This window comes from Nitratireductor sp. GCM10026969 (genome assembly GCF_042660605.1).
Lineage (GTDB): Bacteria > Pseudomonadota > Alphaproteobacteria > Rhizobiales > Rhizobiaceae > Chelativorans.
In genome coordinates, this window is record NZ_JBHSUM010000001.1 from 57672 (window position 1) to 115342 (window position 57671).

A 57671-nucleotide genomic window follows, 5' to 3' on the forward strand; every position below is an offset into this window, starting at 1 on the left:
GGCCGACCTTAACCGAAACCGAAAAGCCAAAGCCCATCGCGCCGTCGCGGGAACCGCACCGGCAATGGGAGAACCATGTCTGAAAGGAAGAGAAAATGAAGACGAAGAAATCCCGCCACATCCTCGCCAGCTCGCTGATGCTGGCCACCTCGATGCTTGCCGTGACCGCGGCGGCCCACGAGCAGGCAAAGACGGAACTGTTCAACCCGGGGGTGAGCTACGCCGCCGGAAATGCCGGAGAGGCGGCGACTGGACGCCCGCCGCTCTATGAGGGGCTCGGCACCATGGCGATGCCGGTCACGACGAAAAACGAGGAAGCCCAAGCCTATTTTGACCAGGGGTTGCGGCTTGCCTGGGGCTTCAACCACGCCGAGGCGCGGCGCTCGTTCCAGGAGGCCCAGCGGCTCGATCCGGAATGCGCCATGTGCTTCTGGGGCGAGGCCTTCGTGCTCGGTCCCAACATCAACGACGCCATGCGCGACGAGGCTGCGGCACCTGCCCGCGAGGCGATCGACCGCGCCTTGGCGCTCAAGGAGAAGGCCAGCCATAAGGAGAGGGCGCTGATCGAGGCTCTTTCCAGGCGCTACGGCACGGATCCGATGGCAAGCCGCCCGCCCATGGATCAGGCCTGGGCCGACGCGTTGGGCGAGGTGGCCAAGGCCTATTCCGACGACGCGGACGTGCTGGTGCTGCATGCCGAGGCGTTGATGAACCTGCAGCCCTGGGATTATTGGGAGGCCGACGGGGTTACGCCCAAGGGCCGCGGCGGCGAGATTGTCGCGGTGCTGGAGCGAGCGCTCGAGATGGATCCGGACCATCTCGGGGCGGCACACCTCTACATCCATGCTGTCGAGGCGTCAGCCGATCCGGGCCGGGCCGAGGCCGTCGCCGACCGCCTGCGCGGCGCGGCACCGGCGGCGGGGCACCTCACTCACATGCCGGCGCACCTCTACATGCGGATCGGCCGCCACGGCGACTCCATCGCCGTCAACCATGACGCCATCGCGGCGGATGAGGCCTTCCTTGCGCAGGCCGGCGAGGCGGCGAGCCCGCTCTACCGCTTCGGCTACTATCCGCACAATGTCCACTTCCTCATGATTTCGGCCCAGATGGCTGGCGTAAAGGAGGATGTGATCGGCGCGGCGGAAAAGCTGGCGGAGATCACCTCCGATGAAGTCTCGCAGGAACTGGCCTGGGTGCAGGCGATCAAGACGGCTGTCTTCAGCGCCCATGCCCAGTTCAGCGACCCGGACACAGTCCTCGCGCTGGCCGGGCCCGGCGACCGCTTCCCCTTCGTGAAAGGCTATTGGCATTACGCCCGCGGCGTTGCCCTGGCCTTCAAGGGCGACTTCGAGGCGGCATCCGCCGAAGCCGAAGCCATTGGCCGGTTGATCGACGAGGCCGATCTAAGCGGGCTGGAGGAGCAGTATCTGCCCGCCAGGGAGGTGCTCGGCATCGCCAGGCACGTGGTGGAAGCCCGCATCGCCGCGGCGCGGCGTGACTATGTCGCCGCCGAGCAGCAGCTCGCCCAGGCGATCCGCCTGCAGGACGGTCTCTCCTACATGGAGCCGCCCTACTGGTACTATCCCGTCCGGCAGACGCTCGGCGCCGTGCTCCTGCAGCAGGGCCGCGCCGACGAAGCCGTCGTGGCGTTCGAAGAGGCACTTGAGGAGGCGCCGCGCAACGGCTGGGCGCTTTGGGGTCTGCTCAAGGCCAAGGCTGCCGCCGGTGGTGAGGACGTATCCGCGACGGAAGCAGCTTTCAAGAAGGCTTGGCTAGGCCACGACGCGTTGCTCGTTCTCGATCGTCTGTAGCAGCCGGGGCAAAGCATGCGAACCGCGCGGCGCAATCGCGAAGGCCTTCTCGTCTTCGCGATTGCGCCCGCGGCGACCAGCGTGTCCAGCTCAAGCTCAATAGATGGGAACTCCGATGAAGAGGTTTGAACGGAGCCGCCGGGCACTGAAACAGTACAGGCTCGATCTGCTCTCCGACCACCAGTTGAAGGATATCGGCCTGTCGAGGTCCGGGACCGTGTGGGCTGTCGCGATGGAAACCGACAGCCAAGCGGAACGCGCAGACCGAGGCCAAGACCCTGTTCAGGAAACGATCACGTCAAGAGAGATACAACCATGCGCGGCTACATAATCCGCAATGCAAGTCAAACTGATATCCCTGCAGTCCGGGCCATGCAGGAGCGCTCGATGTGGGTTCTCGGCGGCGATTTCTACCACGCGAGCGAAATTGCAGGTTTCCTGACGGAGTTCGGTACAATGGACGACGCCATTGTGGACGAGGGCCATTTCTTCGTGGCTGAAAGCGATCGTGGCGCGCTCATCGGGAGTGGCGGATGGACCCGCTCCAGGCCGAGCTACGCCAACGGGTTGGGGGACGAAGGCCAATATACCGGCGAGCCGACCGTCCGCAGCGTGTTCGTGGATCCTGCCGCGGTTCGCCGTGGTATCGCATCCGCTATCATGCAGCGAATAGAACGGGACGCAGGCGAGCATGGCATTCGCACCCTCCATCTCACGGCAACTCTTTCTGGCATCGCCCTTTACGAGCATCTCGGATATCAAGCCGAAAAGGCCATGACAGTGTGCCTCTCCGACAAAACTCGCTTCGCCTGCGTAAGCATGGCGAAGCAACTCCCGAAATCGCGCGAGCAAGCGGCCTGAGCCAATGCCTCACCCATCGGCCCCTAGGAGTAACCCGGCAGGTGCCGCACGAAGCGGCCCCGAAATCTGGCCCTCTAGAATCGGTTGCGTGCCCAATGTGGGCTTACTGTAACCAGAACGACCTGTGAGAAGTCACTCTCTGATTCTCAGAAAGATCACAAAGGTTAATAAGCGAAGACTGCTTTGCAAATGCTACAGCCGAAACCGGACAGGCAGGAAGCGGCCCCCATCGCGACCATCTGCTTCGCGCCTATGTCGGCGTAGCGGGGGACTTTGCCACTGTTATGACTACAGATGGTTTCGCATCCCGCGCGCCAACGAGGGTACCCCGGTCTAAGGACCTGTCCGCCCGATCGCGGGCGGCCGCCGACGCGGTGATCCGGTCGCGCTGCGCGTTGAAGTCCGGTAACGATCGAGACGGCTCATGGTCGGGGTGACCGCGATCCCGTGGATGACGATCGAAACGAGGACCACGCAACAGACCGTGACCCAGATCACCTGCGCCTCGTCGAATTCGGCCTGACCCAGGGCATAGGCGACATAGTAGAACGAGCCGAGGCCGCGGATGCCGAAGAAGGAGATCGCCAACCTCTCGTGATAAGGTGCAGGATGACCCGCAAGGCTGATCCAGCCGGAAAGTGGTCGCAGGACAAGCAGGATCAGCACTGCAACAAGTATGACCGGCCAGCTCAGCGCATTGAAAATCGTGCCCTCGGCAATGGCGGCACCGAAGCAGACCAACAGCACCATCATGACCAGCCGTTCGATCTGCTCGGCAAAGCTATGCAGGTTGCGATGGTAGCGGTGTCGCCGTTCGACTGCCCGGAAAGCCACCGCAGCGACAAAGACCGCGAGGAAGCCGTAGCCATTGGCCAGCTCGGTTGTGCCATAGGCAAGGCATGTAATGCCGAGCGCGGCAAAACCGTCATTGGACTTGGCGAGTGCCGCTCGGTTCGGCAGGCGGAATGTGAGATGCCCCATCACCCATCCGCCAACCCAGCCGATGGCCACGCCTGCACCGACTTTCCAGATGACATCGACAAGCAGCCAGTCGGCGAGAAAGGGTTCGCCCGAGGCCTGCGAGAGCGCGATTGCGATGGCCAGGTAGACGAATGGAAAGGCAGCACCGTCGTTGAGGCCCGCTTCCGAGGTGAGCGCAAAGCGCACCTCATCCTCCTCACCGGACTGAGGCGGCCCAACTTGTACGTCGCTCGCCAGCACCGGATCAGTCGGCGCAAGAGCAGCGCCGAGAAGTAGGGCCGCGGCAATGCCCAATCCGAGGACCGCCCAGCCGAGAAGTGCGACGCCCGCGATGGTGATCGGCATGGCAATGAACAGGAGGCGCCATGTCATGCCCCAATTGCGCCAACCGATCGGCCGATCCAGTTTCAGCCCGGCGCCCATGAGGGAGACGATAACGACAAATTCCGTCATCCGTTCTGTGGTGTATCGGTTCTCGAGCGGATTCACCCAGTCATTCGGCAGAAGCGGCGACCAGACCAGCAACACCCCCGTGCCGATGCAGACCATGGGCAGGGATAGCGGCAGCTCCTTCAGCAGAAGGGGCAGCCAAGCGGTGAGGAGAACGACGGCGCCAAAAATGGCCAGGAAAACGGCATACCAATCCACCTACTTCCACGTCTCCCGTTGCCGTCCGGCTCTATCGCCCTGTACCGACGTCCTGCCTTCGCTCCAGGCTGCCAAGCTCCTGAGGAGCGAGTGTCGTGGACGAACGCTAGCGTGATCATGACATTGAGAACGTCCGCGCACTATAGTGGAATGCATCCACCTCACCTACAGCGAGGGAACCCATCCTTTGCCTGCCGGTAGCTGAAATTTTCGGTCGGCCGCGCCAACTTTCGGTCGGCAGCTATCGCGCCGACAAATGAGCCACGCTGATAGAAGTAAAAGTCAACGCGTGGAAGTCGTATCTAGAGCGTCTTCGAAGAAGGCGGAGTCGGTTTTGGGATTCAGACGATAGGTGTCCGGCGAGACACAAGCGCGCAAGCAAGGCCAGCCGTCGCGTTCGAAGCTCGACGCACATGAGGCCTTCATGCTCGGCCTCATCGAGGAGACGCCGGACATCACGCTTGCCGAGATCGGTGCGCGGTTGGCTGCCGAGCGCGGCGTGCGGGCGGCGCCGCCGACGGTCTGGCTGTTCCTGGGCCGGCGCAGCATCACATTCAAAAAAAGACGGCGCACGCCGCCGAGCAGCAGCGCCCCGATGTCCTGCGCCGCCGCAAAGCCTGGTTCGCCGGCCACCTCGAACCCTGGGAGCCGACCCGCGCGGCTTGTGCTTTCGCGAATATCGTGGTGTCAACGGGCGGTATTACTCAACCTGTAGGCTTCACTGTTCCGGCTGGACCTTATTTTCTGAACTGCTAAGTTCCAACTTTTAGGATGGCCATTTTGCCGACCGGGCTGGCGACGATAGCATCATACGCGAGCGGTTTTGAGAGGCCGAAGAATTCGATCCACAAAGCGAGGGAGGGGCTTGTGAGTTCTAAAGCAGTCGTGCTGAAGCGCAACAGCGGCGATGATGCCAAGCGACGCGCTCTGCTGGGGATCGGACCAACCCCTTTGATTGAGTTCACGGCTAGCGGAAAACTATCGACCGACAAGAAGTTCGTGGGAAGTCTTGACTACCTCCTGCTGACAGGCGGCCACGGCAACTTCGTCAACAGCCGACCGACACAGTGCAATGGTACGACGGTCGAAGACACGAATCGCTGGGCATTTGGTGTCAGCGGACAATTCAAAGCGATCATCCTGGATACCTGTTTCAGCAGCGCGCTGCTGGCAACTTTCCTGCCAATGGTGCCCTATGGAGGGTGCGTCGTCTGTGCGCATGGCAGCGGCGAAGGCTGGGCAGAAGGGTTCACTGCAGCAAACGGGAACAAGTCGGTGGGCGAAATCCTCTGCCAGAGCGTGAAGGGGATGGATGAGCTCGGCTTGGTCTCAAACATGGCGATAGCGGTTCGCAAGCCAACAAACCAGCTCTTATACACAATGAACGGCGGCGCTAAGCGTCGCCCGGCGCTCGACCAGCGCGACATGTTTGGTATGGACCGCGATTCAGAGATCGAACTCAAGCAACTCGATGTTTATTTGTTCGGCAACCAGATCTCGGTCATCGAGGCTCAAGGCTTGTCGCATATGAAGACTATGCTCGCCAATTGGCTGCCGATGAAAATCGTGTAGCCTCGCAGTCGGACACTCTCGTCATCGGCCTGCGCCTTTCGCCGCCGACCGGATCCCCGGTCAGCCCTACATGCCCGAAGGCGGCGGTAGTTCGGCCGGCTAAGGAACGGTGTGAAGCAGCAGTTTGGAACCTGCGAGCCAGTAGGCCCTATTTGTCCGACCAGCCCGCGGCTTGGAGCAGCCATTGCGGCTCTCCTTGTCTGAAATGAAGAACGCGCTTCTGCACTTTGTCGCCGGTGAATTTACTTCCCAGTTCTCCGTGCTGGTGCGACGGTGTCGAAACCTCTACATAACCGTCCCACCCCGCGATCATCGGCGTAAGCGGCGCCAGATTCTGGCACAGATTGTAGATGAAACATTTTTCGTTTGCATTCTGGCTGTGCTTGGGAAATTTCTTGTTTTCCTTGCTCTTTACGCCTACTCGAGCTGCCGCGCAGGCTATCAGGCAGAGCTTGTCGATCTTCGGCAGGCCCATAGACTTAATCATTCGAGCGACTGGCTCGACCATCATGGTCTCGAGTACCAAGTCTTCTCGATCGTAGTTCCCGACAAGATAGATGCCGACCCTCTCGGTGCTTTTGATATCGTCAAGTTCACTAGGACTGAACCCGTAATTCACCAGCGAATTGCTCAGGTGGCTGTCAACAGTTGCGAATTCGCCCATGTTCTGGATACCGGAATGGATGTAGCTCTTGTCGTCAATCGACCAGTCTAGGAATGAGTTGAAGTTCTTCGGGTACTTAAAGGCCAGCGACATGACAGACCGGCATTTGTGCTTGTACTTGGAGACTAGCGCCGCCATGCAAGCATGTGCGTCTTCCACAAGCTCCCTTTCTACCTGGGTAGTAGGGACGGCCGGGACAATTGCGACAACAAACAGATAATCCACACGCATTTTGTGACAGCTCCTCGACTCGCAAAATGGGACACGAACGTGCCCCCGTCCACAAATAGTTCAGATTACTTCTTCTCGACGGAAGCAGAACCAATCCACAGTCGGGCAGGGGATGTTGCAGCGCCCTTGCTCCTTCCTATGGTTCCGTCCTCCAGGTCCCGACCTTCTGGGGCTCAGTGAGCAGGATCAACATTGCCCATGGTGCGGCAGAAGATCAGAATCCGCAAGCGGATCGAGGCGCGGGTGACATTGACAGGGCTGTCGCAGAAGTCCTGAATTTCGCCACAAGATCGGCGGCGCTGATTGTTAAAGCCGGCCGGACCTCGACCTAAGCCGAGGTCACCGGTTGGAATAGGAGCTGATCGTATTTCCCTTATAAAGCGCGAGGGTGAGTAACCGACATGGCGGGCGAATGCCAGGCCGAACGCGCTAACAGTCGGTCCCAACATCGACCTCTTCACGCCGGCCGAATGCGCCATCTACTTCAGGGCCGCTGGATATGACCTGGATCAAACAGGACGTTCTCTAGGGCACGTGAAGTTCTCAATGGATCTCCACAGTTCCCAGTTGCTATCTATTAATGATCAGTAAGCCGCCGGTCGCAGGATCAACGACTGTATCGTAGACGACCGTTTCGCCGCTAGCATCAGCTTTGAGCACTGCGCGAAGGCGAAATCTCAAGGTGCGGTCGAGGCTGCTGTCTTGCGGGATAAGGTCGACGGTCAATTCCTGAAATCTGGGCTCGAACCGGCGGATCAGTTGTTCGAGACGCTTGCGAAAAAGCTCCTGCTGCTCGACCGTCGCGAGTTGCTGGTTTTGCAGTTCAGGCAATCCAAAGGACAAGACAGACTTGGATAGCTCCGTTTCTCGGCGATCGGCCGGGAGGCGACGGGGACGCGTGTTGAACAGGATCTCAAGATCACGGCGCACACCCTCACGCAACTCCCGCATGGCGCGTTCCGCATTCTTGTCGGTCTCTATGCTGTCGCCCTGAAGCAGGCGATCGAAGAGCGGGAGCCGGGGAGGGGGCTTAGAGGCAAAACGTGCCATTCGTCCTCCTACCGCCCGCCAACAGGTTCGAGGTCAGTGCGCAGCCGCAAACCGGTCACCATCTGGTCGATCTGGAAATGCGGCTGCAGATGCATGGTGCAACCCATTACACCGGGCCGGCCCGGCAATTCCTTCACCTCGATCCTCGCGCCGCTGAGCGGGTAACGGGCCCTGAGTTCCGGTCCGGCATCGGCATTGCCGATCGTGTATTCTTGGAGCCAGTCGGCGAGAAACCTTTCGAGTGCCGCAGCGGTCGTGAAGCCGCCGATGCGATCACGCGCCATGACCTTGACATAATGCGCAAACCGGCTGACGCACAGTGCGTAATGGAGCATTGCCGACAGGCGGGCATTGGAGCGCTCTGCCGTATCGCCCTCGTTCGGCACGGCGTGCAAGGACTGCGTGCCGAGCAGAACGACGGATTTGGTGAAGTTGCAGGGACTGATCGAGACGAAGCCAAGATCCTCTAGTGCCTTCTGCTTCTTGTCGGTCAGTTCCACCTCCAGCGGCCGTCTGTAAGCCGTCGCCTCGCCCGTAGAAAACCGCGGCGCCGGCAGTCCAGCAACATCAGTCTCATCATTCTCGATCCGGGCGCCACGGATATCCGCGAACCAGCCGGTCTCGATGAAGGTGCGGATGACCACCGCGCCGAAAGCATAGATGGCGTTGCCCCACAGCCAGGAGTCGAGCGAGCCACCGTTTTCACGATAAACGAATCCCTCCTCGCGGGACGAACTGTTGCTGTAGCGTTCGCGCAGAAGAATGCGAGGCAGGGTGATGCCGAGAAACCGGCTTTCCTCCTGCTCGCGCAATTTCCGCCAGCGCTGGTACTCGGCAAGACGGAAGCCGGCATCCAGCCTTTGCACATAGGAGAGATCGGAGAAACTCGACACACCGAACAATTCCGGTGCTGCACCGATCACGCAGGGCGAGAATGCCGCCGCGGCGACCTCGGCCAGACCGGACAGCGCCCCGACATCATCGATCGCCTGGCCCGCGCCCGTCGGCCGCCTGTGCCGCACCGCGTAATCGCACAGCAAAAGACCGTACGGCACTCCGCCGGGCATGCCGTATTCCTCGCTGTACACCTTGGCGAAAAGTGCACTCTGGTCGAATTCCACTGCCCGATCGAAATCGCGGGCGAGCTCATACCAGGTCGCGTTGAAAATGCGAATGCGGACCTTTTCGTCGTCCTGCGCTTCCTGCAGCAGGTATTCCACGCCCCGCCAAGTGGCTTCGATCCGCTTGACGTCGTCATGGTGCAGAATCGCGTCAAGCTGCTCGCTGATCAGTGCGTCGATCGCCGCTATATCGCGGGCAAGAGTCGCGAAAACCCGCTCGTTGCTCTTCTTCTCCGGTTCCAGCCAAATTTCGAGCGCGCGTAAGCTGTCCTCCTCCGCAAGAAAGTCCTCCAGAGCCTCGGCGAGTCTCGTCGCACCCCGGCCGAGCGCTGCATCGACCAGGCCGAGGCGAATCCCAGGGGAAGCACTGGTGCCCCCGTCGTGAGGTGGTTCCTCCACGACGGGGTTGTCGAGGTCATCCATGCTCGGTCCACATGCGACAGGGCCCCGTCACCCCATCTGCGGAATGCGGGCGACGAGACGCATGGAGGCGGAAAGCTCTTCCATCTGCAGCCACGGCCTCAAATAAGCAACAGCGTTGTAGGAGCCGGGCGCACCGGGCACTTCCTTCACCGACACCGTGGCCTCCGCCAGCGGGTACTGCGCCTTCATCTCGGCACTGGCGTCCGGATTGCCGTTGACGTAATTGCGAATCCAGTTGTTGAGCCAATCCTCGCAGTCCTTCACTTCCATGAAGGAGCCCACCTTGTCGCGGCCCATCACCTTCAGATAGTGCGAGAAACGAGACGTCGCCATGATGTAGGGCAGGCGAGCCGAGATGGCCGCATTGGCCGTTGCGTCCGGGTTGTCGTACTTCTTCGGACGTTGCGTCGTCTGCGCCCCGAAGAACACCGCGTAGTCCGTGTTCTTATAATGGCAGAGCGGCAGGAATCCCAGCTTTGACAACTCCGCTTCCCGCCGGTCGGTGATGCCGATTTCAGTCGGGCACTGCTGATCCACGTCGCCATCGTCACTGGTGAAGGTGAAGCTTGGCAGATTCTCCACCTTGCCACCGCCCTCGGCGCCGCGCACCGCCACGCACCAGCCATACTTCGAGAAAGCGGATGTAAGGCGCTCGCCCAGGGCGTAGGATGCGTTCATCCAGGTGAATTGGTCGGACGACATGGCGCTGGCCTTGCCTTCGGCGTCGATCGGCGCTTCCTCGAACTTGAACTCCTCGATTTCCCGCCCCTTCGAGCCATAGGGTACGCGGGCGAGCACACGCGGCATCGTAAGGGTGACGAAGCGGCTGTCCTCGCTGTCACGGAAACTGCGCCATTTGATGTATTCCGAACTCTCGAAGATCTTCTCCAGATCGCGAGGCTTGGAAAGTTCCGTGAAGCTTTCAAGCCCGAACATGCTTGCATTGGCCGCCGAAATGAATGGCGCGAAGGAGGCCGCTGCCACGTTCGACATGCTCTGCAGCACCTCCAGGTCCTCGGTGCCGCTGCCGAACTCGTAATCGCCGATCAGGGCTCCATAAGGCTCTCCGCCCGGCGTGCCGAATTCCGACTCATAGATCTTCTTGAAGATCTGGCTCTGGTCGAACTCAACCGCCTTGGTCAGATCCTTGTGAAGCTCTTTCTTGGAGATATTCATCATCCTGATTTTCAGCGTGGAGCCTGTCTCGGAGCTCTTCACGAGGTGGTGGAGCCCTCGCCACGATCCTTCGAGCTTCTGGAAATCCGGGTGATGCATAATCGCTGAAAGCTGTTTCGAGAGCTTCTCGTCAATCGCTGCGATCGCCTTATTGAATGTCTGCGTCAGGTTCTTGTTGAACGTCACTGTGCCGGAGAGTGCCTCCGAAGTGAGCGTACGCAGCAGATCCTGCATCTCGTCCGGTTCTGCTGTCTTCGTGACGCTGATCGCCTGGTCCAAGAGGTTGAGCGAACCGGTTTCTTCCGCGGCTGTCGTGCCGGTGTCGGCTTTTGTCTCACTCATTGATCAGCCCTCCGTCTCTTTGCTGTCGCTGCCGAGCTGGCCGGCAAGTTCGTTCAGCTTTTCCGTATTCTGCAGGACATCTTCGAGAATGCCTTCGAGCTCCTCCGATCGGTCCACCTTGGACATCAGATCGCGCAGCTTGTTACGCACGGCCAGCAGCTTCCGCAGCGGCTCCACCTGATCGACGATCGCCGCCGGTTCGAAATCGTCTATCGACTTGAACTTCAGCGAAACGGCCATCTCGGAATCGTCGGCCGCCAGTGTATTCTCGACCTTGAACTCCGCTCCCGGTGTCATGCGCTGCATGACGTCGTCGAAATTGTCGCGGTCGATCTGCGTGAACTTGCGGTCGCGCAGCGGTTTCAGCGGCTCGTATGGCTTTCCCGAAAAGTCGCCGATGACCCCCACGACGAAGGGCAACTCCTTGCGGACTTCGGCCCCTTCCGTTTCCACGTCGTATGTGATGTGAACGCGCGGCGCACGCACACGCTTCAGCTTCTGTTGCACGCTCTCTGCCATGATATACCCCCTGTTAGGTTAAGCACCTGATGTGAAAATTCTTGCCGATGATTAGCCGGAAGACTCGGGCTCCAAAGTTCTTATGCCCGCTGCCATGAGAATACGCTGAGTGTGCGACGGGTCTTCCGTCAGTTCGCCCAGCAGTTCCGGTAAGCTCATGCGTGCACGCCGAACCGCATCCTCCAGCGTATAGGATATTGGTGAATGTGGCTCGGTCTTTCTGAAGTATCCGGCAATTCGGGTGATCTCGGCGAGGGCTTCTTCGCGCGAGGCGTATCCGTTGACCCGCCTGACCGCGGTGGTGCCACCGGCAATTTCCGAGCCGGCGCCTGCACCTTCAGCGCCTTCCGGTGCGCTTTCCTCGGATGTGTCGGCTTCGACGCCGGCGACGGACACAAGCTTGTCCGCAGCGAAATGACGGACGGAACTGTTGATCTCTTGAAGGATATCCCGCAACCCTGATACCGAGGGGGCCTGGGCGCCGGCGACCGTGTCGAGAGCGTCGGACAGTTCGGCCAGCGCCGCAAGGCAGTCGTCGACCGCCTGGGTAAGCGCTAGAAACTCGGTAGCCGGCGTTTCGGCGACACTCTGCAGGAACTGATCCATGGTGACCGAGCCGTTGTCGATGCGCTCCTGTTTGCGCGCGGCATCGGTGACCTTTTCCAGATCGTTCGCCTGCTCAAAGCTCCACAACGAAAAGTCCCACTGTGCGCCATGGGTAAGCGGTATGAGCCTGATCGGCTGGATCAACGTGCCGGGCGCGCCGGAGCCGGTCAGTCCGGCAACGGCCGAGAGCTTACCCTCGACACCATCTTCGTCCAGTTCGGGAAAGCATTCGTCCCAGAAAGCGGTGATGATCCCGGTCATCACTTTCAGGCCGTCCCGCAAGCCGTCGAACCCGTTTCTGCGTACCAGCCCTTCGATCAGCCACGCGGAAATCTCGAGGTCTTTGGCATGCCCGCTCAGGACTTCCACGGCGGCCTCGACTACCGTATCCCACTCTTCCGGCTGACCGCCCCCAGTCTCCACGGCTGCGCGCTCTGCCGATCGGGCGGCGTTTCGCGCGTCCTTGACGCGGTAGTAGAGTGAATTGGCCGATGCATCGGACCGCGGGTCGATGCCACCCGGCGCTTCGTCCGAGATCGGAGCAAGGAGCGCGTCAACATCGATTGTTTGCGGCGACGGCATGCTTAGTCTTCCCCCCTCCTGTATGGAAACCGGAGCCACTCCGGTTACAGGCGACATTGGTGCACGACGAGATGATGCAACTTACCAGAACATCGCGCTCACGCACACTCCTCCGCGGCAATCCTCAGTCAAAAATGAAGAACAGACCATTGTGCGCCTGCATGTTTACTGACCGCGCCTGATCGGTTTGTCGCCGTCCAGCCTTCCATTGCCGCCATTGGCGATATCGGTGCCGCGCTTTATCGCCGTCTCGAAACGATGGCCGAGCTTTTGCGGATCTCCCCGCGTGAGGGATAGCAGGACAGACGCACCGACACCGATCGGCCCGAGGCTCGGATCGGCCGGAGCCTCAGGCATGTCCTCGGGAGCCAGACTTCCGCCGGACCAGAACACGGCGAGCGCGGCATAGGCCGCGGCCCCCTCGAACTTTGCCAATTCGGCAGCTTCCATACAGGATCGCCGTCGCGCCTCTGTGGGCTCGTAGACCCATGCGGCTGCCCGTTCCAGGCAGGTGCTTTCGATTTCGCTAGGCGCTTCGATTTCGCTGTTGGCCACAACACATGCCCACCAGATTCCCTCGCGGATGGGCAGCGAGAAGGCGAGAAAGCGTACCGCATCCCCGACATGCTCGGCCTCTACGATAAGCGAGAGGTAGCCCTGTGGCGAAACATCGGGCAGCAGATAGGCCTTCGCTTCGGGAGAGAGATCCACACGCTCGCAGATTTCCGCCGCCGTGGCAGCCTTGATCTTACGGAACGGTTCTGTCTGAATCTTCACCTCGCCCGTCCTAGTTTATCTTCACAACGCCACCCTTGAGGGTCAGGATGCCGTCTCCGGACACGCTGACAAGGGGAGCGCCGAAATCTGCCTTGGCTGTCCCCTTAACGGCGACCTGGATTCCGTTGATCTTGATGCCCTGAGGCGTCACCTCGATGGTGTTCGACCCGCATTTGAGTGTGATGCCCTGCATGGCATCAAGCGTGATCTTTCCGAGCTTCGCGGTCGTGGTCTGATTGCCCTGCTTGACGGTAAGCTCGTCATTGCCGCCATCCAGGGTGACCGCGCGATTTCCCTTCTTAAGGCTCAAAGTCTCATCGCCCCGGGTAATCGTCACGGTGCGATCGCCCTCGAGGATATCGAGTGTCTCGTTGCCCTTTTCTATCTTTTCGGCACGGTTTCCCTGCTTGATCGTGAAAGTCTCGTTGCCTTCCTCTATGGTGGTCGTGCGGTTGTTCTTCACGGTCCGCGTCTGATCGTGCCCAACCGTCAGTGTATCGTCGTTCTCCACCTCGCGCAGAAAATCCTTCTCCGCATGGAAGAGAATCTTCTCCGCATCCTTCTTGTCTTCGAACGACAATTCATTTGCGTTCGCGGCCTTTCCAGACTTGGTGCTGCGCGTCAGAATGCCGGACTTTATCGAGCTCTCCGACTGCGTCCAAGGCGGCGCATTGTTGCCGTTGTAAACGGTCCCGGTCACCAGCGGCCGGTCAGGATCCCCATCGAGAAATTGTACCACGACCTCCATGCCGATTCTGGGGATGAAGACCATGCCCCAACTGTTCCCGGCCAGTCCCTGGGCGACGTGCACGTAGCACGAGCTTTTTTCGTCCTTCTTTCCAATGCGGTCCCAATGGAATTGAACACGAATGCGGCCATACTTGTCAGCATGGACCTCGTCGCCGGAGGGGCCGACGACAAGCGCTGTCTGTGGTCCGCGTGCAAGCGGTTTAACGGGTGGGGTGAGTGCGCGGGCGATCCGGGTTGCCGGGATGCAGGTAAAGCTGTTGCGGTAAAACGGCTTGCCTTCCATGCCGGACCTGATGGTGAAGTGCGCGCGATCCACGGCCTCATGCTGCACTTCGGTAATCGTATGGCGGGTATTGTTGAGCGAATCGACCGGATGCTTGTCGAGTGTAAAGCGATGGCCCGGCGTGAAGCTGGCACAGGTGCTCTGGCCGCTCGCCATTTCGAACGCCGCGTCGGTGGCGTCGATGTTGACGCCGGCCAGACGGGTGAGATCGGCCGATTGCAGTGACCCACCCGGATATTTGAAATGCTCCCAGGTTTTGCCCGCCGCGGGTTGCAGGCTGGTTTTGCGTTCGGCGTCGACCGGGGTATCGGGCACCTCGAAATCATAGTCTCGGAACGACCACTTCGCATCCGTCAGGTGAGCGCCGAAACGCAGAGCGTAGACGGCATCGTTCGTTTCCTCGGCATCCTGGCGATATTCGATCGTTGCCTGCTTGCAATCGGCATAAGCATTGGCGTTATCGCCGATCACCATCGTGTGGTTGCTGGCTTCATGCTTGAAAAAATAGAATATACCCTCTTCGGCAAAGAGGCGCTGGACAAATGCTAGATCTGTCTCACCGAATTGTACGCAATAGTCTCGTTTTTCATAGGAAGCCTGCAAACTTTCCTGGAATTTTACACCGCCTTCTCCAAGGATCGACTTGGCAATATCGACGGCGGTCTTGTCCTGGAAAACCTTGTAATCCGATGTTCTATCAAGGCACCAAAGGGTTGGCGCGATCTTAAGTTGGAAGAGACGATAGCCGCTGCGTGTTACGGCACCGCCGGAAAACGCGACGACGATTCCGTTTACGTGCCTGCGCTCGCCGCCGGGCCTTGCCATGGATAGCGTCGCACTCTTGCCCAGAAGATCGTTCGGCTTAATCGTCTCCGTCGACGACAGGGCCGAGACCGAGAACTCAAACAGTCTCGACATCCCTTCGACGCCGCGCACCTCGGTCGCCACGAGGACATCCGCCCCAAGCGGTGTCTCGAGTGTAAGCCAGCGTTCCGCCTGGACAAGAGTTTCCGACATCTAGTGCGAATCCTGAAGGGCGCCCGACAGGCAGTCGGGCGCCGCACGTTAAGGCGTCAACCGCTCTTCGTCGATGTCAGGTCGTAGTGTACCGAGACCGGGGTGCCGGCCTTGTTCTTGTCGTCGTACGGGATGAACTTGTATTCCATCTTCGTGAAGTTGATTGAGATCGATTCCGTCGGCCGGTCGCCGCCCGTACTGACGGAATAGCCGGAGATCAGTGAATTGGTCAGTGTATATTCTACATAAGTGTTGCCCGGGCTTCCGGTGCTGACCAGGTGGATCTTGACCTCCTTGCCCGCGGCACCTGTCGCCGATTCGGTGAAAAGCTTCGGCGAAGCCCCGTCCATCATCTTGGTGATCGTCACCTCGCTGACGCTCGGCTCGCTCGCTTCGCGATTGGCGGTCGATCCCGAGGGGGTCGATATTCCGCGCCCGATCCCGAACTGCATGCTCTGGACGTCAATCCACTTTTGATGCTTGTCGTGCGTCGCCTCGCCGTCAATGCCGTCGTATTTCAAGTAAATTGCCATTCCAAGCTCCCTCTATCTTTGGCTCTGTAAACCGATTTCCGACGCAAAACCTTCAGGACGAACAATCCCGAGACCTCACTTTGCCGGCTGAGACTCTTCCTGCCCCTTCGCGCTGACGCTCTGTTCATCCGCTTCACCGCTCTCGATGACCGCCTGAGTCTCAAATGTGAACTGTCCGTCCTCATCCAGGATGATTTTGAGATTGCCTATCCGGCCGCCATCCGCCATCACCGACAGGACATGCGCCGACAGGCGGGGAAGCAACCCTCGCGAAAGAATGAATTCGATGTTGCGCGCGCCGCTTTCCACTTCGGTGCAGCGTTTGGCGATTTCCTCGATCAGCGTATCGTCCCATTCGAGACTGGCACGATAGTTTTCCAAGAAGCGTTTGCGGATCCGATCGAGCTGCAACTCGACGATCTTGCGGATAACATCGTCGGCCAGCGGGAAGTACGGCACCACCGAGCAGCGGCCGAGGAAAGCCGGCCTGAACAGTTTGAGAAGTTCGGGACGCAGGGCTTCGCCGAGCGCCTCTGGATCCGGCCGTGTCGTCGGGTCCGCGCACAGCCGGTGGATGAGATCCGTTCCGGCGTTCGAAGTCATAATGATCACGGTGTTCTTGAAGTCGATGTCGCGGCCTTCGCCGTCGCGCAGCACACCCTTGTCGAAAAGCTGATAGAACACGTCCTGGACGCCCGGATGCGCCTTTTCCATCTCGTCGAACAGCACGACGGAGTAGGGCCGTCGACGTACCGCCTCGGTCAGCACCCCGCCTTCGCCATAGCCGACGTAGCCCGGTGGCGAGCCGACGAGCGTGGAGACCTTGTGCTCCTCCTTGAACTCCGACATGTTGATGACGGTCAGGTTCTGCTCGCCACCATAAAGAAGATCGGCCAGCGCCAGCGCCGTTTCCGTTTTGCCGACTCCCGAGGTGCCCACCATCAGGAACACGCCGATGGGCTTGCGCGGATCGATCAGCCTGGCGCGTGAAGTGCGGATCGTTTCAGCGATCGCCTCCAAGGCATGCGGCTGGCCGATAACACGTTCTTCAAGCCGGTCTTTAAGACCGAGCACCGTCTTGATTTCGTCCGACACCATGCGGCCGACGGGAATGCCGGTCCAGTTGCCGACCACCTCGGCGACCGCCTGACCGTCGACGGTTACCCGCATCAGCGGGCTGTCTCCCTGCACGGAAGACAGTTCCTCGTTGAGTTGTACGAGTTCCTTGCGCATCGCGTCCATATCGACCGCGTCCGCTTCGGCATCCTCCTGCGCGCCGTCATTCGTGCTGCCCAGCTTGTGGTGAAGATCGCGGATGCGGGCGACCAGTTCCCGCTCCTTCTCCCACTGGTCCTCGAGATCGGCCAGTTCCTGCTCGGTCTTCGCGCGGTCGGCCTGCAGTTCGGCGATACGCTCCTTGTGATCGGTGCCGATGCGGGCCTCCCGCGCCAGCGCCGCAAGGTCGGTATCCAGCATCTCGATGCGTCGCCGCCGGTCTTCCACCGGGGCGGGAACCGCATGGCTGGCAATGGCGACGCGACCGCACGCGGTATCCAGCAGGCTAACAGCCTTGTCCGGGAGCTGCCGGCTGGGAATGTAGCGCCGGGACAAGCGCACCGCCTCTTCCACGGCCTCGGCCACCACGCTAACCCCATGGTGACTCTCAAGCGTGGGGATCAGCCCGCGCATCATGCCGATGGCCGCTTCGTCTCCTGGTTCTTCCACCTTGACCACTTGGAAACGCCGTGTCAGCGCCGGATCGCGCTCGAAATACTTCTTGTATTCGGCCCAGGTCGTTGCAGCGATGGTGCGCATCTCGCCGCGGGCGAGCGCCGGTTTGAGCAGGTTCGCGGCGTCATTCTGCCCCGCGGCCCCGCCAGCGCCGATCAACGTGTGCGCCTCGTCGATGAACATGATGATGGGCTTGGCCGAGGACTTGACGCCTTCGATCACGTTCTTGAGTCGGTTCTCGAACTCGCCTTTCATGCCCGCACCGGCCTGCAGCAGGCCGAGATCGAGCGAGAGCAACTCGACGTCGCGCAGGGCCGGCGGTACGTCGCCGGCGGCGATTTTAAGGGCAAAACCTTCCACGACGGCCGTTTTGCCGACGCCCGCCTCACCGGTCAGAATCGGATTGTTCTGGCGGCGGCGTGTAAGGATATCGACGATCTGGCGAGCCTCGGCATCGCGCCCCAACACCGGGTCAATCTGTCCCTCGCGGGCCCTGGCGGTCAGATTGATCGTGTATTGCTCGAGCGCCGAACCACCGGCGCCGGAGGGAGCGCCAGCCGCGCCGCCCGCCGATGTTGCCGCGCCTGGATCGGCAAGCCCCGCCGCTCCGGACTCGATGCTGTCGCCGACGATTTTGCCGAAGGAGGAGCGCAGCGTCTCGGCATTGATCTTGGCGAACTGCGGAGATGCATCGCGCGCAAGCGCCGCGAGTGAATCGTCCCCGAGCAGGGCGGCGATCAGGTGTCCGCTACGCACCGCCGACTCCTGGCACTGCAACGATCCGAATATCCACGCCTCGCGGATAAGTTTGACGATATTGGGGGCCAGCGCCGGGGAGCGGCTATTGCCGGTCTTCAATTGGTCGAGAACTTTGGTCAGGTCGGCCGTCAGGCGACCGGCATCGATCTCGAAGTGGCGCAGGATCTCGGCGAAATCGTTGTCGGTTTGCTCGGCGAGCTTTACGAGCCAGTGCTCGATTTCAACATTGTAGTGCGTTCGCGACAGGGTCAGGCCGACCGAACCCTCCAATGTCGAGCGACACTGCTGATTGAGCCGGCCAACCAGCGACTGCAAGTCCACGTTCAGCACAGTACCCCCCTCAGCAGCGCCCGCACGCCAAAAAATGCTGATATGCTTGTCGACGATATATTGCCCGCCGATCGGAGCCTTGACTCGCTTACTCCAACTCTAACGGCGAAACCAGATAAAGTCCACGCTTGGCCAGTCGTTATCCGGCAACCGGATGGCAGTTAGATCAAATCAGCATACAAGACAAATAACGAGCCCCTATCTGATCTCACGGATTCGCTGATCAGAACAGCCGCTGGAAGAAATTCGGCTTGCGCATCTTGATCTTTGGATGAAACTGGATCCGCGCCTCGCTTGCGCGCCCCAGCTCGACGAGTTTGCCACCCTGGACGTCGCGCGTATAATGGTGCTTGCCCCTGGACCCATCCTTCACAAAGGAATCGATCCGTCCGAGATAGCCGTAGAAAGTGCAATGCTTGTAGCCTCGGCTGAAAAGCTCGTCGGCGACAAGCCGGGCGAAGGGCGGCCCGAGACACTCCGGATCCGTTGCCGGGTCACCGCTTTCGGCACTGTGGCAATTATAGCATTTGATTTTGCCGGAGAATGTCTTTTTCAGGCCGCTCTCGATCAGCCGGTCGGCGACCACGTCGTAATCCACCCGCTCGCCGCCGCGGCCGCCTTCGATCGATTTGAACCCCGGCATTCCGTGCCCACGGATGTAAATGTCGCCAGTGTTCATGGATTGTAAAAACGGATGCTTCTTCTTCGGATTGTACCAGACGGCTACCGCCGAGTGGCCCTTGGCCTTCGCCGCATCTATATCCTTTTTAAGCTTGTCCATGTCGGACCCGCCCTGGGAGCCGTATTCATATTGAGCAAAGGCAATTTTCGCGTTGTTCGGATCATACGGCAAAAACTGGACTTTGTTGCTCATTGCCCCCAACCCCGCGCATATTTGAGAAGCACCATGGCTTCATTCAGACGCGCAAAGCCCCTAGATTGCAACCCACCCTAGAGAAGCTAGCCGACACAGGCCGAAACGTCAATTCGAACACGCCGAGCGGTTCGCCTGCCCGTGACGGTCACTGTCTGGATGCAGAGATCCTTGTGCGTTCCCAGGCCGCAATGGCGGCAACGGCCCTGACTCGCAGGACATCAGATCTGATCCGATACCGCGGCGTCCACGCTCGGATACACCGGAAAAAGCCTCAGAAAGCCACTCATTTCGAAAACGAGTCTGATTCTGCTGTTGAGGCCGGCAAGCGCCATGCGTCCGCCCTGGGCCCTGATTTTCTTTGCCGCCGAAAGGAAGGCCGACAACCCGGTGCTGCTGATGTACTCGAGCTGCGCCAGATCGATGATGAGGTTTATATCACCGCGATCGATCACTCCCGACAAGTGCCGGTCGAATATCGGCGAAGTCGTGCTGTCGATTCTGCCGCTGGGAGACACAACAAGGTTGCCGTCGCGGCGACTCTCGGCGATGTTCATCGTGTAGAGACCTCAAGCAAGTACGCGTATTAAGGTGAGGCCGGTCGGACCGCTGCCTGGACCGCGATCATTTCAGAAACTGGGCCCACTTGCCAGATTGATGTTAAGAAGGCTGGGATTTTGAGGCAATGACAAAAGCCCCACCACGACGCGCCGAGCTCGAGGCCATGGTACGGCAGTCTCTCGTCCCGTCTCGCTTTCCGGAGCGCCGGGACGTCGAGTTGGCCTTCGCCGTCGCGCTTGACGGAGAAGGGGCCAGCCTCTTCGACCACATGTGGCTGGACGAGCGGCTTCTGGCGGTCGCGGCGTTGCGCCTCGACGGGCGAGGGCTTGATGGCGCGCTGGCCCTGGCGTCGATGCGCCACCTGCTACGGGCCCTGCTGCTCAAGCTCGAAGAACCCGCAGCGGTCCTCGATCAATTGCCGGGCTTTTCCGGACGCGAGAGGCACGACGTCGCGATCGCGTGTCTCGACGTTGCCAGCGGCATGCTTTCGTCGGCCGGTTCGGGTAACGGTTCCGTCACGGTCGGCAACGCGGAACTGGCCGCCGGGCAGCGGCGGATGACCCCGGGTGCCATCGTCTGGCTTTCAGCCGGGGGCAAACCTTCCGATCTGCAGGACCGGGCACCCGTCGAAGGTCTGCAAGCAGTCGTCGATCCCGCGCTGAAGCGTAGCGGCGCCGGGGCGATCGGTGCGGTTCTCTTCAAGGCGTGCGTTCGCGGGCGGGACAGCGCCACCTTCTCCGTTCGCAACGATCGCGCCGAAATCCCGACGTTCCTCACGGCGGCGCGCCGCTTCTTTGCGCGGCAAAACTTGGCGGAGGAGGACGTTGCCGAGTTGGAGGTCGCCCTCGATGAAATCCTGACCAACCAAGTCAATTACGGCTACCGGGACGGTTTGAACCACGAGATTCTCGTCTCGATGACGGTCGAGGCGGGTCGACTGCTTTTGGAAATACGCGATGATGGCGAACCTTTCGATCCACTTGGCGTACCCGAGCCGGACCTGTCCTCGGACATCGAGCAACGCCAGATCGGCGGTCTTGGGATGCACTTTGTGAGGAGATTGCTTGACAAGGTAGAGTATCAACGGCGCAATGGATGGAATGTACTGACGCTCAGGAAGAACTTGAGCTGATTGGCAAGGGTGGGGGATATTTGAATGAACGCGGCCCGATTGACGGACCTGATCAAGCAGGACGCTCCGCATTGCCACGCGCCGATCCATCCCGCTCTGCCGGAACCGAAGACTCAGCCGCATCCCGCGCTTCCCCTTCCTATCGTCAAGGCGTGTCCGACCGTGATGATCGGCGGGATGCCGGCAGCGCGTGTGGGTGATACCTCCTCTCCTTGCGTGCTTCCCGCATGTGTGCCCGCGGGGCCGGGGATCATCGCCAAAGGGTCTTCGACGCTTTTCATCGGCGGACTGCCGGCGGCGCGGGTGAACGACATGACCTCGCATCCTTCCTGTGTCGCGCCCATCCCCAGCCCCGTCGGAAAGATCCTGCCGCCGGGATGTCCGACGGTGCTGATCGGCGGCTGAATGCGTATCGGCCACTTCGAGACACTGCGCCCTGTTTGCCCGGTTTGCCGAAGCCGCGGCGGCGCGGATACGTGTCTTTCCGTCACGATCGCCGAGGCACAGCAGCGGGACGAAATCGAAAGCGGCATCATCGGCTGCCCGACCTGCGGTGCGGAGTTTCCGGTGGTCGACGGGATGCCGATATTGGTTCCGGACGTACGCCGTTTCGTCGAGGAAAACCTTTTCTACCTGCTCGCCAGGACCGATCTCACGCCAGCCGTCGAAAGCCTCCTCGGCGATGCAGCGGGTGCCGCCAGCGGGCTGCAGTCCATTCGCCAGCATGTTTCCTCCTATGTGTGGGATCATTGGGGCGACAAGGATCCGGCGGAGAAGGAGCCGGCTCCCGGTGCCGCCTCGCCGGGCAGCATCGTGCGGGCGCTGGAGCGCGGGCTCGATCTGCTGTCTGTCGATCTTCCCGACGGCCCGGTTCTTGACCTTGGTTGCGGGCCGGGCAGGCCGGTGGCCGAATTGGCATCGCGAACCGGGCGCATGGTGCTCGGTATCGATCTCTCCATTCCCCTGGCGCGCGCTGCGCGAAGGGCGCTCGTTGGCGGCGAGGTGGATTATCCGCGCCGGCGCGGAGGCGTTGTTTACGACCGCCGTCGCTTTGCGGTTTCCGCTGCCGACCCGCGGCTCGTGGACGTGTGGATATGCGACGCCCTGGCGCTGCCCTTTCCACCGGAAACTTTCGGGCTGGTCACGGCCATGAACGTCCTCGACTGCGTGACCCGTCCACGCCAAGCGCTGGTCGAGATCGACCGGATACTGAAGCTGGCCGGCGAGACGCTGCTGTCGCTCCCGTTCGACTGGACGGGTCACGTCACGCCCATGGAGGAATGGCTCGGCGGCCATTCCCAGCGTGCGCCGCATGAGGGAAGTGCTGAGGCGATCCTCGAAATGCTGCTTGCCGACGGTGCGATGGCGGCCGGCTCGCTGCGGCGCATAGGAACGCCGGTCGAGGTGCCTTGGCATGTACGCCTTCATAACCGGTCTTGCATGCACTACACTGCGCATCTTCTGGCGGCGCGGCGGGGAATGAACCAGAATACTGGCTGACCCCGCGCGGAGGACGGGTCAAGTCATTAGGAGGGGCGAATGAAGCTGCGACTTGTTCTGAAGGGGCCCGAGCGTCTCCTTGGAGCCGAGCGGGAGAAAACGGTCGAAAGTGGCGGCATCGTGGTGGGACGTTCGGCGGATGCCGACTGGTCCATACCCGATCCGGAAAGAATTCTTTCCAAGGCACACTGCCGGATAGAAAAGGATTTCAACGGCTTCGTCCTGACGGACACGTCCACCAACGGCGTCAGGATCAATGACGAGGCCGTGGGCTTCGGCCAGCCGCGGACGCTCGCGAGCGGGGATGTGATCAAACTGGGCGATGCAGTCGTGATCGCGGCGATCGACGACGCCCCGTCCTTTCCTGCGAACGGAACCGATACGGCCGGCGCCGGCAATGGTGCAACCGGCGGGGAGGTCCTTGACGGCCCGTTCGGTGGCGACGACGATGTGATTGCCGGACCTTCGCAGCCCGGATCCGGCAATCCCGAGCCCGCGCCGGCTGAATCTGCCGCACCGGTCCTGGATGACTGGTGGCAGCCGGATGTCGGCACGGCACAAGGCTCGATGACGAAACCCGTGGATATCCCGCCGCGGGAGGGGAAAGGGGCGGCGCGCAATTCCCATACAGGTGAGGATTCTGTAAGGTCGCACAACGGTGCCGTGGCGAGTTTGCTGCGGATGGGGGGCAATTCTGATCTGAACACTTTTGCCCGGGCTGTCGAGTCGGCAGCCCTCATCCTCTCGGAAGACGAACGGCAAAAGTTCAATGATCGACTTCTTGCACTCCTTCGCGAAAGTAGTCCGCACGGAAATTAGTGCGTATAGGAGGTGCTGGGATTCTCCAGCGATCGGTGGGGTGGGTGCATGCCCGGTATAGCCCGGACGTGGTGTGTGTTTGTCTTGGTGCTTGGCCTTACCGGGTGCGGCGTCTTTAAGCGCAAGCCGCCGCCGACCGAGATTGAAATCGAGCCTGCGCCTGCAAAGGCCAGTATTGATTTCATCGCGGTTGCTTCGCCGTTGGTCAACCCGTCGCCGGCTGGTGAGCCGTCTCCGATCGTGCTCAGGCTGTACCAGCTCAACGGGGAGACCGCGTTTGCGAATGCAAGCTTCCGTCAACTTTGGGAGCAGGATGAGCAGACACTTGGGCCGACAATGCTGGGAAAGACCGAGATGTATCTCGATCCGGGAGGGATTGAGCGGATCAAGGCCAACCTTATTGAAGGGACGGTCATCGTCGCCGTGGTGGCGGGCTTCCGCCAGTTCGAGAACGCCAAGTGGCGCGCGATGGTGCCGATGCAGGGAGAAAAGAGATTCAAGCTGAAGGCCGACTTGAAGTCTCTCTCCGTCGAACTGGGGGCGCAGGACTGAGGATGGTTTTGAGGCGAGGACGATCGACGAGGCGGAAGATGCTGGCAGGCCGTCGAAACGGTGAAGGAACGCTCCATGGCCTTTGATGACAAGGTGATCTGGTCGGAGGGAATGTTCATCCGTGCCCAGCACTTCCAGCAGGACGGACGTTACTTCGAACGCTTCGCTCGGGACAGGACCAAGGCCCTCCGACCCTATGGCTGGGGACTTACCGAACTCAAGCTGAACCGTGAACTCCTGTCGATCGGTCGCTTCGGTGTCGAGCGTGCCTCTGGCGTTTTCGAGGATGGAACGCCTTTCTCTATCCCTGACGATGCCGACCAGCTGCCGCCGCTGCAGCTTGGCGAGACCACACGCAACGCCATCGTCTATCTCACGCTTCCCATCCGACAGCCTGGGGGTCGCGAGGCCGCCGAGCCCGAGGCCGAGACGCTGACGCGCTACTCCATAGCGGAGATCAACGTTGCGGATGCCACCAGCGGCGACATTGCCACGGTGCCCATCAACGTCGGCAAGATGCGGCTGCGCTACGCTCTGGAAACCAGTGAACGCAGCGGCATGGTGGGGATCGGCCTGGCCCGCATCATTGAGGTGCGGTCCGACAATGCCGTCGTCCTTGACGACACCTATGTACCGCCGACCCTGGATTTTTCCGTCTCGCAGGTTCTTTCGGGAATGGTCAGCGAGATCGTCGGGCTGCTCAATCATCGCGGCGAGGCGATCGCCTCGCGACTTGCCGGATCCAGCGCGGGAACGGCGGCAGAGCTGACCGATACGATGATGCTGCAGACCATCAACCGCTGGCAGCCGGTGTTCGCCCATCTCGCCTCGGCATCCTGCATTCATCCCGAGACGATCTTCAAGAGTGCCGTCGCCTTGGCGGGCGAACTTTCGACCTTCACCAGCGGCACCCATCGTCCGCGGTCGTTTCCCGTTTACGACCATGAGCGGCTGCAACCCACGTTTGCGCCGGTGATCGCCGCTTTACGCCAGGCGCTGAGCGCCGTCCTGGAGCGTGGTGCCATTGCGATCCCGCTGACGGAACACCGCTACGGGATCCGGGTGGCGGAAGTCGCCGACAGGTCGATATACGGCAAGTACACTTTTGTACTGGCTGCCAAGGCGAACATGCCGGCCGAAACGCTGCTTCGGCGTCTCGTCGGCCAAATCAAGATCGGGCCCGCCGAACAGATCCGTGAACTCGTCAACGCGGCGCTGCCCGGCATCATGCCACGTGCCTTGCCGGTGGCTCCGCGGGAAGTTCCCCATCACACCGGAAAGGCATATTTTGAACTCGACCGCACCAGTGCACTCTGGAAGCATGTTGCGTCCGGCAAGGGCCTTGCGATCCATGTCGCAGGGGAATTTCCTGCCCTGGAACTCGATCTCTGGGCGGTCAAGGATTAGGGGAGCGGTACGCTGAACGATCCTTTTGCCCGATTCCTGGATGCGGACGATACGATCCGGCGCCCATTGCCAGGCGATGGAACGCGCCGGGCGATGGATTTCGGCGAAGCGGATGCCGGCCGTGGTTCCAATGCGGCCTTCCCGGATGCCGCATCGTCGCAGACGGCAGGGTTCGGCTTCGACGACGATTTTTTCGACGGCCGCCGGATGCGCACGGAAGACAATGCCGTCAGCGATTTCGGACCGGACGAGGGGTTGGGCGAATCGCTGCGCCGCGGCGGCGACCGCAGTATCGACAAGGCCTTCGAACTCGCCGCGGTCAATCCGCTCGTCAGTGCGGCTTCGCCCCTGCTGTGGTTGGCCGGGCGCCTCAACGAAAGCGCACCGCCGGATGACATCGCCGAGTTCCGCAGGCGGGTGATCGAAGAAATCAAGCATTTCGAATCTGCGGCCATGGCGAGGGATATCCCGAGCAGGCTCGTGCGCGTTTCCCGCTACGCCATTTGCGCGGCGATCGACGACATCATCCTCAATACGCGTTGGGGGGGCGCGAGCGGCTGGGCCAGCAGCAGCCTCGTCGGCGCGCTTTACAACGAAACCTGGGGCGGTGAACGGTTCTATGACTTGCTGTCGCAACTGTTGCGGCAGCCCGAACAGAATATCGATGCGCTGGAACTGATGGCGATCTGCATGGCCATCGGCTTCGTGGGCAAGTACCGGGTCATGGAAGGCGGTCAAAGCCATCTCACCCGTTTGCGGCATGAGCTTTACCGCACCATTCGCCGCGTGCGCGGCCCCTATGAGCGCTCCCTCTCGGGCGCCTGGCAGACGGAGGCCGCGCCGTACAAGCCGCCGCGCGCAATGACCGGCCCGTGGCTGGCCGCGCTGATCCTTTTGATACTGCTCCTTGGGCTCTGGGCTTTCTCCAGCATCAGTCTGCGCGGCGGTGTCGAACAGGCGGCGGAGCGCATCCGTGCACTCGCCCCAACTATCCCGATCGTTGTCGAACGCGCCGGCGTACCGCAGATTCCCGATCCCGTTCCGCCGGTGCGTCAGACGCAGCTCGAGCGTCTCTCTGAGTTCCTTGCCGCAGATATCGCCGCCGGGCGCCTCGAGGTGGTGGACGCCGGTGACAACGTATTGCTGCGCATGCTGGACGCGGCGTTCCCCTCGGGCGGCCGGGAGCTTTCCCCGGAGGAGGAGCCGCTGGTGGAGCGGATCGCCGAAGCGCTCGATTCCGAACGCGGCCCCATACTGGTGATCGGGCACACGGACAACGTGCCCGTCGGTGCCGGAAGCCCGCTGGGTGACAATATGGCGATTTCGCAGGCACGGGCGGAGTCGGCGGCGGAAATGCTGCGGCGCTATATCGACACGCCCTCGCGTGTGCGGTCCGAGGGCCGCGGCGAGAACGATCCGATCGCCAGCAATGGGACGGCGGAAGGCCGTGCGCGCAACCGCCGCGTGGAGTTTCAGATTCCCGCGGAAGACGTGCCATGAGAGCCTGGGTGCTCGGGTTCTGGGCCACCGGTATCGTGCTGGCCGCGGGAGCAAGCTGGCTGGTCTGGCACCGTTCGGGGATCGAGGATCCGAACCTGCATTTTGCCGCCATGATTGCACCTGTCGTGCTATGGGCAGTACTGCCGGTTCTTTTCGGACGCTTTTTCTGGCGGCAAAGCCGCGCTAACGACGTGCCGGGACTTCGCGAGCAGCGCCGCGCGGCGCTCGCGTTTCTTGCCAATCGCGGCTTGACGGGCCGCAAGGGAAGATATTCGCTGCCGCTCTACCTCGTCGCCGGTCCCCCCGGCGTAGGCAAGAGCAGTCTCCTCGAACGTTCCGATGCCGAACTCGGTATGCCGATGACGATCGGCAACGGCACGTGGTGGGTCGGCAGTGACGCCATCTTCGTGGAAGCGGCGACCGGTGCGGGCGCGCGCGATGTGTTCGAATTGATACGCAGCGTGCGTCCGAAACTTCCCCTGAACGGGATCCTGCTTGTCATTAGCCCGGCCGACATGACCCTTGCCGACCAGGAGGAGCATCGGACGATCGCCCATGCGATTGCCAATGAACTGCGCGAGGCCGAAACGGTGACCGGCGTCGTCGCGCCCGTCTACATGCTCCTGTCCAAAGTCGACCTGGTGCCGGGGTTCCGCGAGTTCTTCGACAGGCAGGAGCCGCAGGAACGAAGCGAGCCGTGGGGGTTCGACCTTCCTCTCGGCGACCCTGCCGCTCCCCAAACGCCGGACGAACGCAACCGCGAGATCGCACGGGGTTTTCAGCGTATCGTCTCGGTGATGCGCGTGCGCCACGTAGAATGGCTCTCGCGCGAGGCCGATCCGGTAAGGTGCGGTCGCATTCATGGCTTTTCGGCGCAGGTCGCCGCACTCCAGAATGCAATCCAACCGATTCTGGGGGCCTTGTCTCCGGATCGCACGCAAGCCTGGAACGGAGCTCTTCTGCGGGGAATCTTCCTGACGAGCGCCCGCCAGGAGCCGCTTTCGATCGACGCTCTCCTGCCGGACCTTTCGCAACGCTTCGCCATGCCGCGAACCGGCACCTTGCCGCCCGACCTCGGGCTCGACGAGGAGGAGCATGGCTATTTCATCGGCGGAATGCTGCAGAAGGCGATTCTTCCGGAGGCCGGCCTGGCGTCGCGGGAGCGCCGGCGTGATCGCGGACTGTGGCTGCAATGGGCGGCGGTCGGCGCGATCGTTCTGGCCACCTTGGGGGCCGGCTACTTCGTCTTCCGCACATTTGACGAGGAAACGCGGTTTGCCGCCCGACTTGCCGATTCGAACACGGATGTCGCGGCGCTGCCGAATCCGTCCACGATCGAGAATATTCCGGCCGTATTGGCGCATCTGCGCCGTCTCGATGCGATTGTCGCACAAATCGACGCGGAACCTGCTCCGCCGGACTATGCATTCGGCCTGTCGGGCCGTGGAGAGTATTCCGCGGCACTGGAGACGGCGCGGCATAACCTTCGCCGCAATGCCCTCTTGCCGCACCTCTCCGCGCTCATCGAGACACAGCTTGTCGATCCCGACGAAGACCTTGCCACGCTGCGGCGCCTGGTCGCCGTGGCGGAAAGCGCCGACGATCCCGAATCGGAGGCCTTGCAGTATTGGCTGGAAGAGAGTGCGGCTGTCGTCGCCGAAAAGGACCGGCACTTGCTCCTGTCGGAAGGGTTGTCGGCTTTGCGTGAGGCCGGCGGCCTGACTATCGATCCGGCTTATGTGGACGCCGCCCGGCGCAGGATCGCGTACAGGGAAAGCCTGTCGTGAGCGGGCGGACGCTCCTTCGGCGGATCGGGCGCAGCATGCTGCGCCGCGGGGTTCTTCTAACGATCCTCGCCGTTCTGCTGGCCCTGGCGGTCTGGTTCCTGGGACCGCTGGTCGGCTATGGTGAGGTGCGGCCGTTCGCTTCGGTAGCGGTTCGCCTCGTTCTTCTTTTGCTGATCGCACTCGCCTGGGGTATCGGCGGTCTGTTCATGCGGGCCAAACGCTCGAGCGAGGAACAGGCGCTGCTCGCGGCGCTGCGTAAGCAGAAAGAAGAAGAAGACGCTGCGGCAGACCGCGAGGCGGCCAAACGCGAAGCTGCCTTTCAAGACTTTCGCAGCGCTTCCCGCGAGGCACTGCGATATATGCGCAAGGGGCGGGGAGGCCTGTTCGCGAATGCGAGCTACGCTTTGCCATGGTACCTCGTGCTCGGCGAGCAGAATTCGGGAAAGTCCGCGCTCGCGCGCGGTGCGGCTTCGACGCTGCCGTTCCGGGAAGACACCGACGAGGCTGCGGCGGCCGGCAGCTTCCACATTTCCGACGAGGCCGTCCTGGTCGAGTTTTCCGGCGACCTTTTCAGCCAGTCGGAACGCCGGTTCACCATCCTGTGGTCACGCATGCTCGATCATCTGCGGCACCTGCGGCCGCAGCAGCCCCTCAACGGGATCCTGGTGGTCGCCAGCGTCGAGCAACTTTTGGGGATGTCGCAGGAAAGCGCCATCGACTTCGCCACGATCGTGCGCCGCCGTGTCGACGAGGTTTCGGCGCGGCTTCGCACCCGCGCGCCCGTCTACCTGGTCGTCACCAAGCTCGACCTTCTCCTTGGATTCGAGGAATTCTTCGAAACACTCGGCGCCGAGGAGCGTTCGGCCGTCCTCGGTTTTCCGCTAACCCCACCGTTGCGCGCTGAAGCAGGAGCACAGGCGGACATGTTCGGCGACGGCTTCGCAAAGGTCACCGAGCGGCTTTCGGAACGGCTGATGATGCGGCTCCAGGAAGAGCCGGACGAGCTGCGCCGCCGCCGCATATTCGAGTTTCCGAGCCAGTTCGCCTTGCTCAAATCGCGGCTCCAACCACTTGTCGAACACGCCGTCGCCACACATAGGTTTGGCGAAGCGCCAATGGTGCGTGGTCTTTTCTTTGCGAGTGCGACCCAGTCCGGTGCTTTTGCGGACGTGACCGCAGAAGCTTTGGCGAGCGACTTCGGGCATCGTCCGGCAGGTCTGACGCCGCGACCCGACTCTGCCCTTGCCAAAACACGCACCTTCTTCATGCGGGGGCTGGTGGGTGACGTGATTGCTCCCGAAAGTCACCTGAGCGGATTGACACGGCCCGCCCGGTTCATGAACCAGGCACGCGGCGTGGCAGCCAACGTCTTGCTCACCGTGGCTGCGGTCACACTCCTTGCTTTCTGGTGGCTTGCCTTCAGCGAGGGCCGAGCCTATACGGCCCGCCTCGATGAGTATACGGCAGCCGCACGCGCCGGCATTGCCGAGGCGGCTCCCGACGGTGAGATGCCATCGAGCTTCGGGCCGGTCCTGGAGGTTCTGGATCACCTCAGGCGCCTTTCGCAGGAGGCGCCGCGCCGTTCCGCGCTGGGTCTCTATCCGACTGGAAACGTGCATGAGGCGGCGCAGGCCGCTTACGAAAGGGCCCTGGCGAACATGGCCTTTCCATTCGTCTGGCGCTACCTGGCCGATGGCCTCGGCGACCCCAGGACCCCGGGGGCATTGCGCTTCCAGCAATTGAAATTCTATCTGATGCTCGCCGGCGAGCGGCCGGTTGCGCCCGCCACGGCTATTCGACTCGCGCCCGATTTTGCGGCTAAATGGCTCCTCTACGAACGCGGCGCGGAGATCGATCAGCGCGTGTCGGGGCACTTCGCCAGTCTCGCATCCGTAGACCTTGATACGCCGGCACCGGACCTTGCGCTCGTCGACCGGGCCAGAAGCCTGATCTCCGACTACACCTTGGCTCGGCTGGCTTACGATACGGCACTCTCGTATGAAGAGGTGCGACAACTGCCGGTCTGGCGGCCGGTCGACCATATGGGACTGGCCGGACCGCAGGCTCTGAGCCGGGTCAGTGGCGCGAGTTTTTGGGACGGTATCCCCGGAATCTACACGAAAGAGGGATTCAGCGACGTGATGCTGGAGGCGTCGGGAAAGGCGGCCGAAGCGACCGCAGAGGATCTCTGGGTGATGGGCGGGTCCGATACCTCGTCAGAGCGCGAAACCAGACGCATTCAAGACGGCGTGCTCGATCTTTACCGAGCCGACTACATCACGCGATGGGACCGTCTTCTGTCCGATCTCGACATGATCGATACTGCGAGCGCCGGTGAGATGGCGCGCGCCTTGGCGCTTGTCGTCGGACAACCGTCTCCGGTGAAGGAACTGACGGCGGCTGCCGCGAAGGAAACGAATCTATCCGCAGACGATGGGTCGCCGCTCTCGGCTTTTTCGGGCGCGGCAGGGCGAGCGTTGGATACGACATCGTTTGCACCGCGCAGAGTTGTCGATGTCGCGGGGGCCGTTACCGAACATTTTCGCGCCTTCCGCCAGGCCGTGATCGGAGCGGACGATCAGCAGGCGCAGGTCGACGCCATGATTGCCGCCCTGGAGCCGCTCTACCGACAAATCAACCATGTCGCCACCGGCGGTGACGTGCTGGAGCTTGGGGTCGAGCCGCAAACGCTGTTCGGTCAGTTGAACGAGCAGGTGGACGCGCTTCCCGAAAGCCTGCAGCCGCTTTTCCGGCGTATCGTGAGCCACTCCGCTGCCATGACCGGCGGTCTGTCTAGGCAGCGGTTGTCGAACATCTGGTCGACGACGGTGCTGCCGCTGTGCCGGTCCACGACGGAAGCACGTTATCCATTCGACCCGGAAAGCGGACGCGACGCGTCGCTTGAGGACTTCGCCAGTCTGTTCGGGCCGTCCGGTGCAATTGCGGCCTTTCGTAACGACTATCTGAAACCGTATATCGACAGCACCACCAAACCCTGGCGCTGGCGCACCGGCCAGCAGTTCGGTCTCGGGCTCGACGAGGAAGTGCTCTCCCGGTTCGAGTTGGCCGCCGATATCACATCCGCTTATTTCGGCGATTCCGATCAGCCTGCGGTACGCTTCACCATTGAGCCGATCCGGCTCGACGCACGCGCGCGCGCCTTTCAACTGGATATCGGCGGGCCGACCCTTGTCTATGCGCATGGGCCGCCGGAGGCGACACCCCTCGAATGGCCGCCGGAGCGCTCTACGGCGGATGCGATCCTGTCGTTGTCTCCGGAGATCGACGGCAAGAGCAGTGTGCTGCGCCGCCAGGGCTCCTGGGCGCTCTTCAGATTGTTCGACGCCGGCCGAATGCTCGACGCGGAGGCGACCGACACCATTCCTTACCAATTCACGATCGGCGGTAGGGAGGTTCTGCTAGAGGTGACGGCGCCGCCCACCGGAAGCCCGCTTTCACACGAGATCCTTTCCAATTTCCAATGTCCGGAATTGTGATCTTGCGGTTCGCTGATCGCGTCGGTTGACTTACATTCGCAAACTCGGCCACTTTCCCGACGTCGGGTGATGGCGCTGGCCGACCAGCAACGTCTCAAGGGGGGGCGTCCAGCCAATGTCGGATGAACTGCTCGTCCACTACAATCGCGAATTGCTCAACATCAGGCGGGCTGCAGCGGCATTCGCTGCGGAAAATCCGCGCATAGCGGCGCGGCTGCGCCTGTCCGAAGATGCCATAGAGGATCCTCATGTCGGTCGGCTGATCGAGGCATTCGCCTACCTTACCGCGAGGGTGCGCCAGAAGCTCGATGATGACTTTCCCGAACTGACGAATGCCCTTCTCGGCATTCTCTACCCGCATTTCGAGAAGCCGATACCGTCGATGTCCATCCTGCAGTTCGAGCCCGCCCCGGACATGGCGGGAGAGCACGTGATAGCGCCGGGCAGTCTGGTCGACACCGAGGAAGTCGAAGGCGAACGCTGCCGCTTCAGCACCACGTCCGAGGTGAGGCTTCACCCCATCTCCGTCCGCCTGGCCTCGCTGAGCGGCCGGCCGATCATGGCGCCGGAGACCCCGCGCGCCCAGAACGCCGCCTCCTGCCTGCGTCTGACTTTGGAGATGACGAACCCGGACACCGATTTCGCCGATGGAGCTCCGCGCAGCCTACGCTTTTTCCTGCGCGGCCAGCCGCAATTGGTTTATCCGTTATACGAGCTGATGCTGAACGATGCTGTGGCGGTGGCTTTCGCCGAGGGCGCGCGCGATCCCGCTCCGATCGTGCTCGATGCGTCGGCAATTTCCCCGGCCGGCTTCGGTGAAGAGGAAGGGCTACTGCCCTACACCAATGCCTCTCATCTGGGTTTTCGCATTCTGACGGAGTATTTCGCTTTCCCGGAGAAGTTCCTGTTCGTGGATTTGGCCTTCCCGGATGCGGAACTCCTTGCCTCCAAGGGTCGGACCCTGGATGTTTTCATCTATCTCAAACGTCCGTCGCCGAACCTGGAGCGTTCCGTGACAGCCGATGCGTTCGCACTCGGCTGCACGCCCATCGTCAATCTGTTTCCGCAAACCGCCGAGCCGATCATGCTCGACCGGCATACGGCAGAATACCGCGTTATCCCCGACAGCCGCCGCTCACGCGCGCTCGAGGTCTACAGCATCGAGCGCGTCGACGCCGCCGAGGCGGACGGAAACAGCCGGCCGCTGTACCCGTTCTACGGTCTGCACCACAGCGGGAGGGACGATAACGCAGCACAGAAGGATCGGAAGCCGGCCTGGTGGCTGTCGACCCGTACCGAGGATGAGCCCGACAATCCCGGAAGCGAGGTTTTCCTTTCCATTGTCGACCTTGACTTCAACCCCGGTGAACCGGTCGATGAAGTGCTGGTGATCGAGACCCTTTGCCTCAATCGGAACCGTCCCGAGCACCTGCCTTTCGGGGGTGGTCATCCGCAGATGCGCATGGTCGAGCCCGCACCGCTCGTCAAGGCGATACGGATGCTCACCGCACCGACGCCGACGGTACGCCCACTTTATGGACAGGGCGGTCGATGGCGGCTGATCTCTCATCTATCGCTCAATCACCTCTCTCTGGTTTCTGACGGCGGCGTGGATGTTTTGCGCGAAATTCTCATGCTCTACGATTTCCGTGACTCGGCTGAAACCCGCGCCCTTATCGAAGGCATCATCGGCGTCTCGTCACGGACCGGTACGGCGCGGGTGCGCAGCGGCAACCAAAGTGCTTTCTGTCGGGGCGTGGATGTCACGGTGACCTTCGACGAGAGCAATTTTTCCGGCAACGGCGTGTTTCTGATGGCGAGCGTCCTCGAGCGCTTCCTCGGTCTCTACGCGAGCGTAAACTCCTTCTCCCGGCTGACCGCGACGGTGAAGGGTCGAAGCGAGGTTCTGAAAACATGGCCAGCACGCGCCGGCGATCAAGTGCTTCTTTGAAGTCACGCCTCTTCGAACAGCCGCAGGATTTCGACTTCTTTCAGATCGTCCGGCTGCTGGAGGCGATCGCGGCGGAAGAGAACAGGCAAGCGGGCGAACCCCCGCCCGATCCCGTAGGATCGGGGGTGGAGCCCCGCAATGCGGCGCTCTCCCTTCGCTCTTCCGTCCCGCTCGGCTTCGCGGCGGCCGAGGTCACCGCCGTCCGGCGCCCGCGACGCGGCGGTCCCGTCGAAGTGACCCAGACCCTTGTAGGGCTGACGGGTCCCTCGGGCGTTCTACCGCACGCTGTGAGCGAACTGGTTCAGGTCAGTGTTCGCGAGCGCAATCCGGCATTGCGTGACTTTCTCGACGTGTTCAACAACCGGTTGGCGGGACTGCTCTACGATGCCTGGGCGAAGTACCGGATCGTCATCGAGAGCGAGCGCGCGGAACGGCTCGGCAAACCACAGACCATCGACACCGCGCTCAAGTCTCTTGTCGGCTTCGGCCTGTCCGCCATCGCCAACCGGATGCAAACACCGGACGACACGCTTGTCTTCTACGGTGGTCATCTGTCACGGCAAGGTCGTTCTGTCCTGGCCGTGCAACGCTCTCTTTCCGGCGCCATCGGTCACCCGGTACGGATCGGCCAGTTTCTCGGTCAATGGTTGCCGATCGCCCCCACCGACCGCACCCGCCTGCCGGATCGTGCCGCTCCGGAGGGCGCTTTCGCACGACTGGGACAGGATGCCGTGATCGGCGGACACACATTCGATATACAATCCTCCGTTCTTCTTTGCGTCGGCCCGCTTCGCCATGCGGATTTCCGCTCCCTGTTGCCGGACGGAGCCCGGGCCCGTCTGCTGACGGAGTTGGCGGCGGTGGCGCTCGGCGCGGACAAGTCTTTCCGCATCCGGCTCGAACTGCACCCCGACGAGGTACCCGAGTTGCGCCTCGATGCCGACGAGAACCGCGCGGAAGCCAATCGCCTCGGCTGGAACACGTGGCTTGCATCGTCCGCTCGCCGCACCGCGTCGGTCACCGCGGAGTTTCGACCACCTTCCCATTTGCGATGACCAAAGGAAATCTCATGACGGATTGGACGGACGGCTATGTTTCCGACATCGAATACCTGCCTGGCTTCTATATGGAGCAGACGCCGGGCCACCTCGATACCGCCTGTCTTTTACAGGCGATCGAACCGCCCGTGTCCGCTGGCGAACCATTCCGATACTGCGAGCTCGGCTGCGGCGTCGGCGAGACCGCACTGGCCATCGCCGCCGCCAACCCGCGTAGCGATGTCTGGGGCTTTGATTTCAACCCGGCGCATATCGCCCGCGGCAAGAACCTGGCGCGGAAGGGAGGACTCGCCAATATCAACTTGGTGGAGGCTTCGTTCGAAGATCTGGCCCGATCAGACCGGAACGAGTACGGCCTGTTTGACTACATCGCGCTGCACGGAGTGTGGTCCTGGGTCAGTCCGGCCAATCGCACCCACATCGTGCGGTTCATAGACCGGCACCTGAAGCCGGGTGGGCTTGTCTATATCACCTACAACGCGCTTCCGGGCTGGACTTCGGCCATGCCGGTGCAGCGATTGCTCCGGATGTTCGCCCAGGCTGCCCACGATCGCAGTGACCGGACCGTCGTCCGTGCACTCGACAGTGTTCGAACCTATGCCGAAGCTGGCAGCACTTACGTTCCCGCCGATCTCCTGGAACGCCTGGACAAGGAGCGTGACGGGGGAAAGCTGTCATACCTGTCGCACGAATACCTCAACGCTCATTGGGCGCCTTGCTACCAGGTTGACGTTGCGCGAGACCTCGGCGAAGCGAAGCTGAGCTATATCGGTTCAGCCACCCTCCTGGAGAATTATCCCGATCTGTGTCTCACTGCTCAGCAGCGGGAACTGCTTGCAAGTACGCCAGCCGCTTTTGCCGAAACGGCAAAAGACTTTTTGATGATCCGGCCCTTCCATCGCGACGTCTTCGTACGCGGCGCACGTAGAATTCCCGAACGCAGGCTCGATGAGCGCATACGGCAAACGCGTCTTGCTCTGGTCGTGCCGCAGTCGGCCGTCACGCGGGACATAAAGATTCCGCTCGGCGAGGCAACCTTGAACGAGAGCTTCTACGCACCGGCACTGGAGGCACTGGCGGACGTACCGCGGACCGTGGGCGAGTTGATGGATCTTGCGCAGGCCGATCGCTCTACGGTTTCACCGCGGGAGGTGCTGGGCATGCTGGTCGGCTCGCGGCAGGCCTTGACCCTGCCGAACGAGGTCGACGCGTCCGCAATCGGGACAGTTCGCCGGTACAACGTTGCGCATCTGAAAGCATGCGCGGACGAGGCGCGCGCAATCTCCGCGCTCGCCGCCCTCGGGATCGGCTCGGCCATAACGGTGAGGCTGTTCGAAATGCTGGCCTATGAAGCGATTGCCGGCGGCACGGAGGTGGATCCGGCCTCCCTGACCGAGGCTACATGGGAGATGCTGAAGGCGCGTGGTGACAAGATAACCAATGAAGGGAAAATCGTGGAGGATCCGGCCGAAAACCTCAAGATAATCCGCGAGAACATGGAGGCAGTAGTCTCGGCCGCGGTACCGATCTGGCGCCGTGTGGGCGCGATCTGAACGTGGCCGGCGGGCGAGCCAGGACGCTACCCTTCACCAACTTGCGCCTGCTGCGCAAGAACGGTGCTGTCAGCGTGTTCGCCGCCGTGGGACGTGATGGTCGTCCCGCCGTCGTCAAGATGCTCGATGAGGCACGGGCGCGAGATGATGCGATCGGTGAAAGGCGCTTTCGTCGCGAGGTGTTGATCGCATCCACGCTGTACCATCCTTCGCTCGCGCGCTGCCTCGGTCATGGCGACGGCTGGATTGCATTCGAGTGGCTGGAGGACAGCCTGGTGGAGCGGGTGAAAGCCGCCCGATACAAAAGCGATCCGGAATTGGTGCGGCCGCTTCTGCGCGATATCGCCGCCGTACTTGGCTATATACACGCGCGTGGCGTCGTGCACGGTGATCTGAAGCCGGCACATGTAATGTTCAGGGCAGAGCAGATCGTACTCATCGATTTCGGCATTGCAGCACTCGTTTCCGACGACCCGCTGTCAGGTGTCGAGCTGACAGGATCACCCGCCTGGATGGCTCCGGAGCAGGTCGCAGGTGGAGCGGCAGGGCCACCGTCGGACATCTGGTCGCTCTGCGCCATCGGCGCGTGGTTGATGACGGGCGCGCCGGAGATTGAAGGTACGGCCGAAGAGATGCTCGCGGCGCGTGCCCGCGCGGACGTGCAATTCGATTTGTCGACCATTCGGCGGAAAGATCCGGAACTGGCCGACCTCCTGGCCTCGGGGCTCGGGCAAGCGAAATACAGGCCGGACGCGGCAGCGATTGTCCGCCGGCTTGCGCTTACGCAATGACCAGGTCGACCGCCGGATACAGCTTTTTCAGGTTCGGCAGCGATTTGGCTTGCCATGGAATTTTCGTGGAGCCCCTCACCGCAAGCCCGACCTCCTGCCGCTTTCGGACCTCGATGGTGAATTTGGCCAGGAGATTGATGCCCGAGCTGTTGAGGAACTCGAGTTCCGTGAGGTCGAGCACGATTACCGGAGGTTCCGATTCGAGTACGCCCTGCATGATGTCCAGAATCGGTGCATAGGCATCTGTCCCCGAAAGGCGCATCGTTCCCTCGTAGTGAATCGTCGCGTCCTCCGCCCACACCCTATACTCGCTCGTCTTGATTTCCATGTTTTCAATCGGCTCCAGAGAATGCCCGGTCAGGCGAGGTTCAGCGCGGCATAGGTGTTGAGTCGGATCGGCTCACCTGCCGCAGATTGAAGGAATGTCCAACCCAGTTTCGCACCATAGTCGCTCATCAGGGTCAGCAGACCAAGTCCCGATCCGTTGAAGGACGAGTCCTCCGCGTTGGCTTCGATACGCTCGATGAGAAGCTCCCCGGGATCGCGCTTCGTAATCTCCTCGAGCAGCGCTCTGAAACGTTCGGCCGTTCGTTCGTCGATCACGTTAGAGACCTTGACTTCGAAGCGGCCGGATTCGAGAGACGCTTCGATCAAGATATCGCCGGAAGATCTGAACTTTACAGCGTTCTCGAGCAGTTCGTTCAGGAGATAGCCGATGCAGTGACGGGCTTCGTTGTAGTCGAGATCGTACGCGGCGCTCCTCAACGCATAGAATTCACCGAGGAATGCCGAGGTCGTACTGCAATGATGCCAGCTCAGGTCAAGCGGACCGTCGGCGAGTGTCAACGCCCCGCCGAAGGCGCTCGGATGATTGTTTAACTCCGTCTCCCCGTAATGCGCGCTCATCGCTATCTGTGCCTCATCACCACCAAGGTTATGTCATCGTGGATCTTATGGCTCCCGATATGCGCCATGAGGTCGGAAATGATACCGTCCTTGATCTCATCGGCGGACCCGTTGCGGTGCCGTCTGGCACTTTGACAGAGGCGGTCGAGGCCGAACAACTCGCCGTCGGCGCCTTCCGCTTCGGTGATGCCGTCCGTGTGCAATATGATGATATCACCATTGTCGAACCGGAAGTCATGTGTCCGCACGAACGGTCCGATGTCGCTTTCGAGGCCGATGGGAAAGCCCAGGTCCATCGTATCGATACGCTCGACCTCGCCGTCAGAACGTACCACCAATACTTCCTCATGCTGGCCTGAAAGCGTGATGCGGCGGTCCTCGTAATCCAGAAATGCCAAGGAGAGGTGCTTGTCGGTCTTGGTGCGCTCGATGTTCTTGAAGATGGCGCGGTTTAGGACTTCCAGAAATTCCTTGGGATCGCCGCCGCCCTTTTCCTGCAGCGCCCGTGCGACCGATTGGACCATGAGCATCAAGACGCCGCTTTCGAGGCCGTGACCGGTAACGTCACCGATGCCGATCTTGACCCGGGATCCGCTCTGCAGCACGTCGAAATAATCGCCTCCGACCTCGTCGGCAGGCTCCATGTAGCCTGCGACCTCGATCATCGGAATTGCCCCCAACTCCGCCGACTTGGGAATGACCATCATTTGGATATGGCGGGCGACGTCCAACTCCGCACCCAGGCGGAGATTCTCGGACTTGAGCTTTGCATTGAGGGCGGTGATCTCCTCGTTCGCCGCAGCGAGCTCGTGTGTGCGCTCCTCGACGGCCTTTTCCAGATTCTCGGTGTGATACCTGATCTCTTCGGCCATTTTGTTGAAGGCCACGCCGACAGCACCGACCTCATCGCGAGTAGGGATCTCCACGCGGACGGAATAGTCTTTTCGCTGGAGCCGATTGGCTGCATCGGCAAGCGCGCTGAGCCCTGCGGTGATCCGCCCCGACACCGCATAGACCGCCATGAACACGATGAGGAGGCAGATGACGAATGCGGCAAGCTGCCACTTGAGGATGCGGTCAGTCGCGTCGGAGATATCCTGTTGGGCCGCGGCAAGTGCCGCATAGATCTCCCGTTCGGGCACGACGAAGCCCAGGCTCATCGTTTCCTCGACGATGCCACCGCCGTCCCAGAGATTCGTCGGGGCGAGGCGGCGCAATACCACCGTATAGGGCACCTCCTCACCATTCTCCTCCAGGTGTATGGTCGTGATCCGCGTCCCGCTGTCCTGCGGCAGCTCCAGCGAGACGACTTCCGGCTGGGTGCTCGCGCGCAGGGAGCGGGCGACGCCGGTCACGCCCTGGCCGGTCACGTCGCTGGATACCAGGCCGAGTGTCCGGACGCCCTCCTCAGTGGTGGTGATGATGTTGCCGTCCGACATTGCAAGAAAGCCGAAACCGGTGTCGGCAATCTCAACACTCTCGACGAGGCCAGCCAGCTGGTCCAGCGTTATGTCGGCCGCCACCATGCCCGCCACGTCGGAGCGGTCCTGTGTCCACAGGGGGTGAAAGAAGCTGACGATCAGCGCCCCCGTTATGGCGTCTACATAGGGAGCCGTGGTGACGATGTCCGAGGCGACCGGGCGCGAATCCGGATCCGCCAGCCATCCTTGCCATCCCTCGTAGACGCCCGGAAAGAAGAAATCCCAGAAATTGGCTTCGTTGTGCCCAGGGTAAAGTCGGTCGAAGGTCTGTGCCTGATCGGTATACGGGGTGGTACGCATGATGGGTCGGTCTTTCGGACCGACATAGTAGAGCTGCAGCTTGGCGGCCCCCGTCTTCATCAGCGACGGCGCAACCAAATTGAAGGCCGAACTCTGGTGGATTTCTTCCGCGACCTCCGGCAGCGGTGTTCCGTCCGCGCCCAGCAAATAGCCCCAAACGCTGACGACGGACGGCCCCTGCTCGTTCTGAGCCCAGCCCTTCTGCCGGTTATAGACGAGTTCGTCACGCAACGCGGGGTGACTCTCGACAATTCCTCCGATTGCGGAGCGCGTTCGCGGCAGGTCTATGAGCATTTGGGTCGAGTTCGCGAGCCCGGTGACCTCAGCGTGAACCTGCGACAGAAGGAGGTCGGCACGGCGGGTCGTCGTTTCGATATAGGTTTCGAGATATTCCTGCGACGCCTCGGACAGGCCGTGGCGCACCGTGCGGATTGCATCACGTGAAAGGTTCTGCACGTTCCAGATGGCCACACCACCGGCAAGCACCAGGTCGAACAGCACCGCGGCACCGACCACGAGGATGAACTTGGCGCGAAAGCTGTTGAGCGAGAGACCGCTCCAGCGCGATTTCGCGGCAAGCGTATTGGATGTATCGGTCATAGGGGTTTACGCCCCGAAGCCACCCAGATCGGCCATCCGGCATAACCCTTCGGGTGAAGCGCAGCGAAGACATGGTCCTGAAAGCCCTGCCGGAAGCGCTCGATGAATTCGGGCGTGTCACCGCGCTGCACCGCCATCTCCCCAGCATAGACGCGCTCCCATGACCGGATGATGTCGGCGAAGTCCTGCGGGTCGCCATCCAGATTGGTCACCATGAAAGATTCCATCATGACGTTCTCGAACCCGGCATCGAGCAGATAGCGACGGCTCTTTGGGCCCAATTCGATGTCCATCTGGAAGTGCGCCCACACCCTGGCGACCTCGTTGTATGTCCATTGGATCGACTCGCCACGCGGCTCGCCCAGGCAGTGGGAGTTCTTTTCGTTGGTGATGTAGACGCGGCCCCCTGGCTTGCAGATGCGGAGCAACTCCTTGAGAATCAGCTCAGGGCGGTCGAACACCTGCAGCGAATGCCGACATGTGACGAAATCGAACTGGTTCTCCTCCAACAGCATCTCCGAGGCATCTCCATAGACGTATTCGATGCCTTGGATGCCGAAGTCCGCCGCCACTTTCCGTGCATAGGCGAGACTCGATTTCGAGTGGTCGAGCGCGACAATGCGTGCGGGTGCGAACTCCTTGAAGGCCAGTACCGCGAAGTCGCCGATACCGCAGCAGATGTCGGCCATCACCACGCCCGGCTTCAGCCCATGACGTGGAAGGATGCCGCGTTCATGTCGCCAGGTCATCTTCGTCTGCGTGCGCAGGATCGGGATGAAGCCGCCTTCCTCCAGAAACGCCTGGCCCGGATAGAACTCGTTATCATACTCCTCGATCACGATGTTCGGACGGATGTCGCTGAGTGCGTTGAACTTGCGTGTCGACCACCCGACCACGCTCGAGGTGATGACGGAAATCTTCAGATCGTCGCGCTCCCCGCCTGCTTTCAGCAGCAGGTTCGCCAGGACCCGGAAGGCGATGTTGTTCAGCCGCACCAGTCTTTTGACATTGACATAGAGCGTGCCGCGCACCGATTGCAGCGACTGCTCGAAAAGCTTGACGCAGCCGGCGAGGTCCCGCTCGTGCTGCGGGCGCATGGAGCCGACGATCGAGAATTCCTGGTTGTTCTCGTCGAAACTGACTCTGAACGTTTGAGCTGTCGCCTCCGACATCAGCCTTCATCTTCCTCCAGAGAGAGTTCCGCTGACAGCCGAACGGCACTTTCCTCAGCCGGCTCAACGGCCAACCGCGCCCTGTAGTCCACCGCCAGCTCCAGCAGCCCGATCGACGGATCGAGGGGGCCGTCGGAGAAAAGTGCTGCGCGGTATTGCTCGCCCACATCGGGTTGTGAAAGTCGCGACATCGCCTCACGGTAGAAGTGCGATCCCGCTGCATCGCAGGGAATTTTAAGTTCGATCAGGTCCTTCTCGGCACGACGCGAAACGCTGCAGACGAATTCGCCGCGTCCATGGGCCCGGTGCGCCGTTTCCAGCAATTCGTTGAGGGCCGAAGAGAAGAGGTTCGAATAAAGCAGCGAGTCGGTCCTGTTGTGACTGATCATCTTTGCGATGTAGGAAGAAAGCCTGTCGCAATAAGCCCAGTTCGAGGAGAAGACCTCCATATCCATGCTTACCTTCACCAGCAGTTCAAAGCTTTCTGCCGCTGCATTTCCGTGCAAATCGCTTGTCATGGATTCATTCCACCGCTCCCCCACAAGCCCATTTTCCGGCACAGAGCCGGCGAAAGCGGCCTCCGGGGCGCTTCACCGCTGCACATATTTCGATCACTACTGGAAAAGTTCTGCCCCCGACTCTTCCCAAGCAGACGATAAGGGAGGTATTCGAGGCAGATCAAGCCCGATTACCGTCATTCGCTTGCTTTAGGTGTTCCGGGACTGGATAAAGTACGATCATGAATCGCTCTCCAGAACAAAACCGAACCGATGAGGGGATGCCGGACGATCCGGAAGCGGAGGTTCTGCGTCTGCGCGGGGAGGTTACCCGTCTGAAGGCCGAACTTGACGACGTCAAGCTTCTCTATGACGCGATGCTCGAACACGGCGAGGCGGTCGAAGACCAGCTGGCGGAGAAAAACATGTTGCTGGAACGTACACAGCAACGGCTGGAGGCGGAGTTGAAGGACGCGACCCGTTACGTGTTCTCAATTTTGCCCGAAAAGCGAACGCAGTTGCCGGCTACCGATTGGCTTCTGGTGCCGTCGACCGAACTGGGTGGCGATTCGTTCGGTTATCATCAGATCGACGACGACCACTTCGCCTTCTACCTCATCGACGTTTGCGGCCATGGCGTGGGCGCTGCGCTGCTCTCGGCGGCCGTCATTAACGTGCTTCGCTCCTCGGCATTGGCAAACGCCGATTTCCGAGAACCGTCGGCGGTTCTCTCCGCGCTCAACGACATGTTCCCGATGGAAAAGCAGAGCAACATGTTCTTCACCATCTGGTACGGCGTCCACAACCGAGCGTCGCGGGAGTTGCGCTATGCCACAGGCGGGCACCCGCCGGCCATCCATTTGCGCCATGCCGACGGCTCTACGGCGGCAAGCCTGCTGATGACACTTGGCGGAATGGCGATCGGCGCATTTCCCGGTGTGGCGTTCGAAAGCGCCGTGAGGCGCATCGAACCGGGGGACAAGCTTCTGCTTCTCAGCGACGGTACGTTCGAGGTCAACGGGCCGGACGGTGACATGCTGACGGTCGAGCATCTCGCTGCCTTCGCCGCGGGGACGAGCGATCAGCCCTCAGCCATTCTCGAGTGGGTTCGCTCCTTCAACAGCGATGGCCCGCTTCCCGACGATTTTTCACTGTTGCACATTCGCTTTTGACGCTGCGGGTAGCGGTAACCGCCACGAACGGTTCCGAATGAGTAATCAGGTGAGCAACCGCACCGCATCTTTGACATCGGGCGGGAAATAACCGAAAACGACTTGTGAGCCGCGAAACTGCGGCCGAAGAGGGGGGCATGTGGTCAGCGATTCCCGGCATCGATGATCAAGACGGCTCCGTATCGGTGCGGACCTCACGTTTTAAACAGGCGATAGTGGGTATCCTGTGCCGGCCGGAATACGTAATGGATGCGACGTCGCGCCGTTTCTCAATATTGCGTGTGGTCATGGTCGCGAACCTCTGGTTCGCCATCGCTCTGGGCCTGTTCGGGCACCACACTGCCGCGCAGGCGCAGGAACCTATTGATATCCCGCCGCAAGGTGAGCCTGGCGCCAACGCCTCAATCGAGGCGCGCCGCCAAGCTCTGTTCCAGAGGATGATGGCCGATCCGGCCAATCTCGATATCGCCTTCGAATATGCTGCGCTCTCCTCGCGCGCCGGCGACCTAGAGGCCGCCGTTTCGACACTGGAGCGTATGCTGATCTTTGCGCCCGGCGTGCCGCGCCTGCAACTGGAATTGGGCATCCTCTATTTCCGAATGGGTTCGTACCAGTTGGCGAACAGCTATCTGCGCGCCGCGCTCGAGGCGCCGAATGTGCCGCCTGCGGTCGTCGCAAAGGTGGAGCCATATCTCAAAGCGATCCGAAAACGCACGTCGGTGCACCGCTTCAACGGCACGGTTGCCGCCGGCGTGCGTTATCAGTCCAACGCCAACGGCGGCGCGCAGAGCGACATCGTCAGCCTGAACGGGCTGGATTTCCGGCTGAACGACGCCGCGACCGCGGATCCCGATGCCAATGGGTTCCTGTCGGGTCACTTCCACTATTCGCGTCAGCTTCCGTCGCAAGGCGACCGGTTCGAGGTCGAGCTTTCGACCTACGGCGCACTCTACGACGACCATGACGACATCAACACCGCCCTGGCGGAGTTGACCTTTGGACCGGTCGTCAGCCTGGACCGCTTCGGCTTCGATGAAACCGATCTGGGTATCTACGGCATCCTCGGCGGTGTCGCGCTGCGAGGCGACACCTACCGCACGAGCACCGGGATTGGGGTGAGACTCGACAAGGCTTTCACCCACGACACGCAAGGCCATTTGCGTTTCGAGTACCGCTACGACGACTATCACGACACGACGTTGCGTCCCACGGCCTCGCACCGCAGCGGCAGCAGCATGCGCATGTTCGGCAGGGTGCGCCATCACTTGACGAACCGCTTGTTCGTTTTCGCTTCCGCCGAAGGCGAGCGACACGATGCCGACCGCGCCTACAAGAGCAACTGGGAAGTCGGTGCCACCATTGGCGGGACCTATCTGCTCGATCCGCCGCTCGGCAGCGGCACGCGCCCGTGGGCGGCGAGCCTTGCCGCCGGCATCCTCGACCGCAGTTATGACGAGCCGGACATGTTGATCGGCGCGCAGGCCCAACACGACGTCGAGACATTTGTACGTGCGGCCCTGACCGTTCCGTTCCGCCGGACATGGTCGTTGCAGGCCGTCCTCGATTACCGTGACGTGAACTCAAACCACGAGATTTACACATTCGACAATGTCAGCGCATCGTTGGCGATCATGAAGAGCTTTTAGGAAAGATCATGCGGCGGGCAAGCACATATCTGTTGACGGCCTTCTGCCTGGCCCTCATGCCGCAGACCGCTTCCGCGCAGACGGCCGGAGTGGCGGCAGCCGTAAACCAGAACACCCGCGGGACCCCGCCGCAACGGAGTGTTCGCACCATCACGCTTGGCGACGAAATCATACACAATGAACGAATTGAGACCGACACCGACGGACTACTGCAGGTTCTCCTTGCTGATGGGACCACCTTCACCGTCGGGCCGGGCTCGGAGCTCACGATCGACTCCTTCGTCTACGACCCCGACGCAAACACGGCCAGTATCAGCGCATCACTGGGCAGGGGCGTGTTCCGCTTTATCGGCGGCGTAACCTCGAAGACACCGGATGGTGTAAACCTGGAGACGCCGGTCGGTACCGTCGGTATCCGCGGTGCCATCGTCGACATGGTCTTCGAACCTGCCGGCGACGACATGCCGTCGCATATCGACCTGCGTTTCGGCGAAGGCCTCACCCTTTGGCAGCCGGGAGGTACGCCTGCGAGACTCTACAAGGCGGGCTATTCGATCGTCATCGAAAATTCGGGAACGGTCCGGATCGTCCGCACGCCACCAAATTGGACGGGCTTCTTCCAGGCCTTAATCTCCGGCCGCGGCGGCGAAGGTGGCGGCGCTCCGTTGCCCCCGACCGACGACATGGTGGCGGCAAGCAAGGTTCCGGCAAACAATTCCGAACTCCCGCTGCAACTCGATTTCGTGCCGATCCCTACGCCTCGGCCCGAGCGCAACCGCGTGGTCGACGATGGGGGACGTGACGTCATACGCCGGGTGGTGGAGAATCTGATGGACGACAATGAAGGCGAGGAGCCACCACCGCCACCACCACCGCCCTCCGAACAGGTGTCGCTACGGGTCCTGACGTCCCCATCTGGGGCGGCAGGAGATGGAATCGTCGGCGGGTCTGCCGATTCCGATCAGACGCTGGTGCTCACGGTGGAAGAGGGGGCAGGTGAGGGCACCGGGTCCTTGGCACAGGGAGCGATAACACTTCCAGTTTACGACAGTGCAAGCTTCACAAGCCACGCGGTGGGGCCGATTAGCTCACCTTTCGGCACCTTGTCGGGACGCGCCTATAGCGGACCTTATGGGTTCGCAGCCTATCTCCTAGCCATCGATGGGGATCCGAGCAATCCCTTCTACGCCATAACCGGGACCCCCACGGATTTGACCGCGAATTTCGCCGGCGGCGGTGTCAGGCATTACAGTCTCACGCCTGATCCGATCCAGGGGGTCGGCGTGCCTTTCGTGACCAACCACCCAAATCTCGATTTTTCCACGGCGACAATATCTGATTTTCTGCTGGTCGAGCCCACCGCTGGCGGGGATGGGAGCGGGCGTGTCCTGCAAACCTGGATCATGTTAGACGGTGCGGGTGCGAGCCAGAAAAGCGCAATCGGCGTCAATGTCGGTGCTCTGGCTGGTGACGGGAGTGGCTTTACCCTGGACCGGCGCGGAAGCTACCGTGTCTTTTCCAACGAGCGCTCGTATCAATATTTCGGCACTGCGGCCGCTCTGGCAGGAAGTGCCGGTACCGCGATCTTTGGCCGGAACGGGGAAAACTTCGTCGTGAGCGACAGCCAGGCCGACGCGGGGCATTTCTACGATTCAGCGGCCGACGCGTATCTCGCCGGTCAGGATTTTTCGACAATCCACGTCGGCAACCTGGAAAACCGCGTTGCCAGCCCCGGGCGTTCTCTGACGGGGACGTACCAGGGATTTGCAGCAGGTCTCGTGGAAACTGTGTACGATGCGGGCGACGGTGTCACAGTCAGCGATCGGATTTTGGGCCGAAGCGCCGGTCCGCAGGACATGACGATCGCCTTCGATACGGCCAGCAAGTCCATCGGCGGGTCGATCACGATCTCCATGCCGCTCGGCTATCAAGACGTCGGTGCGCCCGAGGGGCTGACGGTGGCGTTCGGCGACGGCATCGACGGCAACACCCAGAACGGCGATTCGGCCTATGTCGATGACGATACGTTCGCCGCGACGGCCAACTCCGATCCGACCAGGACACGAGTGCAGCGATCTTCGGCCGATGACGTCTATCAGCGCCAGGATCAGGAGGCGGGCACCTATATCGTCTCGGGGAACAACACAGATCTGGCGAAGATGGGTGTCTCCTCGGACCATCTATGCAGTTCCTGCGATTTTTTGGAGTGGGGCTGGTGGGGAACGCAGGTCGAGACCGTCTCAGGGGATCCGCCGACGGAAAGCGGACGGTTCTCGGTCCACATGGGAACCTGGGTCGCCGGCGACCTGGCCCAAGCCGCTGATCTCGAAAACCTCGAATCCTCCAACGCCGGCGCCACATACAAAGGTATGGCGGTCGGCAATGTGATGTCGGGTGGAAACGCCTATGTGGCGGCAGGCGACATGACCTTGAACTATTCTTTCGGTGACCGTTCCGGAAACCTTTCGATCGACGATTTCGACGGGCGCAGCTTCAGCGGCGAAGTCTACGGCAGCCCTTACACGGCGACGTTCGAGGGCAGCCTGTCGGGAATGGAACCTTTTGTGTACGGATCGGCCAATGGAGCGTTTGTCAACAATGGCAGCGACGTGGCCGCCGGCGTTATCGGCAGTTTTGACGCTTTCGAGTCGGGGAGTGACTGGCAGGCCAATGGGGTCTTTGCGGGAGAAAGAACCTCGTTGGGTACGCCGCAATAGGCACAGTGTCGCCACCGGGGGAGAGGAGGGGGAGCATCGCCCGGCAATGGTGCAGTGTGCGTTTGGGGGATCGCTTGGACCTGTCTGAAGGAAGCATGGCGCGAAACCGCCACAAGGCATTCTTCCTGTGGATCGCCGGACTCCTCACGCTGTCCGCCATTGTCATCGCCGCGGCGTCCGCTCCGCGGCTTTCCGACCATCTCGGAAACCTTGTTTTCGACGCCTATCAGCGTTTGCAGCCGAGAATGCAGGCCGGCGCCCCCGTGGTGGTTGTCGATATCGATGAATCCTCGATCACCGAGATCGGGCAATGGCCTTGGCCGCGCACGACGATCGCCGCGCTCGTGGACCGCCTCGGCGAGCTCGGAGCTGCGGCAATCGCTTTCGACATGGTGTTTTCCGAAGCCGACCGCATGTCGCCTGCGCGCGCCATCGCCGCCTTGAAGGACGCCGGTGTTTCGGTCACGGTTCCGCAGGACGCGACCATGCCCGACAATGATGCGGTACTCGCCGAGGCGTTTGCGCGCAACCCTGTGGTGGCCGGAATCGCGATCAGCGACGAAACCGGGGCTCCCCTGTCGCCGCCCAAAGCGGGGTTTGCGTTTGGTGGCGTCGATCCGACAATCTATCTTCCCGCCTTCCGCGGCGGCGTCGCCAATCTGCCGGTGTTGGAACGGCAGGCTGCGGGCCTCGGCTTCTTCTCGTTCCCGCTGAGCAACGACGGTGTCGTGCGTTCTCTCCCGCTCCTGGCGACCGCGCAAGGCAATCTTTATCCGTCGCTTTCTATCGAGGCTCTCCGGGTTGCGCAGGGGGGCGGCTCCTTCGTCGTCCGCAGCACCGGCGCAAGCCGGGAGACGGACACCGGCCACACGGCCATGACCGCGCTGAAGGCCGGTGCTCTGGCCATGCCGACGGGGCCGCAGGGGCAGTTCCGAATCTATTATTCCGGAATGCCGGAGATGACGACCGTTTCCGCCGCCGCACTTCTCGGACGCCGCGATGAGGAAGCGCTTCGGTCGGCAGTGGACGGGCACATTGTCCTCATCGGCACCAGCGCCGTCGGCCTGCGCGACATCGTCGCCACGCCATTTCAGGAGGCCACGGCAGGCGTGCGCGTGCACGCCGAGATCATCGACCAGATCATGGGGCAGGTGTTTCTCACCCGGCCTGACTGGGTGCGAGGGGCGGAACTCTTCCTTGCCCTGCTGTTCGGGCTGGTCATTCTGGGGGTGGAGTGGCGCGCCGGCGCGTTGGTCAGCAGCCTTGCGGCGGTGGCGCTGTTGGCCGCCGCCGTTGGACTGTCGTGGCTGTCGTTCAGCCGAGGCCACCTGCTGATCAGCCCGATCTTGCCCGGCGGTGCCGTCCTGGGCGTATTCGCAGTCACTATGCCCGTCCTCCTGCTGATGACGGATCGCGAAAAGCGTTTCATCCGCGGCGCCTTCGGCCGCTACCTGTCGCCCTCTCTCGTGGGTCGGCTGGCCAACAACCCCGGGACGCTGCGGCTGGGCGGGGAAATGCGGGACCTGACCGTGTTGTTCTCCGATATCCGCGGATTCACGAGTTTGTCCGAGAACCTCGATCCCGATGCGCTGACCCGGCTCCTGAACGACTTCCTGACGCCTGCCACCGATGTTCTTCTCGAATCGGAAGCGACGATCGACAAGTATATCGGTGATGCGATCATGGCTTTCTGGAACGCGCCCCTCGACATCGCCGATCATCCGCGCAAAGCCTGTCTTGCCGCGCTTCACATGCTCGATGCCGTCGAAGCCCTGAACCGGAGGTCGGGCCACGGTCTGACGGTCGGAATCGGTCTTCATACCGGCCCCTGCTGTGTGGGCAATCTCGGCTCGGCGCAGCGCTTCAGCTATTCGGCTATCGGCGACAGCGTCAATCTCGCCTCCAGGGTGGAGGGCCTCACCAAGCAATACGGCGTGACCATTCTCGTCACCGAAGAGACACGGCGGGGCGCGGCCGATCTGGCCTTTGTCGAAGCCGATCTGGTGCGGGTGGTGGGCCGGAAGGAACCTGTACCGCTGCACGTCCTTGTCGGCGACGCCGCACAGGCGCACACGCCGGCATTCGAGGCGTTCGCGGCCGCACACGGCCGTTTCCTGGCGCATTACAGGCGGGCTGAAGTCGATGCCGCGGAGGCCGCGCTCGCGCACACTCGCCGCGCTGCGCCCGTCTCACTCAACAAGCTCTACGATTTTTATGCACGGCGGCTTTCGGCAATGCGGCAGGACCCGCCAGGCGCCGATTGGGACGGTGTCTTCGTGGCCGAGCAGAAATAGACCGGGATCGCCGTGCGGCGCAGTGCCGGTGCGTTGGGTGATGAAAGGTGGAAGGCAGGATCATGACGATATCGGCTCTGATTGTTCTCGTGATCCTGGAGGTGAAGCACTTCCTGTTCGATTTCGTCTTCCAGACGCCGTACCAGCTCAGGAACAAGGGCACCTACGGACATCCCGGCGGCTTCCTGCATGCGGGGCTGCACGTCGGCGGCACTTTCCTCGCGCTCCTGGTGATCGCGCCGCCGCTGTTGCTGGGCGCGGCGATCCTCGTTGCCGAGTTCGTTGTGCACTACCACATCGATTGGGTGAAGGAATATATCGGCCGCCGCACCGGAAACGGCGACACCGCTTTTTTCTGGCGCATGATCGGGCTCGATCAGCTGATGCACCACCTTACGTATGTCGCGATATTGGTCGTTCTGTTCATGTAGCCGGCCCGGCACTCGCACTGAGAAAAGTCAGTGCAAGACAGGTGAGGTCGTCGTGCTGTGGCGCATTGCCGGCGAAGGCCTCAGTCTCGGCCAATATTCCCTCGACGAAAGCGCGAGCGTCAAGCTTATGGTGCTTGTCGAACGCGGCTCTCAACCGCTCCTCCTCGAAAAGCGCTCCTTTTGCATCGTGAGCTTCCGTTATGCCGTCGGTAAACAGCAGCAGTCGGTCTCCGCGGTGGAGCACCGTTTCGCTCGTCGTGTAGCCGGCCGGACTGAGGACACCAAGTGCGATGCCTTCGGATGCCAACTCTTCCATCCCGCCATCGCAACGGCGAAGGATCGGCGGGTTGTGGCCGCAGTTGGTGTAGCTCATGCGCCCTGTGCGCAGATCGACGATTGCTCCGAAGAAGGTCGCGAATGTTGATGTCGTGTTCTCAGCCTCCAGTAGGCCGTTGGCGCGTTCAAGGGCGCGCCCGATATCGTCCGGCTCCTCCCGCAGGGCCATGCGTATCGTCGTTTGGCAAACTGCCATGAACAGGGACGCGGGCACACCCTTGCCGGAAACGTCACCGATCGTCACGGCCAGCCGATCCTCGTCGACAAAAAACGCATCGTAGAAGTCGCCGCCCACGTCGTGGGCGGGCCGCATGGCGGCGAACAACTCGGCGCGTCGGGAGAGATCCTGCGGCAGCGGCTGCGGCAGCATGGCGCGCTGGATCGCCGTTGCGTTGGCCATCTCCTCGCGATGCTGGCGCTTCAAGGCGATCTGCCGCGCCATCTTCTTGAAGGTCGCGGCGAAATTCACCAGTTCAGCCGGGGGATTGTTGAGGTTCTCCAGCATCTCGCTGTCGAATTCTTCCCGCTCGAGCGCCGCGAGCGCATCTGTGTAGACACCAACGGCCGTGTTGAAGGCGCGGATCTGGCCGCCGAGTTGGCCGATGACATAGCGCAGGACCTGCGGCTCGCCTTCCGCAATGCTGTTGAACTGGTCTCTCCCGATCCTCAACAGGCAACCCGGCTCGATGGCGCGGACCGTTGCTGTCCGCCGGAGGTTCGCGAGGATGCCTATCTCGCCCAGCAGTGCCTGCTCGCGGATCGTCGCCAAGCAGACCGAGCCCGATGTCGTCTGCGCCACGACCTCGACCGTGCCTTCCAGGATCACGATTGCCGAATCGCTGACCTCGCCCTGCCGTAGAAGTACATCGCCGGCCATGAACGCTTCCTGCCGGCAGGCCGCTAGCACCTGCTCCAATGCCGTTTCGGAAAGTTTTCCGAAGAAGGGATGGTTCGACAGGAGTAACCGCAATTTGTTCATCGGACCATTCGGGTTGCGCGTCTCGCCATGTGCTTGTCCGTACGCTCTGGATACGATCCTGTCGTAATACGAATTTTCAGCCGTTATCCGAGAACATCCCTTCCGAGCTTTGCCGAAAGCTTATTGAGCGCTAAAGCCACTTTAGGGTTGCTTGCATTGCGGGCGTAGTGCTCGCTGTCCAGCGTAAAGAACCCGTTGATGAAGCTTGCCGCTTTGGTCGAGCTGTAGTTCAGCGACAAGCCATCGAAGTCGGCAACCGAAACGGATCTGCCTTTTCCTTCCAGCAACTTCAGAATACACCGATAAATGATCTGGGATCGCGCGGCTTCCGATGCCAACAGGCAGACTTGGCGCAAATGTGGACCGATAGCATCATAATCCCCACCCCGTGCGAGTGTTTCAAGTGCATCTTTCAACGATTGCGCCGTGACCGGTCTGTCTTTGCCACCCATGTTGCTGTAATGAGTTTCGTCGCGTCTCTGGTTCGCGGTCAGATCGTAGTTGAAGCTCCCGCCCAGTCTTTTGATGTACTGGTCATGCCGATTGATGTGCAGCACCAGGCCTTCGGGAGTGTTGACGAGACACCAGCCGTGCGCATTCGCCCTCAGATCCCCGCGCAGCTGCGTGATGAAGCGCTTATATCCGCTTAATGACAGGCTGATTCCGATCGGCATGAACGCGGTCTCCTCTAAAGTTATAGCGTGCTGAAAGGCGAAACAGGGGCTCGTCCGCCTCTGTGCGGGATGCGATCATCAACCATCTACAGAATTGAGGGCCCAGACATGTGCGGCTTTGGCAGAGGTGGTGCCAGGGCTTTTCTTCCCCAGCCCGAGTTGCCAGTTGATCAGCACGAAAACGTTTTCGCCTTTGCCAAACCATTCCGTCTGATAGTGGAAGGTCAGGTACATCTTGTCTTCGTAGTAGTTGTAGACGAGACGACCGTGCTGTCCGGCTTGCCGCCATCCAACCGCCGTGTATTCGATATAGCCGGTCTGCCCTGTACCGCCGCCGGACTTGCCTTTCAGGTTGTTAGGCTGGCCCTTGAATTCGCTGATGTAGGCGGCGTATTTTCGGCCTTTCGTCGTCATCTTGGTGTAGTCGGCATCAGGTAACCAACCGTCGATATTTCCGTGGTACGATCGCATCTTTCCGGGCACCTCGGACGCGAGGGTGGTGTTACTTTCTCCAGGAAGGCCCGGCAGGTCGAACACCTCTTCCGAAGCCAGGATCTGATTGATAAGTCGATTTAGCTTTTCGGGCAGATCGGTGCTGTTCACGGATCTGATTCCCTGGACCGGGCGCCTGCCGCGCTTTTTGATGACGTGTTCGCTAGACCATACGGTCTTGATGTAATCGGCCATTTCTCTGGTCGTCATCACGGCGAAATCAACCACTTTCTGATACTCCCCCACGTGGCAAAAAGTAAGCTCGGACTATGGCGCAGCCGCAACATCCAACCTACGCATCTACACGAGGAAATGCCATTAGATGCGCATTTCAGCCTGGAAATGTCTCAGGAGAAATTCGGGACACGCAAAGTCCATTTCCGGATTATGACATGTCACGTTCGGCGATGCTCCCCAGAACCTCCGTATCGCTTTCGGCCGCCCGCGGTTGCGTCACCACGTTCCCCTAGCAAAGTGGTTCCCTTGCAGCTTGGCGCAACAGGGCACGACTGGCAATGCTTTTGAGGCGGTGATCTGCTCTGAGCGGCTCTGGATGGAGCGGCTGGAATACGACCGGCTGTTCCGCTGGTTCGTCGGCATCGGCGTCGATGATCCGGCATGGGACCCGGAGCAGCGGTCACTCTGACCCGCGGAGATTTGGCAGATGGCGGGCCGCCCGCCGCGCGCCGTTTCATTGTTTCCGAAACATGTCGCTGGCGGGAGAGGCCCTTTGCTACAGCAGCGATCCGCGACAACCTCAAACCTTCGCGCGATCTCTCCTCAGGGTCTTCTGCCGTCGCAATCAGCCAACTGCAGATAAAGCTTAAAGGCCATTTCCTCATCACCCGGCATGTGCTTGCCAAGTGATTCTGCGCCACCTTCTGCACCCCGTATGTCAATTCCGGGCGCGAAGGTGGTCAAGATCCAGCCGAAGCGAAGAGAGTTCCAATATCGTTTTCTTCTCATTCGCCTCTGCTTCGTGCGAGCGCATCTGTTCGGTAAGCACAACCTCGTTGGGATGCCGGGAAACCTAACGCAACCCGGCCTTTCGAAGGCCCTCGACCAAGACTTCCAGATCTTCAGCGTGTCTAAGCGGCGGAACCTTGCGCCAATGCTCGATCGTGAAGTTCGGATGGACTTTCATGACTGCCTGCGCATGACGTTGGGCTTCGGCTATATCGCCGAGCAATGCATGGCTCGCCGCCATCAACCGATGTCCTTCGGATTGATCCCGCATCCTGCTGACGGTCTGGATCGTCTTTTCGTACTCGCCGTCATGGAAATATGCATCACCCAGATACCAAAAATAGGAATCCGGGCAGTAAGGGTTGAGCCTTATCGCCCTTTGCAGCAGTTCTACGGCACGCTTTCCTTGCCGGACATACGCAAGGCAGTCGCCCGCCTCCGCCAACAGATCCGCATCGTTTGGATTGAGTTCCAACGCGTGCTCATAGGCCGCCAACGCTTCGTCATGCTCCTTTCTGTAGAGGTGAGCCATCCCCATTTCCGAGTAGCCACGCGCATCAAGATTATCGTACTCAACGGCGAGCTTGGCCAGCTTGAGCGCTTCGTTCAAGGCGCTGTCGGGATCATTGACCCAGTTGTACCGCCAATCAAAATTGAGCGTGCGCGAGATCGCGGCATAGCTTCGGCCATAGTGCGGATCGATGTCGCGCGCCTGTTCAAACAGTCGCCGCGCGTGTAAATTGCTTTCTGCCCGGAAACGGAAACTGAGATCCAACCCTCGCAGTATGAGTCCGTAGGCGTAAATGCTGGGATAGGCTTGCGCGGAAAGTCGACGCCTTTCCGCCGCGTCGATGTGAAGTGCCACCCGTGATGCGACAGTGGCCGTGACGTCATCCTGGAAGGCAAAAACATCCGCCATCGAACCGTCATGACGTTCAGACCAGACAATATTCTCCGATTCAGCCTCGATAAGGTCAACGGTAATCCGAATTCCCTTCCCCATGCGCCGGAAGCCGCCCGAGAGCAGATATCGGACCCCAAGTTGATGCCCGATCTCGCGCAATGACTTGAGGCTGGCGGCCGCGAGGAAAGTCGAATGGCGCGCAATCACCATCAGGTCGCGGAATCGGCTGAGATGGGTGATGAGGTCGGCGACGATACCCTGACAGAGATGTAGGTCGGCGGGATCACCGGAAACATTCTCCAGCGGGAGCACCGCAAGGGAAGCATCGGGTGCCAGTCGACTCGCCGCAAAGGGTGACGCAGAAAGCGGGACCGGGTCGAGGTGTGAAGGCGCAGAGGCAAGATCCACGGCGTAGACCTCGACTGGCGAGGAGATGTTTTTCAGCTTTTTCTTGCCAAGCGACCGCAGCGTTAGTTGAGAGCCATCCCTCACGGTCTGGTAAACCGTGTCGCTGATGCAGATCCCTCCGGGTTCTGCCAGTTCCTGGATGCGGGCCGCCAGGTTGACGCTGTGGCCGTAGACTCCATCTTCGCCGGAGATCGTGTCGCCTATCGTGATCCCGACCCGGTATGCGAGCGGTTCCCGCCCACCGGACCATGTGGACTCTCGCGACAGCTCCCGCTGCATTTCTATGGCAAAATGCAAAGCTTGGCGGACACTGGGAAAGACTGCCACCAACCCATCACCGGCCGTGTTCACGACAGCGCCACCATAATCGCCGATGAGATTGCGGATCATCGCAAGCGACCGTGTCAGGCGCTCGACCGTTCCCGCTTCGTCCTGCTCCACGAGGCGGGTATAGCCATGAATATCCGCATAGAGCACGGCTGAGAGCCGAGAGGCAGTCAAACTGGATTGTAAACTCTTACCCATGATCTGGCTTCTTTGAAGTCGCCACAGGTTATTAGCACATCACCGATGTCGCTGCGACTGCATAGACTTGCATCTATGTAAAAGCATCGACGGAAGCCGGTGTGACATAGCGTGAAATGGGTTATTATCATCGAATGAAGCAAGAACAGAAATTCGAACTGAGGCCGGCTCGACGCGACGAGTTTGCCTTCGCTGAGTCGATTTACATCGACGTGATGCGGCCGCTTTTACTCGGCCTCAACTCTTGGAACGAAGCAGCGCGAAGGGCGGCATTGCGCCGATCCTTCAAGGCCAGCGATACCAGCATAATCATTCTCAACGGCATGGATATCGGCTGGATGCAGGTGAGCGAACGCGATACGGATTACAATATCGCTCAGATCCATCTCCTCAAAGAGTACTGCGGCCGTGGTATCGGTACGCAATTGATCAACGCTCTTCTGGAACGGGCAAGACGGGAGGGAAAAACAGTATCCCTTTCTGCTGTTCGCACAAACCGGGCGATCAGGCTTTATGAGCGGTTGGGCTTTCGTGTCATCGAGCCCGACGCCACTCCGATTATAGACATGGTGTGGGATCCCTATGGACCGCCCCGGTCTTGATCAGTCGCTGTTTCCGCCACCACGAACGGTTGCGCCCCGTACCGTCGCACCGCGCACCGTTGCACCACGGGCGGTCGCGCCCCGCGCATCGAAACTTCCCGGCCCGCCAAGCACGGCGTCGAGCAGCACCTGTTCGAACATGCCGCTCTCGACGTCCATGCGGATTGTGTAGTCGGCCTTGTCGTAGGACCACACCATGATGTCGTCCGCGAACTGAAAGTTTCCCGCGCCGACACCGCCCAGCGAGGGCTCGGGTGTGGCGCGTGCACGATGAGGCTCGTTGATCTCGGCCTTCACTTCACTTGCCGGAAGCCCAGGACCATGGACCAGGAACAAGACCGGTCGCGGTAAATCGTAGTAGAATCCCTCGAAACTGAATCCGTAGATCCGGGCAAAGCACGGTTTGTCCGAACGAAGTTGCTGCTCCACCTGGCCTGGCAGCCCCATACGACTTTTTGGAAAAGGGCCGTGTCGGGGATCGGTGCGCCCCTTGTCTCCGGGTTTGGCTGGCGGCTCCGTGACCTGAAGATCTTCTACCACACGCCCGAAAAGCAAGATACTGGAATGACTAAGTAGTGTCTCTGCCATTGATATAACCCCCTTAGAACGCAAGAACCTCGCCTAGTCGCCATCCACACACACTCGTTCTGCGTCTTGTGCTTCAGTCATTCATCAACTTTTTCTGTGTCGACCTAGTTGAAATTCCCTCTTGATCACTTGATTCATCTCACAATCTCCCTTGTGCCATTTCAAAACGTTCGCGATAGGAAAGGCGACGTCGACAGCACGGCCTTTGTACCGGTACGAAGAGACGCCG

48 protein-coding genes and 1 pseudogene (1 of these 49 only partly in view) are annotated in these 57671 nt (G+C 61.1%); 23 read left to right on the forward strand and 26 right to left on the reverse strand.

The features are described 5' to 3' along the window. Nucleotides 1–95: 95 nt before the first annotated feature. Both ACFP9U_RS00285 and ACFP9U_RS00290 read left to right on the forward strand, forming a co-directional pair. Entirely contained in the window at nt 96–1814 is a 1719-nt protein-coding gene (locus ACFP9U_RS00285; protein WP_378618153.1) for a tetratricopeptide repeat protein, read from the forward strand. 315 nt (nt 1815–2129) lie between these two features. Further along, a complete protein-coding gene (locus tag ACFP9U_RS00290; RefSeq protein ID WP_378618155.1) occupies nt 2130–2675 on the forward strand; it encodes a GNAT family N-acetyltransferase in 546 nt (181 codons plus the stop codon). Between the two features lie 333 nt (nt 2676–3008). Here the strand turns inward: ACFP9U_RS00290 and ACFP9U_RS00295 are convergent, their stop codons facing one another. Then, on the reverse strand, nt 3009–4304 hold the full coding sequence (locus tag ACFP9U_RS00295; protein ID WP_378618156.1) for a cation:proton antiporter: 1296 nt from the start codon (nt 4302–4304) through the stop codon (nt 3009–3011). Between the two features lie 282 nt (nt 4305–4586). Continuing rightward, the gene (locus ACFP9U_RS00300) at nt 4587–4937 is read right to left on the reverse strand and encodes a hypothetical protein (RefSeq protein WP_378618158.1); all 351 of its coding nucleotides are present in this window, start codon (nt 4935–4937) and stop codon (nt 4587–4589) included. A 234-nt stretch (nt 4938–5171) separates the two neighbouring features. Here ACFP9U_RS00300 and ACFP9U_RS00305 point away from each other — a divergent pair, with 234 nt between their 5' ends. Next, nucleotides 5172–5876 (forward strand): hypothetical protein, encoded by a 705-nt coding sequence (locus tag ACFP9U_RS00305; protein ID WP_378618159.1) that lies wholly within the window; start codon nt 5172–5174, stop codon nt 5874–5876. 148 nt (nt 5877–6024) lie between these two features. On the opposite strand, the gene ACFP9U_RS00310 is transcribed toward ACFP9U_RS00305, so the two are convergent. From ACFP9U_RS00310 to ACFP9U_RS00365, 12 genes are all read right to left on the reverse strand, one after another. Next, the gene (locus ACFP9U_RS00310; protein WP_378618161.1) at nt 6025–6771 is read right to left on the reverse strand and encodes a hypothetical protein; all 747 of its coding nucleotides are present in this window, start codon (nt 6769–6771) and stop codon (nt 6025–6027) included. A gap of 570 nt (nt 6772–7341) precedes the next feature. After that, nucleotides 7342–7821, reverse strand: coding sequence for a type VI secretion system baseplate subunit TssE (gene tssE, locus ACFP9U_RS00315; RefSeq protein ID WP_378618162.1), 480 nt, complete (start codon nt 7819–7821; stop codon nt 7342–7344). Between the two features lie 8 nt (nt 7822–7829). Continuing rightward, complete coding sequence (gene tssC, locus ACFP9U_RS00320) at nt 7830–9365, reverse strand: type VI secretion system contractile sheath large subunit (protein WP_378618164.1); 1536 nt, start codon at nt 9363–9365, stop codon at nt 7830–7832. 27 nt (nt 9366–9392) lie between these two features. Next, on the reverse strand, nt 9393–10883 hold the full coding sequence (gene tssC / locus ACFP9U_RS00325; protein ID WP_378618166.1) for a type VI secretion system contractile sheath large subunit: 1491 nt from the start codon (nt 10881–10883) through the stop codon (nt 9393–9395). Nucleotides 10884–10886: 3 nt separating this feature from the next. After that, nucleotides 10887–11402: a type VI secretion system contractile sheath small subunit gene (gene tssB / locus ACFP9U_RS00330; protein ID WP_378618168.1), complete on the reverse strand. Its 516-nt coding sequence runs from the start codon at nt 11400–11402 to the stop codon at nt 10887–10889. Between the two features lie 51 nt (nt 11403–11453). Next, nucleotides 11454–12590: a type VI secretion system protein TssA gene (gene tssA, locus ACFP9U_RS00335; protein WP_378618170.1), complete on the reverse strand. Its 1137-nt coding sequence runs from the start codon at nt 12588–12590 to the stop codon at nt 11454–11456. A gap of 165 nt (nt 12591–12755) precedes the next feature. Continuing rightward, nucleotides 12756–13367 (reverse strand): DUF6931 family protein, encoded by a 612-nt coding sequence (locus tag ACFP9U_RS00340; RefSeq protein WP_378618171.1) that lies wholly within the window; start codon nt 13365–13367, stop codon nt 12756–12758. Between the two features lie 10 nt (nt 13368–13377). Next, nucleotides 13378–15417: a type VI secretion system Vgr family protein gene (locus tag ACFP9U_RS00345; protein WP_378618173.1), complete on the reverse strand. Its 2040-nt coding sequence runs from the start codon at nt 15415–15417 to the stop codon at nt 13378–13380. A gap of 56 nt (nt 15418–15473) precedes the next feature. Continuing rightward, on the reverse strand, nt 15474–15950 hold the full coding sequence (locus ACFP9U_RS00350) for an Hcp family type VI secretion system effector (RefSeq protein WP_378618174.1): 477 nt from the start codon (nt 15948–15950) through the stop codon (nt 15474–15476). A 75-nt stretch (nt 15951–16025) separates the two neighbouring features. Further along, nucleotides 16026–18770 carry a type VI secretion system ATPase TssH gene (tssH, locus tag ACFP9U_RS00355; RefSeq protein ID WP_378618176.1) on the reverse strand — a complete coding sequence of 915 codons (2745 nt, stop codon included), beginning with the start codon at nt 18768–18770 and terminating at the stop codon, nt 16026–16028. A 223-nt stretch (nt 18771–18993) separates the two neighbouring features. Next, complete coding sequence (locus ACFP9U_RS00360) at nt 18994–19653, reverse strand: hypothetical protein (protein WP_378618178.1); 660 nt, start codon at nt 19651–19653, stop codon at nt 18994–18996. Nucleotides 19654–19865: 212 nt separating this feature from the next. Next, nucleotides 19866–20201 carry an STAS domain-containing protein gene (locus tag ACFP9U_RS00365; protein WP_378618179.1) on the reverse strand — a complete coding sequence of 112 codons (336 nt, stop codon included), beginning with the start codon at nt 20199–20201 and terminating at the stop codon, nt 19866–19868. A 221-nt stretch (nt 20202–20422) separates the two neighbouring features. Between ACFP9U_RS00365 and ACFP9U_RS00370 the strand changes: the two genes are divergently transcribed. From ACFP9U_RS00370 to ACFP9U_RS00430, 13 genes are all read left to right on the forward strand, one after another. Continuing rightward, nucleotides 20423–21337: an ATP-binding protein gene (locus tag ACFP9U_RS00370; protein ID WP_378618181.1), complete on the forward strand. Its 915-nt coding sequence runs from the start codon at nt 20423–20425 to the stop codon at nt 21335–21337. Nucleotides 21338–21361: 24 nt separating this feature from the next. Next, nucleotides 21362–21742, forward strand: a complete 381-nt coding sequence (locus ACFP9U_RS00375; RefSeq protein ID WP_378618182.1) for a PAAR domain-containing protein — start codon at nt 21362–21364, stop codon at nt 21740–21742. Further along, nucleotides 21743–22837: a methyltransferase domain-containing protein gene (locus tag ACFP9U_RS00380; protein WP_378618184.1), complete on the forward strand. Its 1095-nt coding sequence runs from the start codon at nt 21743–21745 to the stop codon at nt 22835–22837. A 123-nt stretch (nt 22838–22960) separates the two neighbouring features. Next, nucleotides 22961–23656 carry an FHA domain-containing protein gene (locus ACFP9U_RS00385; RefSeq protein WP_378618185.1) on the forward strand — a complete coding sequence of 232 codons (696 nt, stop codon included), beginning with the start codon at nt 22961–22963 and terminating at the stop codon, nt 23654–23656. 75 nt (nt 23657–23731) lie between these two features. Beyond that, complete coding sequence (gene tssJ / locus ACFP9U_RS00390) at nt 23732–24208, forward strand: type VI secretion system lipoprotein TssJ (protein ID WP_378618187.1); 477 nt, start codon at nt 23732–23734, stop codon at nt 24206–24208. Between the two features lie 75 nt (nt 24209–24283). Continuing rightward, nucleotides 24284–25615 carry a type VI secretion system baseplate subunit TssK gene (gene tssK, locus ACFP9U_RS00395; protein WP_378618188.1) on the forward strand — a complete coding sequence of 444 codons (1332 nt, stop codon included), beginning with the start codon at nt 24284–24286 and terminating at the stop codon, nt 25613–25615. Between the two features lie 93 nt (nt 25616–25708). Next, nucleotides 25709–27115 carry a type IVB secretion system protein IcmH/DotU gene (gene icmH, locus ACFP9U_RS00400; RefSeq protein ID WP_378618190.1) on the forward strand — a complete coding sequence of 469 codons (1407 nt, stop codon included), beginning with the start codon at nt 25709–25711 and terminating at the stop codon, nt 27113–27115. Continuing rightward, nucleotides 27112–28902, forward strand: a complete 1791-nt coding sequence (locus ACFP9U_RS00405; RefSeq protein WP_378618191.1) for a type VI secretion protein IcmF/TssM N-terminal domain-containing protein — start codon at nt 27112–27114, stop codon at nt 28900–28902. The genes icmH and ACFP9U_RS00405 overlap by 4 nt, the downstream gene beginning before the upstream one ends. Beyond that, nucleotides 28899–32399, forward strand: a complete 3501-nt coding sequence (gene tssM, locus ACFP9U_RS00410; RefSeq protein ID WP_378618193.1) for a type VI secretion system membrane subunit TssM — start codon at nt 28899–28901, stop codon at nt 32397–32399. The genes ACFP9U_RS00405 and tssM overlap by 4 nt, the downstream gene beginning before the upstream one ends. A 115-nt stretch (nt 32400–32514) precedes the next feature. Continuing rightward, a complete protein-coding gene (gene tssF, locus ACFP9U_RS00415; RefSeq protein ID WP_378618195.1) occupies nt 32515–34350 on the forward strand; it encodes a type VI secretion system baseplate subunit TssF in 1836 nt (611 codons plus the stop codon). Then, nucleotides 34347–35405: a type VI secretion system baseplate subunit TssG gene (gene tssG / locus ACFP9U_RS00420; protein WP_378618196.1), complete on the forward strand. Its 1059-nt coding sequence runs from the start codon at nt 34347–34349 to the stop codon at nt 35403–35405. Before tssF ends, tssG begins: the two co-directional genes overlap by 4 nt. Before the next feature lie 14 nt (nt 35406–35419). Next, nucleotides 35420–36961: a methyltransferase regulatory domain-containing protein gene (locus tag ACFP9U_RS00425; RefSeq protein WP_378618198.1), complete on the forward strand. Its 1542-nt coding sequence runs from the start codon at nt 35420–35422 to the stop codon at nt 36959–36961. A 2-nt stretch (nt 36962–36963) separates the two neighbouring features. Next, complete coding sequence (locus ACFP9U_RS00430; RefSeq protein ID WP_378618199.1) at nt 36964–37752, forward strand: serine/threonine-protein kinase; 789 nt, start codon at nt 36964–36966, stop codon at nt 37750–37752. Here ACFP9U_RS00430 and ACFP9U_RS00435 read toward each other — a convergent pair. The 5 genes from ACFP9U_RS00435 to ACFP9U_RS00455 are packed head-to-tail and all read right to left on the reverse strand — an operon-like array spanning nt 37742 to nt 42753. After that, nucleotides 37742–38080: a slr1659 superfamily regulator gene (locus ACFP9U_RS00435; RefSeq protein WP_378618201.1), complete on the reverse strand. Its 339-nt coding sequence runs from the start codon at nt 38078–38080 to the stop codon at nt 37742–37744. The two genes, ACFP9U_RS00430 and ACFP9U_RS00435, sit on opposite strands and share 11 nt — an antisense overlap. 29 nt (nt 38081–38109) lie before the next feature. Further along, entirely contained in the window at nt 38110–38658 is a 549-nt protein-coding gene (locus tag ACFP9U_RS00440) for a slr1658 superfamily regulator (RefSeq protein WP_378618202.1), read from the reverse strand. Nucleotides 38659–38660: 2 nt separating this feature from the next. Then, complete coding sequence (locus tag ACFP9U_RS00445; protein WP_378618204.1) at nt 38661–41039, reverse strand: SpoIIE family protein phosphatase; 2379 nt, start codon at nt 41037–41039, stop codon at nt 38661–38663. After that, entirely contained in the window at nt 41036–42214 is a 1179-nt protein-coding gene (locus ACFP9U_RS00450; RefSeq protein ID WP_378618277.1) for a methyltransferase domain-containing protein, read from the reverse strand. The genes ACFP9U_RS00445 and ACFP9U_RS00450 overlap by 4 nt, the downstream gene beginning before the upstream one ends. Continuing rightward, complete coding sequence (locus ACFP9U_RS00455) at nt 42211–42753, reverse strand: ubiquinone biosynthesis methyltransferase UbiE (RefSeq protein WP_378618205.1); 543 nt, start codon at nt 42751–42753, stop codon at nt 42211–42213. The genes ACFP9U_RS00450 and ACFP9U_RS00455 overlap by 4 nt, the downstream gene beginning before the upstream one ends. A gap of 236 nt (nt 42754–42989) precedes the next feature. On the opposite strand from ACFP9U_RS00455, the gene ACFP9U_RS00460 reads away from it, so the two are divergent. The 5 genes from ACFP9U_RS00460 to ACFP9U_RS00480 all read left to right on the forward strand — a co-directional run bounded on the left by ACFP9U_RS00460 (nt 42990) and on the right by ACFP9U_RS00480 (nt 50968). Then, nucleotides 42990–43880 (forward strand): PP2C family protein-serine/threonine phosphatase, encoded by an 891-nt coding sequence (locus ACFP9U_RS00460; protein ID WP_378618207.1) that lies wholly within the window; start codon nt 42990–42992, stop codon nt 43878–43880. A gap of 137 nt (nt 43881–44017) precedes the next feature. Then, nucleotides 44018–45526, forward strand: coding sequence for a surface lipoprotein assembly modifier (locus ACFP9U_RS00465; protein ID WP_378618209.1), 1509 nt, complete (start codon nt 44018–44020; stop codon nt 45524–45526). An 89-nt stretch (nt 45527–45615) separates the two neighbouring features. After that, nucleotides 45616–48243, forward strand: a complete 2628-nt coding sequence (locus tag ACFP9U_RS00470) for a FecR family protein (RefSeq protein ID WP_378618210.1) — start codon at nt 45616–45618, stop codon at nt 48241–48243. Nucleotides 48244–48338: 95 nt separating this feature from the next. Further along, the gene (locus ACFP9U_RS00475; protein ID WP_378618212.1) at nt 48339–50537 is read left to right on the forward strand and encodes a CHASE2 domain-containing protein; all 2199 of its coding nucleotides are present in this window, start codon (nt 48339–48341) and stop codon (nt 50535–50537) included. Nucleotides 50538–50599: 62 nt separating this feature from the next. Further along, nucleotides 50600–50968, forward strand: a complete 369-nt coding sequence (locus tag ACFP9U_RS00480) for a DUF3307 domain-containing protein (RefSeq protein ID WP_378618214.1) — start codon at nt 50600–50602, stop codon at nt 50966–50968. Here the strand turns inward: ACFP9U_RS00480 and ACFP9U_RS00485 are convergent. From ACFP9U_RS00485 to ACFP9U_RS00495, 3 genes are all read right to left on the reverse strand, one after another. After that, nucleotides 50961–52181, reverse strand: coding sequence for a PP2C family protein-serine/threonine phosphatase (locus tag ACFP9U_RS00485; RefSeq protein WP_378618216.1), 1221 nt, complete (start codon nt 52179–52181; stop codon nt 50961–50963). The genes ACFP9U_RS00480 and ACFP9U_RS00485 overlap by 8 nt on opposite strands. Nucleotides 52182–52366: 185 nt before the next feature. After that, nucleotides 52367–52957, reverse strand: a complete 591-nt coding sequence (locus ACFP9U_RS00490) for a hypothetical protein (protein WP_378618218.1) — start codon at nt 52955–52957, stop codon at nt 52367–52369. Nucleotides 52958–53035: 78 nt separating this feature from the next. Beyond that, nucleotides 53036–53677, reverse strand: a complete 642-nt coding sequence (locus tag ACFP9U_RS00495; protein WP_378618220.1) for a hypothetical protein — start codon at nt 53675–53677, stop codon at nt 53036–53038. Between the two features lie 304 nt (nt 53678–53981). Between ACFP9U_RS00495 and ACFP9U_RS00500 the strand changes: the two are divergent. Further along, nucleotides 53982–54074 (forward strand): annotated as a pseudogene (locus ACFP9U_RS00500) (transposase); the annotation flags it as partial. Between the two features lie 155 nt (nt 54075–54229). Here ACFP9U_RS00500 and ACFP9U_RS00505 read toward each other — a convergent pair. Together ACFP9U_RS00505 and ACFP9U_RS00510 are read right to left on the reverse strand one after the other, a co-directional pair. Continuing rightward, complete coding sequence (locus ACFP9U_RS00505) at nt 54230–54415, reverse strand: hypothetical protein (protein ID WP_378618222.1); 186 nt, start codon at nt 54413–54415, stop codon at nt 54230–54232. Between the two features lie 64 nt (nt 54416–54479). Then, nucleotides 54480–56252 carry an adenylate/guanylate cyclase domain-containing protein gene (locus ACFP9U_RS00510; RefSeq protein ID WP_378618223.1) on the reverse strand — a complete coding sequence of 591 codons (1773 nt, stop codon included), beginning with the start codon at nt 56250–56252 and terminating at the stop codon, nt 54480–54482. Nucleotides 56253–56386: 134 nt separating this feature from the next. On the opposite strand from ACFP9U_RS00510, the gene ACFP9U_RS00515 reads away from it, so the two are divergent. Next, nucleotides 56387–56854: a GNAT family N-acetyltransferase gene (locus tag ACFP9U_RS00515; protein ID WP_378618225.1), complete on the forward strand. Its 468-nt coding sequence runs from the start codon at nt 56387–56389 to the stop codon at nt 56852–56854. On the opposite strand, the gene ACFP9U_RS00520 is transcribed toward ACFP9U_RS00515, so the two are convergent. Continuing rightward, nucleotides 56855–57442 carry a hypothetical protein gene (locus ACFP9U_RS00520; RefSeq protein WP_378618227.1) on the reverse strand — a complete coding sequence of 196 codons (588 nt, stop codon included), beginning with the start codon at nt 57440–57442 and terminating at the stop codon, nt 56855–56857. Nucleotides 57443–57581: 139 nt separating this feature from the next. Continuing rightward, on the reverse strand, nt 57582–57671 hold the end of the coding sequence (locus ACFP9U_RS00525) for a hypothetical protein (protein WP_378618228.1). Its footprint extends 1245 nt past the window's final position; only the last 90 of its 1335 coding nucleotides appear in the window; its start codon lies beyond the right edge, outside the window; it ends in the stop codon at nt 57582–57584.

Excerpts from the sequence above, each read along its gene's own strand:
- ACFP9U_RS00285 (WP_378618153.1), top strand. The coding sequence starts at position 96 with ATGAAGACGAAGAAATCCCGCCACATCCTCGCCAGCTCGCTGATGCTG.
- ACFP9U_RS00290 (WP_378618155.1), top strand. The coding sequence starts at position 2,130 with ATGCGCGGCTACATAATCCGCAATGCAAGTCAAACTGATATCCCTGCA.
- ACFP9U_RS00310 (WP_378618161.1), bottom strand. The coding sequence starts at position 6,771 with ATGCGTGTGGATTATCTGTTTGTTGTCGCAATTGTCCCGGCCGTCCCT.
- tssE (WP_378618162.1), bottom strand. The coding sequence starts at position 7,821 with ATGGCACGTTTTGCCTCTAAGCCCCCTCCCCGGCTCCCGCTCTTCGAT.
- tssC (WP_378618164.1), bottom strand. The coding sequence starts at position 9,365 with ATGGATGACCTCGACAACCCCGTCGTGGAGGAACCACCTCACGACGGG.
- tssC (WP_378618166.1), bottom strand. The coding sequence starts at position 10,883 with ATGAGTGAGACAAAAGCCGACACCGGCACGACAGCCGCGGAAGAAACC.
- tssB (WP_378618168.1), bottom strand. The coding sequence starts at position 11,402 with ATGGCAGAGAGCGTGCAACAGAAGCTGAAGCGTGTGCGTGCGCCGCGC.
- tssA (WP_378618170.1), bottom strand. The coding sequence starts at position 12,590 with ATGCCGTCGCCGCAAACAATCGATGTTGACGCGCTCCTTGCTCCGATC.
- ACFP9U_RS00345 (WP_378618173.1), bottom strand. The coding sequence starts at position 15,417 with ATGTCGGAAACTCTTGTCCAGGCGGAACGCTGGCTTACACTCGAGACA.
- ACFP9U_RS00350 (WP_378618174.1), bottom strand. The coding sequence starts at position 15,950 with ATGGCAATTTACTTGAAATACGACGGCATTGACGGCGAGGCGACGCAC.
- ACFP9U_RS00365 (WP_378618179.1), bottom strand. The coding sequence starts at position 20,201 with ATGAACATCGCCGAGAGTCGCCGCGACGGCAACCTTGTTGTGTCTCCC.
- ACFP9U_RS00375 (WP_378618182.1), top strand. The coding sequence starts at position 21,362 with ATGAACGCGGCCCGATTGACGGACCTGATCAAGCAGGACGCTCCGCAT.
- ACFP9U_RS00380 (WP_378618184.1), top strand. The coding sequence starts at position 21,743 with ATGCGTATCGGCCACTTCGAGACACTGCGCCCTGTTTGCCCGGTTTGC.
- tssK (WP_378618188.1), top strand. The coding sequence starts at position 24,284 with ATGGCCTTTGATGACAAGGTGATCTGGTCGGAGGGAATGTTCATCCGT.
- icmH (WP_378618190.1), top strand. The coding sequence starts at position 25,709 with ATGGATTTCGGCGAAGCGGATGCCGGCCGTGGTTCCAATGCGGCCTTC.
- ACFP9U_RS00405 (WP_378618191.1), top strand. The coding sequence starts at position 27,112 with ATGAGAGCCTGGGTGCTCGGGTTCTGGGCCACCGGTATCGTGCTGGCC.
- tssF (WP_378618195.1), top strand. The coding sequence starts at position 32,515 with ATGTCGGATGAACTGCTCGTCCACTACAATCGCGAATTGCTCAACATC.
- ACFP9U_RS00425 (WP_378618198.1), top strand. The coding sequence starts at position 35,420 with ATGACGGATTGGACGGACGGCTATGTTTCCGACATCGAATACCTGCCT.
- ACFP9U_RS00435 (WP_378618201.1), bottom strand. The coding sequence starts at position 38,080 with ATGGAAATCAAGACGAGCGAGTATAGGGTGTGGGCGGAGGACGCGACG.
- ACFP9U_RS00440 (WP_378618202.1), bottom strand. The coding sequence starts at position 38,658 with ATGAGCGCGCATTACGGGGAGACGGAGTTAAACAATCATCCGAGCGCC.
- ACFP9U_RS00445 (WP_378618204.1), bottom strand. The coding sequence starts at position 41,039 with ATGACCGATACATCCAATACGCTTGCCGCGAAATCGCGCTGGAGCGGT.
- ACFP9U_RS00460 (WP_378618207.1), top strand. The coding sequence starts at position 42,990 with ATGCCGGACGATCCGGAAGCGGAGGTTCTGCGTCTGCGCGGGGAGGTT.
- ACFP9U_RS00465 (WP_378618209.1), top strand. The coding sequence starts at position 44,018 with ATGTGGTCAGCGATTCCCGGCATCGATGATCAAGACGGCTCCGTATCG.
- ACFP9U_RS00475 (WP_378618212.1), top strand. The coding sequence starts at position 48,339 with ATGGCGCGAAACCGCCACAAGGCATTCTTCCTGTGGATCGCCGGACTC.
- ACFP9U_RS00480 (WP_378618214.1), top strand. The coding sequence starts at position 50,600 with ATGACGATATCGGCTCTGATTGTTCTCGTGATCCTGGAGGTGAAGCAC.
- ACFP9U_RS00485 (WP_378618216.1), bottom strand. The coding sequence starts at position 52,181 with ATGGCCGGCGATGTACTTCTACGGCAGGGCGAGGTCAGCGATTCGGCA.
- ACFP9U_RS00490 (WP_378618218.1), bottom strand. The coding sequence starts at position 52,957 with ATGCCGATCGGAATCAGCCTGTCATTAAGCGGATATAAGCGCTTCATC.
- ACFP9U_RS00505 (WP_378618222.1), bottom strand. The coding sequence starts at position 54,415 with ATGAGAAGAAAACGATATTGGAACTCTCTTCGCTTCGGCTGGATCTTG.
- ACFP9U_RS00510 (WP_378618223.1), bottom strand. The coding sequence starts at position 56,252 with ATGGGTAAGAGTTTACAATCCAGTTTGACTGCCTCTCGGCTCTCAGCC.
- ACFP9U_RS00515 (WP_378618225.1), top strand. The coding sequence starts at position 56,387 with ATGAAGCAAGAACAGAAATTCGAACTGAGGCCGGCTCGACGCGACGAG.
- ACFP9U_RS00520 (WP_378618227.1), bottom strand. The coding sequence starts at position 57,442 with ATGGCAGAGACACTACTTAGTCATTCCAGTATCTTGCTTTTCGGGCGT.